Genomic DNA, 54,128 nt, shown 5'->3' on the forward strand with positions numbered 1-54,128 from the left:
GCAAAAATCGGGACTGGTTCCGAGGCCAAACTGTTGTGCATGCATGGGATGGCGGCTGCCCCTCCCTAGCCACACCCCAATTAACTGACCATGTCCAGAGCATCCACAATCAACGTGGTGCCCTCACAACGCAGAATTACCACGCTCTGGCCTCGGTCCAAATGACCGCAGATACTGCGTGCTGCCCGTCTTACCAAGCTGCCGCGCACCGAGGTCTCTACAAAGCCCCGCTGACTTTCACTGACCGGCAAGGTCACTTTGGCTTCGAGTCCGATCAGATCTCCCGCGAGTACGACCGTATTCGCATCACGTCTTGCTAAAAATCGCAACGTCAGTGATGCGCACCACCCCAGGCTGACTCCCAATAACAGCGCGATGGGAAGGTTGAAGTGGGAGGCAGTTGTTCCTGCAAAGAGCTGTAGCAGCAGGCCGCAGAGCCCAAACCCAGCTAGTGAAAAAGACCAGAATGATGTGCTGAATAGAACAGCTGGGTTTCCACCTTCAGCGATTCCGCTTGCAGCATCACCATCAAGGATGCCGTCTGACTCACCTGCGATCGACAACGTGATCAATACTCCGCCTGCGATCAAGCAGATGAGATAGGTCCAGGTCATCACAATCGACTGGCAGAAGACTCATCATGGGCTTGTCATCAGCAGTTGTCTGCAGCTGATAGCTGATCAAAAAAGCCCCGCTGATGGCGGGGCTTTTGATTTGCGGTTGTTGGATCAGCCTTCGAGCTTGGCGGGCTTGGCGTCACCTTCCCTGAGCTCGGCGTCGATGATCATGACGGCGGCTGGGTTGTTTGCTGCGAACTTGACGCGTCCGAGCAGGTAAGCGGCTTCGTGCTCAGAGAGGCGCTGATCATCAACGATGGGATCAAGGAAGACGGAGGTGCGCCTGTCGAGATCCTGCTCAGCGGTGCTATAGAGCTGGAGTACTGAGGCGGTTACATCAGCTTCCAAGCGGAAGACATTGGCCATCACCTGTTCGACATCAGGCCATTGCTGACGAGGTGGTTCAACGGTGTCGAGAACAGGCCTCTGACCTCTAGAGATCAGGTAATCGGCGAACTTGGCGGCATGCTGCTCTTCCTGCTTGGCTTCATCGCGTAGATGCTCGGCAAAGCCGACGAGTTCGCGTTCAGCAAACCAGATGGCAGCAGCGAAATAGGCGGCTGCGGACTGACGCTCAAGGTTGAGATGAGCTTGCATGAGATCCAGCATGTCGCCGGACATGGGTTCGGCCATGGCACGGCCTGCAGGACCGACGGGAACGGCAATGGTGGCTTGAGCGGTAACTGAATTTGTCATGTCGAATCTCTTGGAGGGATGAGACAGTTCTACATCACAAAAGAGCGAAAGATAAGGGTAAAAACCGAACATTAAGGGATCAAAATATGCTTTTGAGAATCACATTCAAGAGCCGTAAATATGCATTTGAGAATCACAGTCAGGAGTGTAAATATGCTGATGAGAATCAGTTTCGTTTGCGTGAGTTGCCCGATGAGGCCTTGTCGCTGCTGAACGGGGGTCCTAGCCGCGCTTGTTCAGCGCAGTGGCTCCAGGGCGTTCGATGTGTGTTGGTCGATGCTTTGTTCGGTCGGAGCAATGTCTCCTCCCTCAGTTATTGAGCTCGAATCCTGTGGCCCGCAGAAAGTCGTTATTTCGGTAACGAGCGAAGATGCTTATGATCACCCATGCACTGAATCATTTTCGCGCGATAGAAGTTCAGTCGCTACTTGTTCGATTTTAATGGACAAGATTTGGGTATCTTTTGTGTATGCCGAATCGCTCGAATGCATGGCGCAAAGTCGAAAAGTTTGCTGATATTTATTCAGGTTGAATTAAGTGATAGAGAACACATGATCCAATTGATTCAAAGCGGTATCGCCAATCGCGGCAAGTCATTTCTTGCTTCAATCGTGTTGGCCTTATTTGTTTTTGGTGTTGTGCAGATGCTTAGTACCGCTTGAGTGCCAGCTTCTTTTGCTGGTCTGGGAACCTGGATAGGCTTTATCACGAGTCGTCTGGTTGTTTTGGGCTTGAGGTGTTGAGAAGCTGTATTGGGCTTTAACGGCTTGGCAATCCACCACTGCTAGGAGGGTGTCAGCGTGTTGAGCTACTGAATAAAAACATGCGTGTGGAGCAGATTTGATGCAGAGTTAGTGCGGTCAGCACAACCAATAGCCGTGCACGAACTTTTGTTGATTGCCCAGCTGATTGCCTCTGATGATTCAACTTTTCAAGCTTGGGTTGATAGTCGGACCCCTGAGGAGCTCTGCGAGATCTACAGAGACGGCATGATTCCTGCCAATATGCTGCCGGGCGGTCGCGCTGACACACCCTGCGGTTTCGGCAATGTCGATGACCCTATGGATTACGTTCCTCGCTGATTGATTGCTTGAGTTTTTCGTTAGCGAACTGGCGGTGCGCATCGACGCCAGCCGACCTGAACCATATGCCTCCAGGTCTCACTGGCGATCTGGTTCGATAACTTTTGCCTTGATTGAGGGACTGGTGGTTGTGGACGAACCCATGTGTATGTCCTCAACTCCACCCACTGCCCAGGAGTCATTGACGAGTCGGTCTTGAACTGCACAAGCAGTTGTTGGTCACCATTTACGAGCCAGCCTTCTCCACCAGGCTTGTTGAATGGTTCAAACGGATTTAAGCATTGGTCCAACATGAATAGAAGTCTGGCTTCGCCGGGATCTCAGCTGTCGTTGAATGTCTTCAACTCAGCACGTTTGTCATCACTCGCTGCATCCGCGATTGTGGCAAATTTCCATGGATGCTTAATCGAACCTGTTGCTGTTTCTAGCTATCAAGGGTGTGTTGCCCATGAGATATGCAAACTCTTCTGATGATCAGCCTTCTGATGATTGGCGTTGATGGGCCGGTCACACCCTCTGAACTCAGTCAAGATCTTCAGAATGGAATTTTGGCTGAGGAGCCCAGACTGAGCTCATCGGCTTGGACTGGTGGTCCAGAAGACAACATGTGGACAGGTGGTGAGCAATAGTTTCATGATGGGTTGCTTCGCCCTGCGAAATCAATCTGTCTTCCTGCCTCCTTTCACGATAGAAAGTCTTTTTTTGAATTCCCATATCTTTTTCATTTTCAATTTAATATGCTTTGGAGGCCTTGACGCCTTGATAGCTTTTTGTTTTGCGCGCTAATGGCCGCTGACAGATCTAAAAAATTTGGCTATAGATAACTTAGGGATCTTGGTGGTCAGTAATTAATAATAAATCTGATGATTTCAAAGTAAACTCTATAATTGATACAGCCAGTACACAGCCTGAGCAGACTTCCTTGTCTTGGACCCCACAAGCGATTGCGTTATCTGTACTCCTGTTTGTTGCTGCGGGGTTTTTGGAAGTCGGTGGAGGTTGGCTCGTTTGGCAAAGTGTCAGGGAAGGGAAAAATTGGGCTTATGCCGCGTTTGGAGTGATGGCATTGATTAGCTATGGATTTGTGCCTTGTTTGCAGCCCACTTCCGACTTCGGTAGGATTTATGCAATCTATGGTGGATATTTTATCGTTCTAGCATTTCTCTGGGCCAGGCAATTTGATGGCTACTTGCCGGATCTTGGTGATGTAATAGGTGTGGGGATTGCACTTCTTGGTGTTTTTGTGATTACGCTGTGGCCTCGTTAATCTCTGTCAACGTGATTCGCTATTAGTTCGAGTATTGGTTCAGCAGTAATCTTCAGTTGTTATGTTTGATTGTCGGTGATTGAGAATTCTTTTTTGACGGTTTTCATATGCTGCCTCAGATTTATGGTTCTTCTTGATGGCGTCTGGATCCCATCTGTGCACGCCATAAATCAACCATTTCTCGTGCACGTGTATGAGCGGAGAGCTCTCGGCTGCTAACACCCTTGCGGTATGTCTGGTCGAGAAGCTGATCCAGCCAATCGAGAGCCGCTTCATCAAGATGCCATTCTGTGGAGTATTGACTCATCTTTGTTCACGCTGTTGTTGTTGATGCAACATGTCATTGCTAAGAGCCTTCACTGTTTGAGCTGGCGAAGTTAGCTGCTGACCAGTTTTCATGACTCGTTGGTTTTTTATCTGTTCTGATACTCTTGAATGAGTTCTTGCACTGCTACTTCAGTTTCTCTTTTTTTGAATTCTTCGAGAGTCTCAATTTTCATTAGTTGCAAGTCAAAAAGCAGTTCGATCACTGCGCCACCATTGCACTCTTCGGACGAGTATCCTTCTGCGGAGTGAAGTGATTTCGCGAGGTAATCGCTCAATTCATTTTCCATTGCTTGATCTTTTCTGGAATTATATACTGTCCATGGGCTAATGACATTAATTGAACTCAAGAGGTGATCTGAGCTATGTATTGAGCTTATAGTTTTGTCGCATAGGGAATATGCGGCTGTATGAATATCATTGGTTTTAGCTATAATTAATCATCATAGATTTACATTCGCTTTGGTTCGAGCCTAAGAGCTGAGGGGTTGGCGCTGGTGCCGACCCCGTAAGGCTGTCTTTGACCATGGCCTTTGATTTGAGAGTCACGTCCAGTTGGAGTGACCTCTCAACTTCTCACCAGACTTTTGGCAGAAGTGACTGACCGGCCGCTACTTCGATCACGATTGCTACAACAAAGCCAAGCATCGCCAATCGACCATTCCAGGTTTCTCCATCAACCCAGGTCTGCATGCCGAAGGTCTCTTCCATTGCGCTTTTGCTATCCGCTTGTTGATTGGCCATGGTGTTTACGAAACTTCACTTATTTTTGCAAACTTGTTCGCGTGGGGGTGCTGCAAATAGCACATGGGCATGATTCGCATGGCATCAAGCCCATGTCGCAAGGGTTCAGGCGTGTTTCGATGCTGTTGTCTCGCGGCCTAGCCACTCAGAGGAGATCATCTGTTGTGAAGTTGACCTAAGAGCCTCGCTGCCAGGCCCCTAGAAATCCGCCGCTGGACGAGTAAATCGCAGATCCAGTCGAACAGTGGAATCGAATCACTGCTTGCAATCCGTTGTTCGAGTGCTCTCAGCTCAGCCACGCTTCTGCACCCTCGTAAAGCATCGATCAAGGTGTCTTCCTTGGGCTGAGCAGTCAGTACCTGTGTTGAGTTCAAGCTATGGGCCGGTATCTGCTCTTGTCATGGCATCCCTTGGGTGCTCTTGTCACTCCTTGTGCGTCAGCGCTCACCCATTGATTCACTGTCCGTAGCTTTCAGTAGGCCCAGTGCCTGCATGACTTGCAGGCGTATTCCGCCGAGTCGGCTCCATGCAAGTAAGGCTTCTTCTTTGGATTTGTAAGGGCGCCAGTCGTCTTCCTGGATGCGTCTGCGCAGGTGACTTGCCACTCTTTCGGCGACTCTGACATCGCTTGCAGCCTTTAGATGCAGGGGCTGGCCGTTGAGGGATCCTTCAACGCTCATCGTTCAAATCCATTCCAGCCCATTGTGTTGGACTGAGTCTGGATTCGACGCAGGCTGCCCTGTGCTGGCTGCATTCAATCTTGCTTCCAATGTTCCGTTGTCGTTCCATGGAACCGATCGACCCTCTGTTGCTGAGTCTGTTCGCGGTTGGATTGGCTGCCAACATCACCGTGCTTGTCGTTTCGTTTCGCCAGATTGACCGAAACGAGAAGCAACGTTTACAGATCAATCGGATGCGGGGCCGGCTCAATAGGCTTCTGCAGCAACGTTCCTGACCTGTCCCGCGTGCTGCTTCTGTTTGTTGCCGGTGGTTTTCTAGCTCTTCTTGCACTAACGCAATATCTTGTTCGCCGCTCGATGGATGACGGGAAGGAACGCTGATCGTCAGCGTTTTGCGATGCCCCTGCCATTTCCGATCAGGCCTGCATCAATCACAAGACCGACCAGAACAATCAGCAATCCACTGAACGATTGCACTCCTCCAAATGAAAAGGTCGCCCAGCAGACGCCAAGTGTTGTTGTTGGTAGTAAAACAAATCCCAGAATTGGGATGATCGGATCGGGAATTGCCAGGGAAGCGAAGGGCTCAAGCACCACTTCAGGACTAAAAAGCCAGAGCAATACCATGATCAAACGCGGTGTGATTAGTCCAAGCGCGGCAAAAACAAACATCAGCTCGCACCGACGACTTCGAAGCTTCCTGAGCTTGTCACTGAGAGAAACAACCAGAGCTTTACATCATTCACTGCAATCTGGATCACAGGCCAGTTATCAATCTCTGGATTCATAGCAGCTGATCGGTTCATGTTTTTTAGGTGGCAAGCTCTTCTTGGGCTGTTTCAGTTGGGTTGTTTCAGTCAGGCCGCCTCACTCAGGCTGTCTCAGTCGACAGCGGACGAAATGCTGTTTCGCGTGTGAAGGCGCATGCAGTGATCAGGGTGCATAGTCCGCCGAAGGCCACCCATGCGCCGGGCAAAACAGGATTGCCGGACTGTGCAATCAACCAGGTTGCAATTAGTGGGGTAGTTCCGCCGAAATAACCTTCTGCAACATTGAATGCAACGGCCAAGCCGGTACAGCGAACCTCGGCAGGCATCAGTTCAACGTTGGCGGGATTCTTGCCGCCTGCCAGCAGAGCTACCGCCACGGTGAGCCCTAATTCTCCCCAGAGCACGCGCTGAGGATCACCGCTGTGTATCAGGTTGAACAAGGGCAGTGCCCCGAAACAGAGCAGCGATGAGCCGCTGATCAGCATGGGTTTGCGTCCGATGCGGTCGGAGAGCCAGGCTGAAACCGGATAAAGCAGCAGCAGTACAGCCAGTACTCCGGTGTTCAGGCTGAGGGATGTTGCAGTACTCAGGCCATCGACTTCCTCCAGGTAGCTCACTGCGTACACGAACACGGCGTAATACCCAATGCTGCTGGCAATGTTCAGCGCCATCACACGCAGGACCTGCAGGCGATAGCGACCAAAGGTGTCCCGAATTGGGGATTTGGCTTGCGGTTCGATGATCTCAGCACCAATCCCTCTGCGAATTACTACGCCACTGGCGGCTACCAGTGCTCCAAGCAGGAACGGCAGACGCCATCCCCAGCTTGCTAACTGGTCTGGGTTGAGTGTGTGGGCCAGCAGATCACCGAAGCCGGAGCCGATCAGCATTCCCAGCACGGATCCCCAGAGCCCCCAGATCGCGAAGAAACCACGCTGACGGGGCGGGGCGTTTTCGCTGAGGAAAATAATTGAGCTGGTGTACTCGCCTCCCACTGACAAGCCTTGAACCATGCGAAGCAGCACAACTGCAATTGGAGCCGCGATGCCGATTTGCTGATGCGTCGGGAGTAGACCCATCAGCACGGTAGGCACGGCCATCACCATTACGGACAGTTGTAGAACTCGCTGCCTTCCTGCCAGATCACCGATGCGACCGAACACCATCCCCCCGAGAGGCCGCACTAAAAATCCGGCAGCAAAGGCCCCGAAGGCTCCGATCAGTGAGGCATTTGGGTCACTGGAAGGGAAGAACTCCTTGCCGATGGTGGTCGCGAAGTAGCCGTAGATGGCGAAGTCATACCACTCCATCACGTTGCCGATCAGGCCAGCCAAGAGCACTCTGCTAGTGCTTTTGGCGCGGGGTTGGATAGTCATCGTGTTGCGTTCATGGTGGCGGGGTCATTGCGGTTGATCGGAGATCTCATGCAACCGGTCAATCAGTAGATCCACGTCTGTCTCAATCCCACCGTCCTCAGCCCATGCTCCAGGAACGTGGCGCGCCTGAACCACGTCATTCAGTCTTTGTCCGTTGCGTCGAGCCAGGAGAGTCGCTGTGGTGTTTCTGCCTGATGCTGAGACCTGATCTCGATCGCTGGATGGATCTGACAGATTCCCGATTAGATGACAGGCCAGTCGTCTCTGATGTGGGGATGAGCGATGTTCCCAGAGGTAGATCGCCTGCCAAGTACCTAGCAGTAGTCTGCCGTTTTCAACACTCAGGCTCATGGTCTGTGTAGTGAGCGCTGTGCGGATGTGTGCTGGCATGTCGTCGTCACCTTCGTCGTTGTGCAGGTAACGGCGACGTCTACCGTCCGGTCCGCTAGGCCCAGCTCCGTCCTGGGGGACCATTGCATTCATCCATGCCGCCAAATCGTCCAAAACCCGAGGATCGGCATTTTCGTTGATCGTGAGGCTGCAACTGGTGTGTAGGCAGGTGAGATGTATCACTCCGGTCATGAGTCCGGATTGACGCAGGCACTGATTGAGTTTGTGGTTCAGGGGGGTGAAACCGGGTCCGTGCGTGTTGACCTCCAGGTGCGTCAGCAGTTGATCTAACGCCATACCATTGGCCCCGCAGCTCTTTATTTAGCGCGATCCCGACGGCAATGGAATCGCTCGCCCCACCTTGGGCGTGATCAGTGTGCAGTCTTCGGGAAGATCGCCGCAATCTGTCGACGCATCAGCGGCGTTGAGCAGGCTGCTGATCATTCCGCTGAACTTCACATCGCCACCTGTCGTGCTAGCCAGCACGGTCTTGGGTTGGAATCGGCTGATCAGATCAGGCATCACGCGAGCGCCTGTGATAAATGCTCCCAGCACCGGCAAGCCAAGATCCACCACTGGAGTGATCAGGGTATCGACGCTGCGCTGATCGATCGCCGGATCCAAGACACCATGGGGTTCGAGATACAGGGACCCTCCTTGCCAGTCAAGTAAGTAGCCGTTCTCCACTGCCGGGACTGCTGCTCCAGCGGTGGCCTGGATCTTCAATCCAGCAACCGTAGTGGTATCGCCGGGTTGCAGCTCGGTGATGGTCTCAAATCCCAGACGCTGCACCACGCGAGCGGCGGCTGCTGAGGCCACCACGGGGATCTGCTTCGACAACACCTGAAGCGTTTCAGGATGGGCATGGTCTGGGAGCCCCTGCGTGAGTAGAAGCAGATCAAGCTGATCGGGGATTGGCACCAGAGTTGGCATCTCACCTTTCAGCAACCAGGCACCCGGTGGGAACACCAACGGGCCAGTGAGCCATGGGTCCAGCAGCACCCTGAGTTCTGCCATCTCCAGCAGCCAACCATTGGCTCCGAGATACGTGGCTGTGTCTGTCATCCCCGGCCAATCCAAGCCTTGTGACGCTAGTCAATGCACTGGTTCACCCGAGCACTTGCCCGCTCAGCTCACTCAGCTCAGCACTCTCAGCTCAGCACTGCCAGACCAACGCCTGTTACGGCCAGGATCGAAGCCATAAGAACGGATGGTTTCAGTTGATCCCCCTCAGCACGTGCCACCAGAAGGGCCATCACCGGTGCGGTGCTCAGCACCGTGATACCAATGCCCAGAGGCAACCTCTGCAGCACGACCTGTTGCAGCAGGATTCCGAGAACGGTCCCCAGCACTGTTGCAGTCAGCACCCGCGGCCAGCGCACACTCCGCGGGCGGGGTTGTGGAAATCTTGCTGCTAACCGCAGCCAGGGAAGCAGAAGCAGCAAGCCACCCAGCAGACGACAGGCAGCACTTTGCAGAGGTGTGAGCTCACTGTTGATGAGAACACTGCGCGAGACGGCGGCGCCTGCCACACCGCAGACCACAGCCAGCAACCCCAGCACAAAGCCCTGCAACTGAACACGGCGGCTGCGGTCCAGTAGGCGTGTGGCTTCAGGTGGTTGCTGCAGTGCAACCAAAACCACAGAGATCGTGACGATCAGTGCACCAGCCCAGCCCTGAACTGACAGCTGCTCTCCCATGGTGAACCAACCCCCAGCTGCTGCTGCGACGGGGGCGAGCGATTCCAGGGTGAGTGTTCTGCGTGTTCCGAGACGTCTCAGTGAGGCCAGATAAAAGCTGTCTCCCAGGGAAATTCCCAGCCCTCCACTGATCAGCAGCAGCATCAGGCTCTGCACCTCTTCGTTCCAGGGGAGTGTGACCAGCACCGGCAGCAATACTGCGCAGGCGATCAGGTTCTTTAGCCCGTTGAGTTGAATCGCGCTGAGGGAGGTGGACAGACTTCGCCAAAGACTGCTCGCCAGTGTCCATGCCAAAGCTGCGACCAATCCCGCCAGGATCCCCACTTAGTGCCTCCGTTGCAGGATCAGACCCACCAGCAGTCCGATCACCAGAGCTCCGGCTCCATGGCCCTGCAACAGAGTGAGGCCGAGCACTAGTCCGAGCAGGGGAGAATTGAGCAGCACCGCAAGGCACCCTCCGACAACACCAGCACTCCAGGTGTCGATGCTGCCAATCCAGGGAATCCATTGGTGCAGTCCCATTCCAAATGCACTGCTGGCAAGGATCACCGGAAAAAACTGGCCGCCTCTCCATCCGGTCTCAAGGCAAAGTCCGACCATCAGTAATTTGGCCAGCGCTGACAGCATCAGGACGCTCGTATCCAGCGTCCATTTGTTCAGCACGAGGGGTTGTAACTGGTTCTCCCCCGAGAAGCCTGCCAGTGGTAAACCCCAGAGGCAGAAACCAATCAGCAACCCTGTGCCGATTGGTATCCACCAGAAGCGTTGTAAAAGCTCAAGCTGGTGCAGCCACTGCCGCCAGCATTTGATCAACTGACCTGCCAACCAACCCGCAAGCCCAGCGAGTATTGCCGCCAGCAACGCACCCAATCGTTGCGAGGGATCAGAGGGCCAGGCATAGGCCACGCCTCGCATCCCTCCGCCCAGGTCACTTAAACCGTGGAAAGCCACAAAACCAGCAACGCCACCAATGGTTCCTGGCAGCCAGCGCCAAATCAGCTCCCACTGACATCCTGCTATGGCAGCGCCGCCTACTAGAGGTGAGCGGAACAATCCCAAAGAGCCAGCCATTGCGGCAGCTACCAGGTCGCGATCCGCGCCTTTCCAGATGGCATGGCTCGCAACGGCGACGAGGCGTGTCATTAACGCCTCCGGACCCAGTGTTCCCCCGCCCGTGATAGCCAGCATGCCTCCGATCACTTGCCTGAGGCCGTGATGCGTGTTTAACCCTTCCGGCTCCTGTAGTTCAGCGAGCGTCTCCGACATCTCGGGCAGCGCACTGTTTGAACGATGCCGTTGCAGCAGGCTGAGAGCCACGCCGATCGTTCCCGACCAGGCCAGGCACCACAGCAAGGAACGATCGGTGGGTAAACCCCGCTCGACCGATGCACCCCAGATCCATTTTTGAAGCATCAGTGTGGTGCTCACCACAAGCGCTGCAAGCCCTCCCCCCGCGGCTCCAGCCAATAGCGATCGAGCAGTGCCTCTAAGTAGACTCCGTGGTTGGGTTGGTGGCGGATCGATCACCAGTAAGGGTCGGTGGCCAACTCCACCTTGAGCTGGCCTGATGCTGACGCAGGCACGGTGCTGATGCAGGCCCTCACGGTGGAGCCATCGACATCGATCTCGCAGGCGCCGCAGCTCCCTCCCATGCAGCCAGTGGGCACATGCACGCCGGCCTGCCGCGCCGCCGACAACCAGTCCTCGCCGTTGTAGCTGACGCTGCGCTGGCCGTCCGGCCACAAGATTTCCACCCTGTTGTGCCCAGAGGTCACGTGGATGTGTCCAGCAGTGGTTCCAGATTCACATGCTGTTCGAAGGCATCTGCCAATCGGTCCAGAAGTGCGTCTCTCTGACGACTGTGGTGAGGTTGCTGTTCACTGAGGTCCGCTAGGCCCCGCCTGCGTCGCAAGCGGTTCAGCCAGCGTCGTCGCCAGGGTCCGTTCTCGAAGATTCCATGTAGGTAGGTTCCTGAAGTGGTGTCACGGACCCAGCCCAGACCTTCATCAGCACTGAATGCATCGCAATCTTCGATGGCTTCACTGGTTCCCCGATGCAGTTCGAAGCCCTCCACCTCCAGCTGTGGTTGCTGATTCGGCCAAAGCGCAAGCGCTTGCCGCTGATTCAGCGCTTTTTCGCCGCTGAACACCGTTCGCAGGGGGAGCAGGCCAAGACCGGTCATCACCCCACCGGACTGCCCTGGAGGCCCATCACCTTCTAGTCCATGGGGATCATGTAGTTCAGCCCCAAGCATCTGCATGCCACCACAAATCCCAAACAGCTCACCGCCATTCTTGGCGTAACGGACTAGCTGATTTTCCAGTCCACTGCTGCGCAGAGAAGCAAGATCCCGGAGGGTTTGCTTGCTTCCGGGGATTACCACGGCATCAGGAGATCCAAGCGGTTCGCCCGGTGAGATCCAGCGCAGCTCAACCGTTGGCTCCGCTTCCAGGGGGTCGAGATCCGAGAAGTTGCTGAGTAAGGGCAGTCTCAACACGGCAATCTCCAGCTCGGCGCTGCGCTTGCGTCCTCGCCTTTCAAGCAGGTCTAGGGAGTCTTCAGGCGGGAAGAGCTCGTCAAGCCATGGCATTACTCCCAGCACCGGAATGCCCGTGTTGGTGTCAAGCCAGCGTCGTCCTTCGTCGAAAAGCTCTCTCCTGCCCCGAAACCGATTGATCAGAAGCCCACGGATTAGTCGCCGTTCATCAGGTTTCATCAACTGGAGCGTGCCGACGATCTGGGCGAACACGCCTCCACGTTCAATATCGGCAACCAGCAGGCAATTGGCTTGCAGATGCTTGGCCAGTCGCAGGTTGGTGAGATCGCGTGATTGCAGGTTCACCTCCACTGGACTGCCGGCCCCCTCGAGCACCAGTCTTCCTCCAGGATGACTGGCCTGAAGATCTTCGAGACCACTGCGGATGGCCGCCCAGCCAGAGTCGAACCAGTCCCTGTAGTAGTGCTCTGCCCTGCATGTCCCAGCAGAGTCGCCGAGGTGAATGACCTCGCTAGTTGAGTCGCCCTGAGGTTTGAGCAATACAGGGTTCATGACATGCATCGGCTCGAGCCCGGCGGCCCAAGCCTGCAATGCCTGGGAATACGCCATTTCGCCGCCGTGCTGATCAACCCAGGCGTTATTGCTCATGTTCTGCCCCTTGAAAGGGAGCGGTGTTTCGCCTCGACGTTTCAGCACTCTGCACACCGCTGCAGTCATCAGCGACTTACCTGCTCCACTGCTGGTGCCCAGAACCATGAGTGGAGTCGGGCGGGATGACCTGCTCACTTCGTTTCGCCCTGATGCACAAGATGCAGCATTGCGGTGCTTCGTTCATGACGTCATTGAGATTCTGAAGGGTTGTGACGACACCTGTTCCGGATTGTGGTGGACAAGTCAACTTTTCCTGATTTGATAAATACGCTCAAAGAGGTAGTCCTTGCTCCGAACCAGGCAACACAAAAGCGTGTTCGGAGTGGCTGTTGGTTTGCTGTCAATCAGCTACCCCTTCTCTGCGACTTATGCGCAAGTCGCAGAGCCTGTGACCGCTGTTCAGGTCAACCCTGGGGCATCAGCCGGTCAAGTATCCGAGCAATACACTCTCTCCGCCGAACATCAGGCTGATCAGCTTCTGGCAAGACTAGATGCCATGCGACAGAAAATTGATCAGTCTGCTCGTAAAATATCTCTTGATGAAGCGATTGCGCTGGGGATTCGCAATAATCCCGAACTGATTTCAGCCTTTCGATCTATTCAGCATTATGAATGGCAATTGATTGCTGCGCAACGTCAATGGTACCCCACTTTTGAAATCAGTAACGGAGCGCCTACACTCGGCTTGGATGTTGTTACTTATACGACTAAATACTACAATGATCCAAATCGAACATCTGTCAGTACAACTCCCGGCAGCGCTATAGGTAGTGAACCTCTTTCGATATCTCAATATCAAAACACTTTAAACTTTCAGCCAAATGCTTCTATTTCATGGAATTTTATTGACCCTTCTCGTCAACCTGATATTAACGCGGCGTCTGAAGCCCTGCGCCAACAAAAGTTGCTTTTCGAGGTCAGTGCTCGCGATTTGATTCTCAATATTCAGTCTTCGTATTTTGCTCTGCAAAGTACTCGACAACTGATTGAAAAGTTTTACAAAATTTACGATATTAACCGTCAGCTGCTTGAAGTCAATAAAGCGCGTTATGAAATTCGTTTGGTGTCCATGCTGGCTCTGGCTCAGACACAAACTCAGCTCTACAATCAGTTGAATCAGTTGCTGGGATACACCAAACAATTCATTGAGGAATCATCAACTCTTGCGATGCGTCTTGGCTTGCCGGCTGACGCACTTGCTTTGCCTGATGAGAAGGCCAATCTTTATCGTGACTGGTCTATGACGCTGCCTCAAACAATTAATCGCGCCATCGAATCACGAGAGGAGATTCTTGCCAGTCTTGCTGCGGCAGAGGAAGCGCGTTGGGATGGGATCAGCAAGGTAAACAATTATTTGCCAATTATCCTGCTATACGGAGAGGGTTCTCTTTCGATGGAAAGCGGTGTGATTAACGGTTTCCCCGGTGGTGACAACACTCAGTATGAGCAGCTTCGTACTCAGTGGGATGGTGCCGTTGGCCTGGGATTTGAATGGACCTGGGATGGAGGAGTTGATGCCGCCACGGCTCGTTCTGATAACGCCCAGGAAGAGATGGAGCGTTCCAAGGCCACGATGAATCGTCTCAAGGCAGTTCAGCAGGTTCGCTCCAGTTTTGGGCAATATGAAATTTCGCGAGTTGCCGTCGATAGTGCTCGTTTGGCGTACAAGTCGGCGCAAGTGGCTCAGGAAGCAGCCCGGGCCCGTTATGAGATTGGTCTTGGAGATATCACGTCCATTGTTCAAACGATTGAGCAGTTGGGAACTGCTTCCGTCTCACTATCTGACTCCATTCTTAATTACAATAATTCAGTAGCCCAGCTCTACCGTTACTCGGCAACCTGGCCGGGTGAAAGTGATCAATTAGTGCGTCAGCAGGAGAAAAACCTTAGATGAGAGAAATCTTCGAAAAGCGTGCCCTGCGCAACCGTCACCAGGCCGGAGATAAGACCACTCCAATTGTTGTTCTTTCTCCGCCTCTGCGAACTACCTTGGGGCTTGGGGTCGCTTTGGCCGCAGTTGGTGTTTTGTGGGCATTTCTGGCAAAAATACCGATTGAGGTTAAAGGAACCGGTGTTCTGCTGCCAGTGGGTGAGATCAACCGAGTACGTTCCCAAGTGGGTGGCATTGCCCGCTGGATGTTTGCTGAAAAGCAAAATAACTGGGTTGCTGATGTTCAGCAATTCCAGCGTCAGCCAGATCAGTTATCAGATGCAGCTGTACTGGATCTCTCGCGTCGCATCCTCCTTACTTATTCAACGTCAGAGTTCTCTGCCCCTTCCCAAGCCAATGGTGTACTTTCCAGTGACAGGATTTACCCCAAGGGGACTTTGTTGATCTGGTTGCAGTCGCTTCAAGAGCAGGAGTCGTTGCAGGCCCAGGTTGACACCCTTGTTTCGGTTGGTCGTCTCAATCGTATTCAGCAAAAAACACTGATTCAAAAACAGTCGATCCTCGAACAGGAACTTAAAAGTCGACAGTCTTTTCTCAATTCAATGCTCGATCTGACGAAAAAGGGTTTCGTTAGCAGGCCAACAATTCTCCAAAATCAAGCTGAAGTCGATAACCTCAAATCAAAAGTTTTTTCTAATCGAGATTCTTTAGTTCACTTACAGACTGAATTGCAGCAGTCATTCATCAAGTTGCGCAAGTCGTTAGCTCAGATGATTTCGAATGGGTTTGTTTTTGCCGATTACGACTTGTATATCCGTCAGGTAATTCCCAATAATGGCGAAGGCGTTTCGCAGGGGGATCCTCTCTTGCTACTGAGTCGTCATTCGTTGAGTAATCCAGTGCAGGTCCCTGTATTCCTCTCCGAGCGTGAATCTGCTCAAGTCACTGTTGGTATGTCGGTGCTTGTCACCCCGGTGGGAATGCGTCGTTCTGAGGTGGGTGGAATTCTTGGACGCGTTGTGCAGATGTCTGAACTGCCGAGCGGCGATAAGGATCTGGAAGCGCGTATTGGTTCCAGCAGCTTGGCGAAGGTCATTCAACAGCGTGAACCCAGTCCCACGCTTGCGATTGTTGAACTGCAACGCTCTGATCAAGACCGGGGCGGGAACCGTGGGGGTTATGTCTGGAATTCCAAGAGCGATTTGCCTTTCTCGCCTAAAACCGCTGATCAGCTCAATGTCTCGATTACAACCCGTCGTGTAGCGCCCATTTCCTTGGTGATTCCACGACTGAGGCTGTTGCTGGGGCTGGCTCCACCTGAACCGCGACTAAAGCAAGATCGTCAATCGGATCAATCATCGTCCTTGCTAGACGCCAGTCCAGAGGTGTCTGGCTGATGACGTCCTCTGCTTCTCGCCGGGTCAAGGCCAGCACCGTTCTGCAGTACGAAGCGACCGAGTGTGGTGCGGCATCACTGGCCACGATCCTCCGTTATTACGGTCGGATCGTGCCACTGCCTCAGCTACGGCGCGAATGTGGTGTCAATCGCGATGGTTCCAATGCTCAGCGTGTGCTGTTGGCAGCTCGAAGCTACGGGCTTCAGACCAAGGCCTTTCGCTGTTCCGGCGAGCAGCTTGTTTTGCAGGGACAGTTTCCCTGTGTCGTCTTCTGGGGATTCAATCATTTCCTTGTACTTGAGGGGTTTGATCAGAAATACGCCTATGTGAGCGACCCCGCTGAAGGTCGGGTTCGCATCTTGAAAGGAGAGTTCTTCGATCAGTTCACCGGTGTAGTGCTGGAGTTCAATCCAGGCCCGGAATTCAAGCGTGGAGGCCATGACGAATCTCCGCTTTGGATGCTGCCTGGATTGCTGCTGCCTTATCGGAGGCAGGTGCTGAGTCTGCTTCTTGTCGCCTCGATTCTGCTCATTCCGAATCTTTTAGTTGCAGGGCTGACATCCTCTTTCATCTCTGATTTTCTTCAGGAAGAAAGGCTTTATTTCGGTATTCCCATCGTCTGGTTGTTGGGATTCAGCTGCGTACTTTGGCTCATTCTTTTGGTCGTGCAGTTTGTCTTATTGCGTCGGCTTGAACTTTTGCTTTCCAAGAAGCTCACAGTTGACTTGTTCGAAAAGCTTTTCTCTGCTCCATGGTCGTTTTTTCAGGTTCGCATGGGTGGAGAACTGGCGTCCAGGATGTTGCTGGGGATGAGTATTACCCAGGTTGTTGTTGCACAATTGCTGCGTTTTGTGGTGACCATCTGGGCGGCGCTGCTTTTGATGGTCGTTACCTGCCTGATTTCGTTTTGGCTGACCGCACTTGTTGCAGCTCTGCTTGTCACCAACCTTTTGTTCAATTGGTGGCTCACAGTTCGCCGTTATGACGCCAACCGCAAACTTGCCATTGAGCAGGGAAAGGCGCAGGGCCGTGCCCTGCAGGGCATCAACTCCATTCAAACACTCAAAGCCTCCGGACTTGAGTTCGACTTTCTGAGTCAGTGGCAGGGGAATTTTGGATCGGTTGTTGAACAGAACCAGTTGCTTGGTGCCCAGCTCGCCTGGTCCAGCATCAGTGCCAGTAGTGCCACATTGTTGCTTCAAGGTCTGGTGATCACTGTCGGTGGTCTGTTGATCATCGATGGAAGAATCTCTCTGGGTCTGCTTGTTTCGTTTCAGTTCCTTCAAGCCCAGTTGGTGGCACCGATTTCCACACTCCCTCAGTTGAGTTCTACCGTTCAGCGTCTGATCGGCAATCTGGGCCGATTGATGGACCTCACGACCACTGCGGATGATCCACATGTGCGCAGTTTTCAGGCTGCCAGGGGTGGAATCGATACGCAAGATCGTCTCCAAGGACGAATCACGCTTGAAGGTGTTGCCTATGGATTCAATGCCGTTGATCCTCCCTTCATCCCGGCCATCGATCTGGATGTTCCGGCTGGATCAAGTCTGGCGTTAGTTGGTGCGAGTGGATCCGGCAAGACCACCTTGATCCGGATGCTTGCAGGTCTGGTTGACCCGCTTCAAGGTCAGATTCTGTTCGACGGAAAAACCTGGGATCAACTGGATGACCAGGTCGTGCGCGGGAGCATCGCTTATGTGCCGCAGCAGGTGTTTGTTTTCAATGCCAGCCTTCGTGACAACATCACTCTCTGGAATCCTGATTTCACTAACGAAGACCTTCAGGCTGCAGCGGCTGATGCTCAATTGCTCGAGATGGTCAACTCGCAACCAGAGGCTTTTCAGCGACAACTGCGGGATAATGGTAGTGATCTCAGTGGTGGAGAACGCCAGCGTCTTGAGATATGTCGTGCCCTGATTCGTCGACCTTCGATTCTGCTTCTTGACGAAGCCACCAGCTCACTCGATAACCTGACACAGCGTCAGGTGATTGACGCCGTTCAAAAGCGCGGCATTACTGTCGTCAGTTGCGCCCATCGGCTTGACGCAGCACTGAGCAGCCAACAGGTTCTTGTTCTCGCCCACGGCAAGGTGGTTGAGCGTGGTCATCCTGATGCCCTGTTGGCTAATCCGGATGGAGCGTTCACGAAGCTTGTGGCAGCAGAACGGCGCGATCAGGTGGAGGTTTGATAGCATGACTGACTCTCGAAAACGCGCTCTTCAGCAGGTCGATCACCTAGAGAAGGAGCTCATCTTTGAGGTTGTGGAACAGGCCGATCCTCACCGTGATCTGCGATTGATCGGATTCTGTCTTCGGCGTTTAAAGGCACCTGCGCGATCGCTGATTGCCATGCCTGATGCTGATATCAGTTTCCAGCTCGATCACAACGATATTCATCATCGCCGAGTCGACTCACCGCGTGAGCCATGGAAATCTGAATTTCCCATGCTGATCGTCAAAGATCAGGCGAATGGTGAACCTCTGGCGTTGTATCGCGATCGGGGCCGGAACTGGTTCTATTCCGCAACTCAGGGACGGCACTGGCTTGTGCCGGTGGATGTCCGTCTGGACAGTGATGCCTACGAGATCTATCCCTCGTTACCGGCCAAGATAGTTGGTCCATTAGCTGTGGTCAGATTTGCATTCAGCACGGAGTTGAATGCCATCTGGGCTCTAGTGATTGCCTCTGCAGCAGTGATGGCATTTCATCTGTCCATCCCGATCTTCACCAATGTTTTGGTGAATCGGATCTTGCCTGAGAACGACAGTGCCCTACTACTTGAAGGTTTGGCAATTGTAATCGTAGTTGTGGTGGGTGTTGCTGCTGCTCAGTATCTACAAACCATCATGATGCTGCGGATTGAAAGTGTTACGGACTTGCGATTACAGACCGCGGTTTTTGATCGCGTAATGCGTCTTCCAATGCACTTCATTTCTAAATACACCACTGGTGATCTTGCGTCACGTGTTGAATCGATCAATCAATTGCGTCAGTTACTCGGAAGTGGTGTTCTCTCGACCTTGCTTTCTACGGTCTTCAGCGTGGGTTACTTCGTTCTGATGGTGATTTATGACCGCTCTCTAGCTATCTGGGCTGCTCTGTTCACGCTTGTTTCTCTGGCATCTCTGCTTTATCTCACGATTCGTGATATTCAATTGCAGAAACCATTGTTGGAGACTGGAGCTGAAATCACTAATTTCTCGCTCCAATCGGTCATGGGACTGGCGCAGATTCGCAGTTCCGCTACAGAGCCGTTTGTCCTGCTTCGCTGGCTGCGCGAGATTAATCGTTATGCGCTGCTGCAATTGCGCAGCAACTTTTACAACGATGCGATTGAAATGTTCGGAACGCTAGTGAGTCCACTGGCTTCCTTAATGCTGTTTGCCCTGGTAACTCATAAGCTCTTGGCTGGTGCCAGTACCTCAGCAGAGTTTGAACTGATTCTGGTGAGTTTCATCTCCTTTAATGCTGCATTCACGGGATTCAATTCATCCCTCTCTCAAGCAGCCAATCTTGCTGCCAATACTTTGGGTCGCGGCAGCGTTCTCTGGCAGCGTGCAGAACCTGTGATTTATGCCGAAGTGGAGAAGGGCTATGAACCTGATGCGGTGCATCACGAACTAGAGGGTCATTTTCTCTTTAGAGATGTTGTTTACCAGTTTCCGGACGCTAGTGAACCGCTTTATCGCGACCTCAATTTCGAAATTAAACCTGGTCAGCACACGGTGATCACGGGTCCGAGCGGCTGTGGAAAATCCACGATTATGAATATGTTCTTGGGCTTTATTGAGCCTCAGGGGGGCGATTTACTGATCGACGGGCTTGCCTTGCCTCAGCTCGCAATCCGGCATTACCGCCGTCAGCTCGGTGTTGTTCTGCAGACTGCGCATCTAAACTGCGGCTCGATTTACGACATTGTCTCCGCCGGCCTTGTCACCGAAGAAGATCGAATCTGGGCAGCGCTTGAAGCGGCCTCTGTGGCTGATGAGGTGGCAGCCATGCCGATGAAGCTTGAGACGATTGTGATGGAGGGGGCAGGCAACATGTCTGGTGGCCAGGCACAGAGAATCGCGATCGCCAGAGCTTTGATTCATCAACCTCGTGTGCTGCTGATGGATGAGGCCACCAGTGCTCTGGATCCTCGATCACAACAGCGCATCAATGAAACGGTGCAGTCTCTGGGGATTACAAGGATTAGCGTTGCACACCGTCTGGCGACCATCCGCGATGCGGACACGATCATCGTTCTTCGCGATGGTGTAGCTGCAGAAAATGGAACTTGGGACGAACTTAAGCATCACGGTTACCTTGCAGAGATTCTGTCTAAGGGACACTGAGTGACGATGACATCGGCAAAGAAACCATGTTTCTTGCATCAAAGGATGAATGCCGAAAAGGTTTCTACCTCTGAATCATCTCTTGGCACACCTATTACTCGCGACGATCTCGAAGACCGGCAGCAGGGGCTAGGTGAAGCATGGTTGGAAGCGATAGCTCCTCAGGAACCTGAAAAACTTGAGCGTCGCTTTGCATGGTCAGGACTTGACCGTGAGGCTCTGTGCAGAGTGATAGATCAGCTTGAGCAACCCGATGAAGCCTTAAGCAAGGAGATCTGGTGTCAGGAGTTGACGTTTCTGCAGGAAGCTTTGCGCAGTCATGCTGAACGCGAGCTTGAGCCTTATGTCGCGGAGGTGTCTCAGGCGAATCCGGATCAGCTCCCTTTCAGCGATTTGTGGCTTCCAGCGGTTGATGCTTTCGTCGCTCGTCTGTGCAGCCACGTGGTCGATCTCCAACATCGCAGTATCGACGATCAGGTTTATCGATCACTAGGTCGGTCACTGCTCATCAGATTGACCAACATCTCTGAGCAGGCCCTGTTCGAGCAATTCAACCTGCAGCGGCCTCCTGGAGCGATGTTGCTGGCCCATCTTGGTTCAGGTGGTGATGGTCAGGGTCCTCCTGTTAGGGAGTACTACGAGCGGTTCATCAGGGAGCAGCGTCGGGATGGATTGGTAACGCTATTGGAGACGTTTCCCGTTCTGGGTCGTTATTTAGGGCAGGTTTGTTGTGATTGGCATCGTGCCAATGAGATGCTGCTCCGGCGGATTGATGCTGACTCGATTCCCTTGCACCAGCTTTTTGGTGTCGAGCCTGACATGGTTCTTTCCGGAGTCCATCAGGGCCTGAGTGATCCCCATAACCATGGTCAGGTTGTGAGCATTCTGAAGTTCGCTCAATCTGATAGAAGTTCTTCCGTACAGGTGGTTTACAAGCCCAAGGACATGGGCGTGGACTTGGCTTATCAGCAGGCACTTGAACATCTCAACAGCGTCAGCCCACTGAAGCCGCTGCGCAGTTTGCGGATTTACTGCGGTAACGACTACGGATACATGGAACATGTCGAGCATCGTCTCTGTGAAGGAGATGTTGAACAGGAGCGCTTCTATCGCAACGCAGGACGATTGACATCCGTCCTTCATCTCCTGGGTTGTACCGATTGCCACTACGAGAACCTGATCGCCTGCGGTGATCAGCTGCTGTTGATCGATACTGAAACTCTTCTCGAGGCTGATTTGCCTGATCATGTTTCAGATGCCTCCGACCAACAAACAGCTCTGGCTCAGTCGGATCTTCAGAAGCGTTTTCAAAACTCGGTGCTTCGATCAGGTCTGATGCCAAATTGGCTGTTTATTGGCCAGGCCAAGGTTGCTGTTGACATCAGCGCTTTGGGCATTGCTCCCCCGCTCAATTCTGAGACGAAGGGGCCGGGTTGGCTCGGGTTGAACAGTGATGGGATGATGGCTGCGCAGATCAGCCGTCCATCACTGTTGCCCACGAGTCTTCCCATGGGTGTTGGTGCAACCAATGGTCTTAATGCCCATCTCGAGACGTTCTGCCAGGGATTCCGTGAGCAGTGCGCTGTATTCGAACGGACGCGTGAGGACTGGATCAGACCCGGTGGAGTTCTCGATCAGTTTCGTGGGCTGCCTCGTCGCATTGTGCTTAGGGCTACCCGAGTTTATTTCGCATTGCAGCGTCAGCAACTTGAGCCAGCGGCGCTGCGTTCGTTTCTGCGCCAGGGACTCGTGCTCGAGCAGTTGAGCCGCAGCTTTTTGATGGCTAGCGAACAACCGCTGCATTGGCCTGTATTTGAAGCTGAACTGCGTCAGATGGAGCGTCTGGATATTCCATTTTTTGTGCATGCCATCGATGGACAGGATCTGCCCTTAGTTGACGACATGAAGCCTGTTGAAGGGTTTATGGAAACCAGTGGTCTTGAGTCCAGTCGTCAGCGTATTGCTGAATTGGATTCAGCAGCCGTTGCTTTCCAGGAGCAACTAATCCGCGGTACGAGCCGTGCCCGCATCTCCACTGAAGCTGGCCGTAGTCTCCGAGATGTCGTTGCGCCTGATGTTGGCGTCGTGAAGCTCACGCCGGAACAACTCCACCAGGAGAGCCGTCGTCAGCTCAAGATGCTCGAAGAGATTGCCATTCGCGATACGGATGGTCTTATCGACTGGCTGGGAATGGATCTTGGCAGTGATGGTGAGAGTTTCTGCTTCGGCCCTGTTGGTACTTCGCTTTACGGTGGATCCATCGGTGTTGCTTTATTGGCAGCCCATTTCGCTGATGAATCTGGTCCAGCTGAACTGATCGACAGTTGTTTGAAACCCCTTCTGCAGATGGGGGAAAAGGACCGGGAGGGGCTTCGCTTGCGCTGGTGGCGGGATCAGCCTCTTGGTTTGAGTGGTTGCGGTGGCTCTCTGCTTTCGCTGCAGGAGTTGGCGACCTGGGGACCGGAATCACAAAAGCCAATGCTCCAGGAGCTACAGACCTCTCTCATCGGGGCATTATTGCCTGAACATATTCGCTCTGACCTCGGTCTCGACATGATCGCGGGCTCTGCCGGTCTGATTGGACCTCTTCTCAGGGATGGTTCGATAGAAGCCCTGGACTTGGCTCTTGTTGCCGGAGATCATCTCCTGGGTCTGCAAAACGAACAGGGAGCTTGGAGTGTTCGTGCCAAGGAGCCATTGCTCGGCTTTTCGCATGGAACCGCTGGATATCTTGCTGCGCTTGTCAAGCTGGGGCAACAGCTGGGTGAGCAGCGTTTCCTCGATGCAGCGGCTAAGGCTCTCAGCTACGAACGGGAGCGATTTGATCCGAAACACCTCAACTGGCCTGATTTCCGAGATCACCGACCTGATCAGCCGACCAAGTTCATGACCTCCTGGTGCCATGGAGCACCTGGCATCGCCTTGAGCCGGGCTTGTTTGTTTGGCTCTCCGCTCTGGGATGAGCTGTGCGTTGATGAAATGGCTAATGCTCTGCAGACACTCACTGCGCTGGAGCTGCCGTTCTGTGATCATCTTTGCTGCGGCACCTTCGGAAACGCCGGCATTCTTCGCGTTGTAGCTGAGGGGCCATGGGCGAAATCTGTCCCAGAGTCAGTGCGTACGGCTGCAATCGACAGATCGTCTGAGCTTGTTGCTCAGGCTGTCTCCATTGCAGACCAAAGCGGCGGAGCTTTCCGAGGTTTCGGCACGTCCGAAGGCAACCTGTTGCTGCCGGGTTGTTTTACAGGAATCTCCGGAATGGGTCTGGCTCTGCTTGATCAGCTGAATCGCGATGATCGTCTCGGCACACTTATGACCATTGGCTTGCTCTCACCAGCGGGGGCGGTGTCGACGACACCAGTGCGCCAGACGGCTCCCAAGGCCTGCTGAAGGGAGCGTTTCCGGCCACGGGGTTAGCACTTCCCTGCCAAGAGGGGTGAGACGCACTCGTTCCGTGAGCCCCTGGCCATCAACCTCCCGGCGCAACACTCCCAATTGAATCAGCCAGATCAGCAGATCCTCTGTTTCCCTGGCATTCAGGCGTCGTCTGGTCTGGGATGGCCAGTCGGAACCAGCCACCAGTTCGCTGCTGCTGAGGGCTTCCTCTTCCACGTTGCGGTAGAAACTGCGTTGGAAAGGAAGGCAGCGCACCGCTTGGCGTGCTCGCCTGACTGCATGCTTTGTAAGTTCGCTGGGGTCCTGAAGAGTCACGCGTGACGTGCTGTCAGTGCCATTCTCGTTCTCTTCGCCGCGAACTGAGACACCAATGTTGCTTCTGGCTTCAGCGTCCCCGGCAAGACGCCGTCTTTTGGAACAGGCTGCCATCCCCCATCGCGTTCAGGTCAGCGGTGTCGATGAAGAGACCATTCAGGATTCCGCTCCGACCGAACTGGTTCGGCGTCTGGCGCAGGCCAAGGCGATCGCTGTCCAGAGCCAGCTCAAAGACGATGACATCAAAGCGGTGATCGGCTGTGATTCGTTGTTTGTCTTGGCCGGTCAGGTGTACGGAAAGCCAGCTGATTCCGCACAGGCTGTGGAACGTTGGCAACAGATGCGTGGATCCTGGGGTGAGCTGCATACGGGCCACTGCCTGCTGCCAGGGCATGGCATCACATCACAGGAGCCGCGGATTGCATGTGTGACGACTCGGGTGTTGTTTGCTGATCTGAGCAACCACGAGATCGCAGCGTATGTCGCCAGTGGCGAACCGCTTCGCTGTGCAGGAGGCTTTGCCTTGGAAGGTCTTGGAGGATCCCTTGTGGAACGTCTCGACGGTTGTTTTTCCAACGTGATCGGGCTAAGCCTGCCGCTGCTGCGCCGTTGGCTATCGCAGATTTGATACGGCGCAAGCCAAGACATTGCCATTTTTCGTTTGCCGTAGCTAATCCGAAGTCAGGCCCTCTTCACACCTCTGGCCATGCCTCGTTTTTTCCTGCCTGCAATCGGCACAGCTCTGTTTTCAGCAACGCTTGCTATTAGCGCATCAGCGATGGAGCCTTTGTCGGTGAGTGCAACTGATCAAGGCAATGCTTCATTGAGCCTCCATGCAGAGCAGACTTATTTCACGCAATCCACGGATGAATGGAGTCGTTCTGTTCGATCGGTTCAGCTTCCAGACGCTGGTCAGGTGCGGCATCAGCCCCCCCAAGGTCACACCTTGCTTGATATGGATTTTTAACGTCGATCGAGCATTGAGCGATCCATTAAAAAAGCCCCACTTTTCAGTGGGGCTGGATGACGATCGAATGATGTGATCTCGATTGGGTCTGATCGGAACGATCAGTCGAGGTCTGGCATGGCCAATGAAGGCTCTGCCTGACGATCAATACCCTTTTCGAAACCTGCAGCAGCAGCGCGCGCGCGTCCTGCATGCCAAAGATGACCCACCAGGAAGAAGAAAGCGAGCACGAACTGAGTCGCTGCAAGCCACTGGCGGATGTTCACGAAGTTCACCGAATTTGGCTCGGTGATGATGCCGCCAACAGAATTCAGTGACGCGTTGGGGGCGTGAGTCATGTACTCAGCAGCACGACGAACCTGCCAAGGCTGGATGTCGTTTTGCAGCTTGTCGAGACTCAGGCCATTGGGGCCACGAAGAGGCTCAAGCCAGGGACCACGGAAATCCCAGAAACGCATCGTTTCACCACCGAAGATGATTTCACCAGTTGGTGAACGCATCAGGTACTTACCGAGGCCGGTTGGGCCCATGGCAGAACCGATATTGGCTCCGAGACGCTGGTCTCTCACCAGGAAGGTGAAACTCTGTGCCTGTGAAGATTCGGCGTTAGTTGGACCGTAGAACTCAGAGGGATAAGCCGTGTTGTTGAACCAGATGTAAGCCGATGCAATGAAGCTCATGAAGCTCAGAGCACCAAGGCTGTAGCTCAGGTATGCCTCGCCGTTCCAGATGAAGGCACGACGCACCCAACCGAAAGGCTTGGTGGTGACATGCCAGATGCCGCCGGAAATCAAGGTGAGACCCAACCAGATATGGCCACCGATGATGTCCTCCATGGAGTTCACACCGATGATCCAACCTTCTCCACCAAAGGGTGCGCGGAACAAGTAGCCAAAGATCACGCCCGGATCGAGAGTCGGGTTGGTGATCAGTCGAACGTCGCCACCACCTGGTGCCCAGGTGTCGTAAACACCACCGAAGAACATGGCCTTGAAGACCAGGAGCAGGCAGCCAACACCCAGAAGGATCAGGTGATAACCAATGATGTTGGTCATCTGGTTCTTGTCACGCCAGTCCTGAGAGAAGAACGTGGAGTAATTCTCAAGAATTTCAGGGCCGCGAAGAGCGTGATACAGACCGCCGAGGCCAAGCACAGCGGAACTGATCAGGTGCAGAACACCAACGACAAAGAAGGGAAAAAGATCGGTGACTTCGCCACCAGGACCCACGCCATAGCCAAGTGTGGCGACGTGAGGGAACAGGATGAGACCCTGTTCATACATGGGCTTGTCGAAAGTAAAGTGACTCACTTCGAACAGCATCATGGCGCCAGCCCAGAAGACCATCAGACCTGCGTGCGCCACGTGGGCACCTAGCAGACGGCCTGAAAGATTGATCAAACGAGCATTGCCAGCCCACCAGGCATAGCCGGTGGAGTCGAGGTCTTTACCGCCAGTGGCGATAAGACCGGAATTAAAGGGCGTTTCCACGGGGCAGAACCTCTTCAGGGAAGACGAAGTTTTCGTGCGGCTGGTCAGCCGGTGCCATCCAGGCACGCAGACCTTCATTCAGAAGGATGTTCTTGGTGTAGAAGGTCTCAAATTCGGGATCTTCTGCAGCGCGGATTTCCTGTGACACGAAGTCATAGGCGCGCAGGTTGAGGGCCAAACCGATGATGCCGATGGAGCTGGTCCACAGGCCCATCACAGGCACGAACAACATGAAGAAGTGCAGCCAGCGCTTGTTGGAGAAAGCAATTCCGAAGATCTGACTCCAGAAGCGGTTGGCGGTGACCATCGAATAGGTCTCTTCTTCCTGTGTGGGCTCGAACGCCTTGAAGGTGTTGGCCTGCTCACCATCCTCAAACAAGGTGTTTTCCACGGTGGCGCCGTGAATGGCGCAAAGCAGTGCACCGCCGAGAATGCCGGCGACGCCCATCATGTGGAAGGGGTTCAGGGTCCAGTTGTGGAAGCCCTGCAAGAAGAGGAGGAAGCGGAAGATCGCTGCCACACCAAAGGAGGGCGCGAAGAACCAGCTGCTCTGGCCGAGGGGGTACATCAGGAAGACACTGACGAACACCGCAATCGGGCCTGAGAAGGCGATGGCGTTGTAAGGACGGATGCCGACCAGACGAGCAATTTCGAACTGACGCAGCATGAAGCCGATCAGGGCGAAAGCACCGTGCAGGGCAACGAAGGCCCAGAGGCCGCCGAGCTGACACCAGCGAACAAAGTCACCCTGGGCTTCAGGGCCCCAGAGCAACAGAAGGCTGTGACCCATCGCATCAGCGGGGGTGGACACAGCAGCAGTCAGGAAGTTGCAACCTTCCAGGTACGACGACGCGATGCCGTGGGTGTACCAAGAGGTGACAAAGGTGGTGCCTGTAAGCCAGCCACCGATGGCCAAGTAGGCCGTTGGAAAGAGAAGAATGCCGGACCAGCCGACAAAAACGAAGCGGTCGCGCTTGAGCCAGTCATCGAGGACGTCGAACCATCCCCGCTGTGGCGCGCGTCCTACAGCGATCGTCATGAGTGAGAACGGGTGCGGATAGCCGCAGGCTGTGGGATACCCGGCGACATTAACAATTTCAGCGGGTGTTGCGGGGGTGAATCACTGCACCTGAAATCCCTTGTATCGGAACATTTCTTCGGGGTTTCTTTCGCTTTGTTTGAAGCCTTTGTGGCAGTGCTTCCGAACTTCGCCACCCATGCCGCTTCAGCGGTCACAATGGGCGCTGCTTCCGGGCTGTGATGGCCGCTGATCTGCTTGAACAACCTGTCGTCGGATCACGGCGGCTGTCGAATGTCCTGGTCGCCGCCATGGTCACCATCGGTGGTGTCGGTTTCTTGTTTGCCTCACTCTCCAGTTACCTAGGGCGTGATCTGCTTCCTCTTGGTCACCCTGCTGGACTTCTTTTCATTCCGCAGGGTCTAGTGATGGGCCTGTACAGCATTGCTGCAGCTCTCTTAGCCACCTACCTCTGGACGGTGATCGCCATTGACGTAGGTGCCGGAATGAATCGCTTCGACAAATCCTCAGGCGTCGTCACCATCTCTCGCAGGGGCTTTCGCAAACCGATCAGTGTCGAGATTCCGATCAAGGACATCAAAGCTGTCAAGGTCGAGGTCCGAGACGGCTTCAACACCCGACGTCGCGTGTCTCTGCGTGTGCAGGGTCGACGCGACATGCCGCTCACCAGAGTGGGCGAACCTCTCCCTCTCGCTCAGCTCGAGCAAGACGGAGCTGAGCTTGCACGCTTTCTGAATGTGAATCTTGAAGGCCTTTGAACAATCATGTTTCCACGACCCTTTCAAACACTCTTGACACTTGCCCTGTGTCTGCCTCTGCTGATTAGTTGTGCGTCAAGTACAACTGCCTCGGTGCCGGTTGGGTGCGAGCAGGCCATCAGTCCTTGTCTTCAGGGCAAAGCAACCGTTGAGCTCACGACTAGCAAGGGTTCGATCACGTTGGAGCTCGATGGAGATGCCGCGCCTGTGACGGCTGGGAATTTTCTCGACCTGGTGCAAAGAGGTGAATACAACGGCACTGTGTTTCATCGCGTAGTGCGAGACCCAGTTCCTTTCGTCGTTCAGGGGGGTGATCCCTCCTCCAGTGATCCCGCTACACCGAAATCGCAGTATGGAACGGGCAGCTTTGTTGATCCGACCACTGGCCAGGCACGATTTGTACCTCTTGAGCTGTCCTTCAACGGCGAAGACCAGCCTCGTTATGGCCGTGTCGTCAGTAATCCCACTGAGCTTGTGCAACTGAAGCTCAGTCATGAACGCGGAGCCCTGGCCATGGCTCGGTCCCAGGCCCCGGATTCTGCCAGTGCTCAGTTCTACATCGCACTCAAGCCCCTTCCTGAGCTTGACGGTCGCTATGCCGTTTTCGGGCGAGTTACTGAAGGTCTTGAAGTGGTGGATGCCATCCGTCAGGACGACACCCTTGAGAAAGCCGCTTTACTGACACCAGGCCTCTGAATAAATGGGACGCTCAGGCGGGCACGCGCCCGCCGCTGTTTGAAGCTTTGAGCATTTCGGTATTGACCCCAGAAGCTCTTTCCAGTGCGACCTTGCCAGTCCGGGCGATTTCCTCGATGCCATAGGGAGCCATCAGCCGTTCCAAAGCAACCAGCTTTCCCGGATCACCCACAACCTCGAGGGTCAGAGCGTCGTCGGCTACATCGACGACCTTGGCTCTGAACACCTGAACCAATTCAAGAATTGCGCTGCGCCGTTCCGCGGGTGCGGAGACTTTCATCAGCATCAACTCCCGTTCAACGGCAGGACGCTGTGAAAGGTCGAGAACCTGCAGGACGTTGACAAGTTTGTCCAGCTGCTTGGTCATCTGTTGAACGGTTTGTTCGTCACCCTCGACCACCATGGTCAGTCTTGAGCGACCAGCAGCCTCAGCAGGACCAACCGCAAGGCTGTCGATGTTGAAGCCTCGGCGAGCGAACAGGCCGGCGATACGGCTGAGGGCGCCGGATTCGTCCTCCACCAGAACCGACAGTGTGTGCTTCATGCCTGGTGACCGATCCCTGGTGCGCTTGTTCCTTCCAAATTACGGTCCAGCCAGTGCAGCAACTCCAGATGAAAGCGCTCAGGAGTTTCGTCGTGGGGACAATGCCCGGCATTTTCGATCACTCTGAGCTCCACCCATGGGTGCTGGGATTGAACTAATTCGCCGATCATCAAGGGCACGAATCGGTCCTGACGCCCCCAGAGCAACAGCACCGGGGGGGCGTTGAGCATCGTTTTAAGACGTTGCAGGAGCACTGAGGCGGTGGCGTTTCTGGGGCGCAAAGCCATGCCCACGCTCATGGCCCGAAGGCTTCTCGCCGCTGTCATCCTGAGGGCGGGTTGGGCAATCAGGTTGAGCAGTTCTCTGTCGGATTGAATCGATCGCTGATAAGCACCCTGAAGCCCAGCTCGCAGCAATGGGGTTCGCGCAATTATTGGCACGATTAGCTCTAGGGGTAGAAGGCGACAGATCGCAGTCACCGTGATGGCTCGCAATCGCACAAGCCAGCCGGACTGCTGTTGTCGCAGGGGGCGCAGCAGGGTTGGGTCCGGTAGAGGCGCTGCAACTGCAGCTTTCACCAGCTCGGGTCGCAGCGCAGCGGTTGTCAGAACAGTGAGGCCGCCTAGTGAGTTGCCCACAAGTACCGCCGGTTGTTGCACAACCTCTTCGAGAAATGTGGCCAATTGTCTGGACCAGAGTCTGTTGTCAAGTGAGAAGTGCCGATTCAGGCCGGGCTGGTCGGAGCGCCCGAATCCGATCAGATCGAGACTGAACACCCGGTAGCCAGCTGCTGCGAGAGCTCCGGCGTTATGCCTCCAATGGCTGCTGCTGGCGCCGAAGCCGTGAATGAGCACGATGGGTGGAGCGGAAGGTTCCCCAAGAACCCGCCAGTGACAACTGAGACCCATCCAGTGCCAAGTACTGGCTTCTCCCCAGTTGGCACCGGTGGAGGCAGGCTGGGGAGCGGTTGCGTGCACGCATCTGGAAGCGCCAGCGTCTCACTATCGCGAAGGAGCTGTCTGCCTGCAGACGGGATCTGGTTTTTTCCGAAAGGATTCTCGGCCCTCCAGGGATCTTTCGGTTCTGTTGGCGACCCACCAGGCGTCAGAGGCACAACGGCCACTGCGCTGGCTTGACCTGATGGCCGGTTGCGGTATTCGTGGACTGCGCTGGGGACTCGAGGCCCTTCCCGAATCCAGACCCGATCTGGAACTTTGGTTCAACGATGCCGATCCGAATCGCAGCTCTTTGCTGGAGTCGAACCTTCAGCCTTTGCAAGCTGTTAGTGGTCTTGCTTTGACGACCACCTGCTGGGCGGCGGAGCGTCTGTTGAGACAGGCCTATCTCGATCAGACCTTCTTCGATTTGATCGATCTTGATGCCTTCGGGTGTCCCAATGCTCTGGTTCAGTCGGCCTTAGCGGTGCTTCGCTTCGACGGACTACTGGTCCTCGCCAGCACCGATGGGCGTTCGCCAACTGGCCATGACCGGCTTGCCGCGGTCCGTCATTTCGGGGCAGCGGCGCGAGCGCATCCTGCGAGTTGGGAGATTGCCCTGCGACTACAGCTTGCAGTGCTTGCGCGAGAAGCCTGGCAATTTGGTCGGGGTCTTGAACCCGTTGCCTGTTTCAGCGAAGGACGCACATTTCGGCTCGTGGTGCGGCTGCACCAGCGAATGTCCGCTGATGAGGAATGGCAGCTGGGTCTGCTGGCACGTTGCGAGCGCTGTGGTGATCAAGCGGTGCAAGCCCTTTTAAAACTTTCGGGCTGGAGGTCATGTCTCTGCACTGATGGACAGGGGCGATGGGCGGTCACAGGGCCGCTCTGGATCGGTCCTCTACAAAAGTCTGCATTTCTGAATCAATTGCTCAACCTTGCCGACTTACAGCCAGTCACCCTGTCATCGGCTGGCCGGCGTCTGCTGCAACGTCTGCAGAGGGATTGCGGATTGCCCGTCTGCTGCTGGTCAACCGCCGAGCTCTCTAGTCGTCTTTCTCTTTCGGGACCACCTCCGCTGAATGAGCTGGTTCATTCGCTTCTGAGAGCTGGGCACCAGGCTTGCCCAAGTGCAGTCATGAATGGCCAGCTGCGCACCGATGCGCCATTGGCTGAGTTATTTCAACAATGCATTCAACTTATGGCTGGAGATCGTTAAATAGAAGCTGATTCAGAGCTCAGTTCAATGGCTTCGGAGATTTTCGGGATTGCAGCTGTGTTTTGGGTGCTGATTCCCGTTGGCCTGGCAGGTGGTGCCCTGTTGCTGAAGCTTCAAAAGGACTGATCCCCGCGATGCGATGGAGCGCCAACTAAGCTCCCAACTGGACTTTGAAAGCCCCATGAAGGTTCTTGTGGTCGGTGGAACAGGAACCCTTGGCAGGCAAATCGCCCGCAGGGCTCTTGATCAAGGTCATGACGTTCGCTGCATGGTGCGAACTCCCAGAAAAGCGTCCTTCCTTCAGGAGTGGGGATGTGAACTCACTCGAGGTGATCTGCTGAATCCTGCCAGCCTTGACTACGCCCTCGATGGTGTCGATGCTGTGATCGATGCGGCCACCAGTCGCCCTGATGATCCCAGGAGCGTGTATGAGACGGACTGGGATGGCAAGCTCAATCTGCTCAGAGCCTGTGAGCGTGCTGGAGTTAACCGTTTTGTGTTCCTTTCCCTTCTGAATGCAGAACAGCATCGTGATGTCCCGTTGATGGACATCAAGTACTGCACTGAAAAACTCCTGAAGGAATCAGAGCTCGACTACACCATCCTTCAAGGCGTGGCTTTCATGCAGGGCGTGATCAGTCAGTTCGCCATCCCTGTTTTGGAGAGCCAAACTGTTTGGGTGAGCGGCAGCCCCACATCGATCGCTTATATGAATACGCAGGACATGGCCCGTTTCGCTGTGGCCGCGCTCGATCATGCGGAAACAGTACGCAAAACATTTCCTGTTGTGGGGCCTAAGGCCTGGAACAGCGGTGAGGTAGTTCAGCTCTGCGAGCGTGCCTCTGAGAGATCGGCCAGGGTCTTCCGAGTGCCCTCTTTCATCATGCGATTCACCGAAGGGATGTGTTCCTTCTTTGAACCTGCTGTGAATGTGGCCGAGCGTTTGGCATTCGCCGAGGTCGTTGGCGGTGGCGGTTCAATGGATGCGCCAATGGAGGAGACCTGTCAGAGCTTTGGTATTGATCCTGGTGAAATCACTCATCTCGAGGCCTACATCCAGGAGTATTACGACACCATCCTCAAGCGCCTGCGGGCAATGGAAGCCGATCTCGACAAGGACGCCAAGAAAAAATTGCCGTTCTGACCGAGTCCCGATTTCGTCTAGCTAGTTGATGCGTACTAGTTTTTCGATAGATTCAGTTCACCTTCCCTTTTAAAAAGATGTCCGCCGCACAAGTCAAAAATCTGCAGCGACGTCTCGAAAACCTTGCCCGTGAAGCCGAAACAGAGCTTGACCGGGCCTGTGGTCATGACCTCTGGCGCAGTGTTGGATTTGATGCCTTCGACAGCCTCGCCGATAGCGACCGCAGAGCGAGCGCCAATTACTACTACGGTCAATGGTCGACTGTGCGCGAATTGCAGGAGGCCCTCGGCTGATGAGCGAAGGATGTTGTGGACCGGCTCTGGATCAAACTCAAGCCGTTGAAGAGCGCTATGGCGCAGCTGCATTGGAGCAGGAAGCCTGCCTCTGCACGCCAGTCGCCTTTGATGCATCTTTGCTGAAAGTCATCCCGAATGAGGTGGTGGATCGCGATTACGGTTGCGGCGACCCGACGCGCTGGGTCCGCTCTGATGACATCGTGCTGGATCTGGGCAGTGGCAGCGGCAAAAATGCCTTTATTTGCGCCCAGGTTGTCGGAGCCGGTGGTGCTGTGATCGGGGTGGATCGCAACGCCGACATGTTGGAGCTTGCTCGTGTTGCGGCGCCTGTGGTGGCCGAGAGAGTCGGTTTCAGCAACGTTCGTTTTGTTGAGGGTGCGATCGAAGCCCTGGATGCGCCTACTGCTTCGGGTGAGTTGCTGATTCCCTCAGCCAGTGTGGATGTAGTGCTGAGCAATTGTGTTCTCAACCTGGTCAATCCTTCTGCACGTGCGGCCCTACTCGCCAATATCCGCAGAGTGTTGCGTCCTCTAGGCCGCGTCGCCATCAGCGACATTGTGTGTAACCGCACGGTTCCACAGCATCTCCAACAAGACCCAGAGCTCTGGAGTGGTTGTATTAGCGGTGCATGGGAAGAGGAAGCCTTCCTGAACGATTTCCGCGCACTCGGCTTTGAGGATGTGAGTTACGCCGACCGCTCGGATCAGCCATGGCGTGTTGTGGAAGGAATCGAATTCCGGGCTGTCACGCTCACCGGAACTTTGGCTGCCGGTTGAGCAGTGCCATTAAGCGTTGATGCTCGTCCGGGGTGAGCTCACGCCATTGGCCTGAAGACAGTCCACTGAGGCTGAGTGGCGGACCTCCATCCATTAGATCAATGCTGTGGCGGATCAGTCTCAGCGTGGGAAGTCCTACCGCTGCGGTCATGCGACGCACTTGGCGGTTGCGACCTTCCCTGAGACTCAGCTGGAGCCATGCGGTGGGAATACTGAGCCTTGTGCGAATTGGCGGGTTGCGTTCCTTGATTGCCTTCTGTTGCTCAGCAGTAAGCCTTTGGGCTCTTGCAGGCCTTGTGAGCTGTTGTTTGACCATCACCCCATCACAAAGGGCATCCAGCTGAGATTGATCAGGAGTGCCCTCAACCTGCACCCAATAGGTGCGCCAATGCCCGAAACGTGGGTCTGTCAGTCGTTGTTGCAGACGACCATTGGAAGTCAGTAGGAGCAGGCCCTCACTGTCGGCGTCCAGACGACCCGCTGCATACACATCAGGCACGTTTACCCAGTCGGAGAGGCACCCCCATCGACTGCCGGGTTCGAGTGTGAACTGGCTCAGCACTCCGAATGGCTTGTGAAGCAGAAGTGTCAGGAGTGTTCGCCGAAGCAGATCAACAGAGCTTCACCCCAGCTTGAGGCGCTGTTGATGTGGTCATCATGCAGATCCTTCAATTTTTCGGCCTGCATTTTCATCATGGTGGCCTGGGTAAACACGTGTCCTTTTTCTTTGGCCAGGTTCACCACATGCATGGGAGTCGAGGCCTGACGTACCTGTTCGCGGACCTGGGAATCAGTCTGTGTGAGGGTTGCGAAAAAGGCGAGAGCAGACTCGGACACGGCGATTTGGCGTTTCCAGAAGGTTAGGTGGATTTCTGGCGGGCACGCCACAGGTTCACAGCACCGATGGAAATCATCAGCAGCCCCAGATCCAGTGAGAGGGGTGGAAGAATCATCGGCTCGTTTCGGGATCAGCTGACCCTAGAGAGAGCTCATCTGTCTTGGGGCTGCTTAGGCAGCAGGCGGCCTCCTAAAATGCAGGAACGTTTGCGGGTCAATACCGGCGCATGATTGAAACCTCGGGTGTGATCGAGAAGGAACAGGGCAACGGGTTTTACCTGGTGACCCTGGAGCAGCCCGCAGGTCATCAGTGTCTCTGCCGCGCAGCGGGCAAGCTCACCAAGTTCAGAATCAAACTGCTTGCCGGAGACAAAGTACTGGTAGAGATCAGCCCCTATGACTTAACGCGTGGCCGGATCACCTACAGGGAGCGTAACGCTGGTGCACCTGGAGGTCGTCCCGGTGGTAATCGTCCGGGTGGACCTCGTCGCCGTTGAGGCTCAGGCTTCGGTGAGAACCGAGCGGATCGAGTCCATGAACTCACTGCGTTGCTTCACCCCACGCCACTGCTGCTTCAGTTGCTTGTCGTGAAATAGCTGAACCGTTGGAGTGCCATTCACTCCAGCCTGTTGAGCGATTTCTTGATCGGCTTCGATATCGATTTCAATTCCCTGGGCATCTCCCTTGAGTTCATCCAGCACTCGCTTGAGCTGGGGTTTGAGCACGTGGCAGGGGCCACAGCTTGGGGATGTATAGACCACCAACAGTGGCCTACTGCTGTCGTGATAGAGCTTTCTCAAGGCATAACTGCCCTTCTGCCAGAGGGCGTTTGAGTCGTAGGTCTCTTCTGTTGTCTCAACTGTGGTCTGGGGCGTTTCCGCTTGAGCTGGCTCGGCATGTTCCCTACTCACAAGCGTTGCCAAATTGTGATGACTGAGCCAGCGTTCCGCGGCGAGGGCGGCCTGACAGCCGCTGCCAGCGGCTGTAACTCCCTGACGCCACTCTCCATCTGCGACGTCGCCTGCTGCGAAAACTCCTTCCATGGAGGTTTCCGGTCGACCTGGCTGGGTGACTAAGTAACCGATTGGATCGCAGTCGAGCTGGTCGCGAACCAACTCTGTGTTTGGCGTATGCCCGATGGCATAAAACATGCCCCGAACGGCTAGTTGCTCATCGACATTGCTGTCACGCCGATGCAGGTTGAGGCTGCTCAGCCAGTCGTCACCTTGAACGTCGCTCACTTGGGTGTTCCAGTGCACAGTGATCTGGGGATTGGCCTGAACGCGATCACTCATTGCCGCACTGGCGCGCAGACGGTCTGACCGCACCAAAAGATGCACATGGCTGCCGTATTTGGTGAGATAAACCGCTTCCTCGCAGGCTGAATCTCCACCGCCGACCACGGCTAGTTCTTCATTGCGGAACTGAGGTGTTGCTCCATCGCAGATGGCGCAGGCGCTGATGCCCTTGCTCCAGAAGCGCTCTTCATTGGGTAGTCCAAGACGGTTGGCACTGGCCCCTGTGGCGATGATCACAGACTGAGATTCAACAATTTGCCCTTCGACTTCAATGCGATAGGGACGCTGGCTCAGGTCAATGCGGTCGGCATCAGCTTCAAGCAGCCTTGTTCCCCAACGCGTGGCCTGGGCTTTCATCAGGTCCATCAGGTCTGGACCGAGAACGCCGTCAGGGAACCCTGGGAAATTTTCAACATGGGTGGTGGTCATTAGCTGTCCACCAGGGATGCCACCTCTCTGAAACCCTGTAATCAACAGGGGATTGAGATTGGCGCGAGCGGCATAAATCGCAGCGGTGTATCCGGCTGGGCCGGATCCCACGATCACCAGATTCTCAACCGCCATGCTTATCCGTACTGACTATGACTTGACTTTAATCTCTGTAACGTCTCGACAGCGGGAGCGCTAGATCTCCTCGACTCAAAGCTTTTGGTGAAAATTGTTTTGCTTAGATGTACAAATTGGACGAAAATGCCTTAAGGATTCGATGCAAATTTAAGGCTTTCTTTAGATTTCAAGCGCTCCGTCTGTTGCTCCGTCGAATTCAAGGTGATGGTGCTTGCCTTGTGATCGCTGAACGCTCAAGACAGAGTCCTCAAGCAGTTCAGGATGTTCCCCTAAGCACGTGATCCACTCTCTGAATTCCTGCGTAATTGCATAGCTGTCTTCATAGCGCTCAGCGCTGTCTAGAACTGCAATCCGGGTTCTTGCCCAGCAGGTGGCAACGTTGACTCGACGTTCAATTGCTGCATCCATGTCTGTCTCCCAGATGGCGACCAGGCTGATGGTTGATGGGACCAAATCAGGCTGAATTTCGCAGAATGTCGCATTTTTTCTTGGGAAAAAATGTTTTCAACGCTGCAAAAATCTTGGTAGCTGCGGGGTGCGCATGCGGATGAGAGCTCCTGCTCCGTCCTCAATCGCTTCCATCGGCAGTGACGGACCTCGCCAGTCACCTCCCAAATTGTTGTCGCTCTTCTCTGGGCTTTGCGGTGCTGCAATGCGGTACGGCTCGGAGAGAGACCAGCTGCGGGCGTACTGCATCAGCAGTGGATCCGCTGGAGCAAACACGTAGGAGGGCTCACGCGGAACCGCTTCCAGCGAGGCCCTTTCGCTGCACATGCGCACGGCTCTAGTGATCCCCTGTACGAAACGACTGCGTGTCACCACCGTGGTCAGATAAGCGACCACCCTCAGCCGTGACGCATCGAACCCTTCCGCGCACATGTCAATGCTCACAAGCCAGTCGGCATCACCGCTCTGAAATCCATTGAGGCGTTCAGGCGCCCCTGGGTCTTGAGAGTGCACCAGGTCGACCCGGTCGCCTTCCTCCTCCAGCAGCAAGGTAATGCTGCGGGCGTGCTCAATGTCGCGGGCGATCACTAGCCCGCCTGCACGTGGGTGGCGTTGGCGAACGCTTTCGAGCTTGGTGCGGGCTCTCAGCAGCAAATGCTGGGCAATGCTGCTGCTGTCGGAAAGACGGATGGCGCGGCGTAGGTTCCGCGCTCTCCAACTTTCCCTCTGTTCCGCGGATAGTGGGGAAACCTCCCGGTCTGGTAGCCCTTCCTGGCCGTGTTCCACCCAGCCGTCTTGGAAGCGAAATTCCAGAGGACGAACATCACCGGCTTCGATCAGTTCTCGTGGTTCGACCGATAGATCTGGATGGATCTGCTCCACCAGTTGACCTGCTTCCTCCACCCGCACTCGACGAGCAGCGCAGAAGGCGAGGTTGTCGGCACGAAATGGGGTTCCGGTTAAACCGAGACGCAGGCGGGCATGTCTGCTGAGCTCCAAAAATGTTCGTCCCCAAACAGGGCCGTCGGGTTCGTCGGGGTCAACTCCCAAGTGATGCGCCTCGTCGGCGATAGCCAACAGCAGTTCCTGGTCCCAGCTTCTGAGTTCGGCTTTCAGGGCTTCCTGCTGGCGCCCTGCTCCCTGGTAGCTGAGTAGCCATCCGTCCGCGTCGTCTGAGGCGCTGTTGGGCCCGTTCCAGAGATCAAGCTGCAGGCCTAGTTGGGCTGCGGCAGCCTGCCACTGGCTGAGGATTGAGGTGCGGTGGCAGAAGATCAGAGCGCGTTGAAGCCTGCCCTCCGACTGCATCACCCGAAAGGAGAGCAAGGCCCCAAGCGTTTTGCCAGCGCCTGGTCCGGCATGAATCAGGACATCACGAGGCGCTGTCGTCTCTGGGTCCAGCCGTCTACGCAGCAGCTGAATGAGCTGCTGTTGCCATTGCCTGGGACGAATCGTCCGGCATGGAAGCTCGGTACCAAGAGCGAATGACGGTGTGTTGATGGCGACGAGGAAAGATAGGTCTTTCTAACCATTCCAATCGGTTGCGCCACCCTTAACTTCCGACCATCAGCCCCTGGGGTTCGGCCCCCTGCCGCCATGGCCAGAAGCCTTCTCCGATACTCATCCAATCCTGAGTCCCGACGTTGTTTGGAGCGTTGCTGGCCCCTTGAGTGCGACCTTGACCCGCTCATTCTTCGAGCGCGTCTGCTTCACGGCCAGGGCTATCGCCCTCAGGCGCTCGCGGTGGAGGAGGAGCTTCAGCCGATGTTCTGAAGCTCCTTTCTCATGGCTTGACCAAGAGTTCAGAGCGATTCGGTGTGGTTGCAGAGCAATCGCTCCACTTCCATCACTCCCTCCGAAGCGGCCTTCTGAGCGCGCTCAACCTGACCGCCTGCCGGTTCCATGATTCTTGATGTCAGGCGATCCATCAGTTCAGCTCTGTTTTCTTTTAGAAGCGTCAGGATCTCCTTCTCGATCAAATGCCTGACGGCTTCCGCACGCAGGTGATCGTCTGAGGCCTCATCAAACGTCCCCTGGACGAGCTCTTGGATGAACAGGCGATGCACCTCACTGCTGCGCAGAAAGCTTTCGGTGGCATTGATGATTCCATCCACCAGGGTGCGATCCGGCTCGGAATCCATTTCCCTGAGCTTGAATTCCCAGTCGAGATGACGTCGTTGCCAGCCTGCCGCATGCAGGCTTGGCATTACGTTCTGCGAGAACGTGTCCACCGACATTTCGTAGATCCGCTCGGCCAAGCGCTCGCACCATTCACGGCCGTGTTCAGCCAGAAGGTGTTCCATGGTGCTGCGGTCCACGGCATGACCTCCGTGGTGGCTGTGGCAGACGCCATCAGGGCATTCGATTGCAGTGAGTCCCATGCTGTTGCAGACAGGAACCTCTCCCTAGCTACAGGCTTCAAGGTCAAACCGCATCTTCAGAAAAGATGCAGGCCCGCTCACCCCGTGACCTCGTAATCTTGACTGGGTCGGCAGCATCACGATCTTGCCCATACTGTTGATTCCGGCGGAGAGCGCAGCGGGCGAAACCCGCGTTGCGGCTTCTCCGGAAACTGTCAAGAAATTCACTGCACTCGGCTGCAGGGTCATCCTCGAAAAGGGTGCTGGACAATCGTCCGGCTTTCTGGATCAGGCCTATGCCGAAGCTGGGGCTGAACTGGTCACCTGTGGTGACAACACGGCCTGGTCACAGGCTGATGTGTTGCTCTGCGTCCAGTCACCCTCTGCGAATGCTCTGTCTCAGCTCCGTCGCGGAGCTCTGGTTGTAGGTCTTCTCTCTCCCTATGCAAACGCTGAGCTGGCTGGGGTTCTGCAACAAGCAGGTCTTTCTGCCATGGCTCTTGAACTGCTTCCTCGTATCAGTCGTGCTCAGTCCGCTGATGCTCTGTCATCGCAAGCCAATATTGCCGGGTATAAATCTGTGCTGTTGGCTTCGGCCGCATTAGACCGTTATTTCCCCATGCTGATGACGGCAGCAGGCACTGTTCAGCCAGCTCGCGTCGTGATTCTGGGTGCTGGGGTGGCTGGCTTGCAGGCGGTCGCAACGGCACGCCGGCTTGGTGCTGTCGTTTACGTCAGCGACATTCGCCCTGCGGTGAAAGAACAGGTGGAGTCACTTGGGGCCCGCTTCATCGACCCTCCCGAGATTGATGACAAGCCTGCGGAGTCGGGTGGCTATGCCAAGCAGGCCTCTGACGCTTTTCTCGCAGCGCAGCGCCAGCAGCTCTCCGATCAGCTGGCTGAGGCGGATGTGGCCATCTGCACAGCCCAGGTTCCAGGACGTCGTGCCCCTCGGCTGATCAGTGAGGACATGCTGGATCGCATGCGCCCAGGAGCCGTGGTTGTGGATCTTGCTGTTGCCCAGGGAGGCAACTGTGCCGAGACCCTTCCTTCTCAGACCGTGGACCGTAACGGTGTGAAGCTAATCGGTGCCAACGACCTGCCCTGCACGGTTCCCAATCACGCCAGTGCGATGTTCGCTCGCAATCTGCTGGCCTTGCTTCAACCGACCCTCAAAGATGGTCAGCTCACCCTCGACAGCGAGGACGAGCTGATCGCCGGATGCCTGATCAGTCAGGACGGCACTATCCGTCGTGGAGACGTTCTCACCCCAGGAGCCAATTGATGGATTCCCTTTTTCTGATGGGTGCGGCCACTGCCTCCCAAACCCCACCACTGGTGAATGCCCTGTGGGTCTTGCTGCTCGGAAGCCTGCTCGGCTTCGAATTGATCGGCAAGGTCCCCCCAACGCTGCACACGCCATTAATGAGTGGTGCCAATGCCATCTCCGGCATCACGATGCTGGCCGCACTCACCGCGATCATCAAAGCCAATGGAAGCACTCCTCTCCTTGTTCTCGGCTCGGTCTCCCTTGGCTTCGCTCTCTTCAATGTGATTGGCGGTTTCCTCGTCACTGATCGCATGCTCGCCATGTTCAGCCGCAAGCCCGCCCGCAAGGAGAACAGCTGATGGAGTTCCTGAACTACGCCATTGACCTTGTCGCCGTTCTGCTGCTGTCCCTCGGTATCAAGGGTCTTTCCAAGGTGCGTTCCGCACGCAGTGCCAATCAGCTCGCCGCTGTTGCCATGGCACTCGCTGTCATTGGTCTTTTGATCAGTTATGTGGGCACTCCAAGCTTCGACAGTCAGGCCTGGGCGTGGATCATCGCCGGCACTCTTGTCGGAGGAGTACTGGGTGCGATTACGGCCCAGCGGGTTCCCATGACCTCCATGCCCGAAACCGTGGCGCTGTTCAACGGCTGTGGCGGCATGTCATCGCTGTTGGTTGCTCTGGCTGCGGCACTGTTCCCTGGAACGCTCGATGACGGCACGCTCGTGGCGGTTGTATCGATTGTGATCTCCGTTTTCGTTGGCTCCATCACCTTCACTGGCTCGATCGTCGCGATGGCCAAGCTCCAGGGCTGGCTCTCAACGCCTCCCTGGATGCAGAGCAAAATCCGTCATCTGGTGAACATTGCTCTGGCTGTTGTTTGTCTTGTGGCTGCGATCAAACTGATCGCTTCCAATGGCAGCAGTCAGGCCGCACTGTGGTTGTTGGTGATCGCTTCTGGACTGCTCGGCATTGGCGTCACCCTGCCCATCGGCGGCGCAGACATGCCTGTGGTGATCTCCCTGCTCAATAGTTATTCAGGGGTGGCAGCTGCAGCAGCAGGTTTTGTGGTGGGCAGCCAGCTTCTGATTGTGGCTGGTGCCATGGTTGGTGCTGCTGGCCTAATCCTGACCCAGGTGATGTGCAACGGCATGAACCGTTCACTGGTTTCGGTGTTATTCGGTGGAGCGCTCGGAGCCGGCTCCTCCTCCAAGGGTGGTGGTGGTGAGTACACCAACATCACCAGCTGCAGTGTTGAGGAGTGTGCGCTCACCCTTGAAGCGGCTGAGCGCGTGGTGATTGTGCCTGGTTATGGCCTAGCTGTTGCGCAGGCTCAGCACACGCTCAGGGAGGTCACCCGTTCCCTGGAAGCAGCCGGTATTCAGGTTGATTACGCCATTCATCCCGTGGCTGGACGCATGCCAGGTCACATGAATGTGCTGCTCGCTGAAGCCGATGTGCCCTATGAACAGCTCAAGGAAATGGACGTCATCAATCCTGATTTCCCCGCCACTGATGTGGTGCTGGTGCTGGGTGCTAACGATGTCGTCAACCCCCAGGCCAAGAGCGATCCAGAATCCCCCCTCTACGGCATGCCGGTGCTTGATGTTCAGCAAGCACGCACAGTCTTTGTCGTGAAACGTGGCATGAGCGCTGGTTATTCAGGGATCAAGAACGATCTCTTTGAGCTTGCTAACACGTCCATGGTGTTCGGTGATGCCAAGAAAGTTCTTGGTGATCTGCTTGGTGAGCTGAAGGAGCTTGGTGTTGGTAAGAAGTAATCAGATCGGTCTGAACGATCTTTGATGGGTTCTGATTCTCGAATTCAGCACAACCCCCAGTTGCTTGAGCAGCTGGGGGTTGTCACCTATCAACAGCGCTGGCCCTGGGTCGGTGGTGACCTGCAAACTCTGCACGACACGATTCGGCCAGTTCCTCTTCCTGAGGATCAAGGAGAGCCGATTCGGATTGCTGTTCCCCCACTGGCAAGTGGTGCAGCAGCTGCCGGAGAATTGTTGGCCTTTCTGGATCGCCCCCTGCCCACGCCTGCGGGGGATTCCGTACGCCCGCGAGCCCTTGTGCTGGCCCTTCATGGTCTTGGTGGTTCCAGTCGTCGAGAGGGCCTCCGGCGCCTGGTTCTCACGTTGCAGAGGAATGGGTTTGCGGTGCTGAGGCTCAATCTGCGGGGGGCTGACCCTGGCAGAGATCTGGCCGGTGGAACCTATGCCGCCGCTTGCAACAGCGATCTGCTGCCAGTGATCGTGCGTGCTCGTGAGCTTTGTCGACAGCTGGCACCATCCAGTTCTGCTTTGCCCTTGTTCGGTGCTGGGGTCTCTCTCGGCGGCACGATGCTTTTGAACGCTTGTCTGTCCAGTTCTGAGGACAGGGCCGCGGCCGGACTTCCCCCCGACCAGCTAGTACTCGATGGATTGTTCTGCGCCAGCAGCCCCCTAGATCTGGCCGCCTGCAGCGCCTCGATTGAACGACCGCGTAACCGGGTCTATCAGCGTTGGTTGCTGCAACGCCTGGTGAGACAAACACTGGCAGACCCCTTCGGCGTGAGCCTGCAGGAGAATCAATCGCTGACCCAAAATCCACCGCGATCGATCCGCGCCTTTGATGCGGCTGTCACGGCTCCTCGCTGGGGGTTCGATTCCGTGGATGCCTATTACTCAAGGGCATCTCCCTTGCCCTATCTGCTCGATGATCGGCGTTCGTTGCCACCCACCCTGTTGCTTCAGGCACTTGATGATCCCTGGGTGCCGGCGTCTGGAGCCAAGCGTTTGCTCTCCGCACTGATGTTGCAGCCCGCTGATCAGCGTGACCCTGTGTCGGTCCTGCTCACGCAGAGAGGCGGCCACAACGGCTTTCATGCTCCCGGCGACAGCGTGGAGAGCGGATGCTGGTCCGATCGTGTGGCTTCGTCCTGGTTGATTCAACTCAGCGCTGATGACCCAAGCTGAAAGGGCTGCGGCGGATCACCCAGTCTTCGCAGGGCCGCCCACCGATCACATGCTCTTCAAGGATGCGTCGAATCCGTTCCGGCGTGACTCCTCCGTACCAGATGCCATCCGGCCAGATCAGCAACACCGGGCCCTGATCACAAACCCGCAGGCAGTCAGCTTTGCTGCGCAGGACCACCCCGCCTGGCCGGTCCGGTCGCTCTAGTGCCAGCTCCCGCACTCCAAGTTTCAGAGCCTCCCAGCTGGCTGCGCCAAGTGCAGGATCACAGCATTTCGCTTTGGTGGCTGTTGCACAAAGAAGCAGGTGGTGACTGATCACGCCGCCATGGCAGTGAGCGGAAGTCGTCGTGTGCCCCGGTCAACCTGTTCGCGCACGGCGGTACGGGCCCACTGATCGACGGCCAGCACGTCATCCAGTTGCGGCTGGTCAACCCGGTCGGATTTGTGGCGCTCGCAGGCTGTTTCGATCAGGTCGGGAATGTCGAGGAAATGAATCCGCTCTTCGAGGAACTGGGCCACCGCCTCTTCATTGGCGGCATTGAGCACAGCCGGCATGGTTCCACCGGCCCTGCCGGCGGCGTACGCCAGTTCCATGCAGGGGTATTTGGCGGGATCGGGTTTGTTGAAGGTGAGTTGCCCGACCTCGGTCAGATTCAGCCGACGCCAGGGTGTCTCAAGGCGCGAGGGCCAACTCATGCAGTAAAGGATCGGCAGCTTCATGTCTGGCCACCCCAGTTGCGCCAAGACCGAGGAGTCAGCCAGCTCGATCATCGAGTGAATGATGCTCTGCGGGTGAATGACGATTTCGATGTTGTCGTAGTCGAGGCCGAACAGATAGTGGGCTTCGATCACCTCCAGCCCTTTATTCATCAGCGACGCTGAGTCCACGGTGATCTTTCGGCCCATGCTCCAGTTGGGATGGGAGGTGGCGTCGGCCACGGTGGCTTTCTCCAGATCGGCGGGTGCCCAATCACGGAAAGCACCACCTGAAGCCGTGAGCTGGATCCGGCGCAGGCCCGGAGTGGGAACACCTGTTGAGAGGCGAGCATTATCAGCCCAGGGTGTGCCCTGCAGGCACTGGAAGATGGCGGAGTGCTCAGAATCGGCTGGTAGTAGACGGCTGCCGCTTTTCTTGAGCTCTGGCAGCACAACAGGACCCGCTGCGATCAGGGTTTCCTTATTGGCCAACGCAAGATCCTTTCCGGCCTGGATAGCCGCCAGGGTTGGAAGTAGTCCTGCACAGCCAACAATGCCCGTCACCACCAGGTCTGCTGTGTCCCATGAGGCGGCAACGTTCAGCCCGCCGGGGCCTCCCACCAGTTCCGGTTTGCGTTGAGGCTGTTGATCGGCGGGGAGAGAAGCAAGGCGTTCCTTCAGTTCCTTCAGAAGAGATTCATCAGCGAGGGCTACCACCTCGGGGCTGTGTCGCTGAATCTGCTCCACGAGCAGGGGCAGGTTGCGGCCGGCTGTCAGGGCCACCACCCGGAACTGTTCCGGGAAGTCCTGAACGATTTCGAGGGTCTGAGTGCCAATTGAGCCGGTGGAGCCCAGCACGCTGATGGCTTTCACGCGGATCCTGGCGGTTGCAGCCATCCTCCCACTTCAATTTCAGGCCCTGGCAAACTTCGGCCAAGGCACTGTGTTCACGGTTATGGCGGCAGCGCAGAAGGAGCACTGGGGTTCGGGGCTGGGATTTGTTCTGGCGGCAGCGGGCAGTGCGGTGGGCCTTGGCAATCTCTGGGGATTCGCCTACAGGGCCTCACAGGGAGGTGGTGGCACGTTCGTGCTGCTCTACCTACTGATCGTTTTGGTCGTCTGCCTGCCGGTTCTGGTCGCAGAGATGGTGCTCGGACGCAGTACCGGGGAGAGTCCACTTGTGGCTCCACTGAAAGCTGCTGGACAGCGTTGGAGGCCGCTGGGTTGGCTCTTCATCTTGGCTTCTTGCGGAATTCTGGCTTTTTACGCGATTCTTATGGGTTGGACCGCTGCGACTCTTGTTCACTCACTGGTTGATGGTCTTCCCAAGAGTGAAACTGAAGCCACAGCTTTTTATGACGGGCTTAGTGGTGGTCGTTCGGCTTTATTGGGACAAGGATTTAGTTTGCTTTTAACAGCGGTTGTTGTTGCTGCTGGAATTCGAGGTGGTATCGAAAGATTGTCCCGCTGGGGATTGCCTCTCCTGTTTGTGATGTTGATAGGTCTTGTGATTTGGGCAGCATATTTGCCTGGATCTTCGAGCGGTTACAACACTTTTTTGTTGAATTGGGATGCTAAGTATTTCCTTGACTTTGGAACAATTAGAAATGCATTTGAGCAGGCTTTCTTTTCGATTGGCACAGGAATAGGTTGCATTGTTTGCTATTCGGCGTATTTAGATCGAAAAGCTCATTTGCCTAGAGAAGGTGTCTCCATCGTGGCGCTGGACACAATTGTGGGTCTGCTGGCAGGGATGGTTACTTTCCCCATTGTGATGAGCTTTGACCTGACAGATTTAGTGAGCTCAAGGCCACTTGGTGCGATCTTTATAGCTTTGCCAACTGGATTGTCGTCTCTGGGTATTACAGGTCTAATTGTCGCGGTGACCTTTTTTGGCTTGGCTTACATCGCAGGAATTACCTCAGCGGTGTCATTGCTTGAGGTGCCGGTCGCTTCCTTAATCCAGCTGGCGGGTTGGAGCAGAACAAAAGCGGTGTGTGTTGTAGCAGCGCTGATTTTTGTCCTTGGATTACCAGCAGCGACTTCGACTCCGTTGCTGTGGTGGATGACGTCAGTTTTTGGTGGAATACTTTTAATCTTTGGCGGATTGCTCATTAGTTTCCTGATGGGGTGGGTCATTCCTTCTCGTTTCTCGCAAGAACTGAGCCAATCAGGAACGCCCAGTTCTTTGAATCGCGTTTTTCTGTTCTGTTTGCGTTGGATATCACCACCAGTGATTGCTGCCGGACTGTTGATCAGCGTGGTGGATTTGATCCGCAAATGGACGGGTCAGGGCTGAGTTCAATCCAGTGTTCAGAACAGTCGATTGATGTGGGCGGAAGCCATGCGCACCTCTCGCAGGAAGCAGATCGAAGCCATCATCACGAGCAGCATCGCCGTGATGAATAAAGGAACCACCACAAGTGTGAGATTGATACGGCTGATCACGCTGAAGAACATCACAGCCACTACAGCTGAGATCAGCAGGGTTGCTGCTGTCAGGAGTTCCACAGCGCGAATGGTGAGCTGCATACGTCTGCGGTAGGCCCACTGCTCTCGTTCATCGATCGTCTCGCCGGCATCAAGGGCGGTTTTGGTCTTGCGTGCGTTGTCGACAATCCTCGCGAGGCGGCCGGAGATCACATTCATCAATGCACCGATGCCGGCTAGCAGAAAGACCGGAGCAACTGAAAGCTGAATGGCTTTGGACAAGCTCTCGGGTTCCATGAGCATCACACCGGTCCTAGGCGAACCCTAAGGCTCGTGCGAAGGAAATCCGGTAGACAGGTGCATTGATGTACTCCAACACGATGCTCTGGCTCAAACGCTGGAATTTCATCGAGAGGGCCAGGCTTGAACGGGAGCTCTGGGATGCCTTCGAGGCCAAGCAGGATCCTGAAGCCAAGCTGGAGCAACTCCAGAGCTGGATCGATGCCGCCGATCCCTCGGACCCCACCCTTGGCGAACAGCGTTTCAGGCTGGAGGTTTGGACCACCACCCTGGCTCGTATCCGCAAAATTGAGGCAATGATGAGCTCAAAAGAACGTTGATCAACAGCGCCGCCATTCGGTGATGCCACCGGGCTTGTCAATCAATTCAATTCCCTGACTGGATAACTGTTCTCGGATGCGGTCGGCCTCAGCAAAATCCCTGGCTTGCTTGGCGGCCTTGCGGGCAGAAATCGCAGTTTCGATGGCGGAGCTGTCCTCTGACGCTGCTTGGCTCTTTTCCATGGATTTCAGAGGCTCATGCTGCAGTCCCATCACTGCTGCAAGCTCACGGAGCAACAGCCAGCGTTGATGTAGGGCATTTAGTCCATCCCGATCTTCCAGCTGTTCTCCACGCTCCAGTCGGTTGGCCAGCGATTTCAGTGGTTTGGCCAGTTCAAACAGCACCGCGAGGCCTCCAGAGCTGTTCAGGTCTTGATTCATGGCCTCGGTAAAGCGGTCGCGCGCGGCAGATAAGGCTTCATTCACTGCCAAGTTCTGTGCACGCATGGCTCCGGATGGCAAAGCGTTTGCTCCAGGCCAGCCCAGCTGGTTGAAACATTCACTGCCAAGGCCGAGAGCAGCGTTAAGGCCTTTCCATCCGGTGCTTGCCGCATCGAGAGCTTCTGCTGTGAAATCGAGAGGCTTGCGGTAGTGCGCCTGGAGCACAAAGAGCCTCAGAGTCATCGCAGACACTCCGCTGTCGAGTAGCGCACGGATTGTTGTGAAGTTGCCGAGTGACTTCGACATTTTTGTGCCGCCCACATTCACCATGCCGTTGTGCATCCAAACGCGGGCTAGTTGAGCTTCGTTGGCTGTTTCGGACTGTGCAATTTCATTTTCATGGTGCGGAAAGACAAGGTCTCCACCGCCGAGATGGATATCAATTGTTGTACCGAATTCTTCGCGAACCATGGCTGAACATTCGATGTGCCAGCCGGGTCGTCCCCTTCCCCAGGGTGAATCCCAGCCTGGCTCTCCATCTTTTGTTTTTTTCCAGAGCGCGAAATCGAATGGATGTCGCTTGCGTTCTTCTTCTCCTTCCTTGGTGCGGCCACTGGCTCCCTGTTGCTGCTCATTCGGATCTCGCCCACTCAGTTGGCCATAATTCTTTGCTTTGGAAATATCAAAATACACATCACCGTCTGAGCTGTAGGCAGCTCCCTTTGTTTCAAGTTCGCCAATCAGATTTTGAATGCCTGGGATGCAACACGTTGCCCGTGGCATTTTATCTGCGGGCAGAATGTGTAAACGTGCCATGTCGATTTCAAAGGCTTTAATATTTTTTTCACTGACGTTCTCCATCGTTGACCCTTCGGAGTTAGCCTTATTCAATATTTTGTCGTCGATATCTGTGTAGTTCTGTACAAAGGTAACCTCGTAATTGCGCCAAATGAGATAACGCCGTAAGACGTCCCAGTTGATGTAACTGCGTGCATGCCCAAGATGGCAGAGGTCGTAAACCGTGACGCCACAGCAGTAGATCGTTGCTTTGCCGGCCTCCAGTGGTTCGAAGTCTTCGGTGCGATTGCTCAGGCTGTTTGTGAGGCGCAGTGGCAAAGGTCTGATCAGGCTCTGCAAGGAGGTTACGGCCTTCTCACTCCTGGCCCATCGTTAAATCGGCTGATTTCTGCTCTGCCGTTACCGGCCTGTTGTCTTCACTGGCTCAGATCAGTGTCAATGGTTGTCCACGATCTGCCGGTTGTCCGCTGCTGTCGGTGGTTGGTTTTTACGTTGGCTTGAAGCCGTTCCACGATTGTCGATGCACGATTTCCAGCAGTCTTTCTAGAACTGAGCGTCTTGGCTCATTCTCTGCAAGGTCGCTGATTTGCACCAGGTATTCATGCTGGCTTCCATTCCCTCGTTGTCTTGAACAGATTACTTTTACGTCGTCGTAGCCAATGGGGAAGTCATTGTTCAGTGGAACTTTGAGGATCCATTCGGCAACAAACAGAAGGAAATCGCAGATGACCGGATTGATGTATTCCTCTTCTTCGCCCAGATCCCCACACGCAAGCATCTGTTCTTTGCTTTGAGGTGTGTAGGTCACGAATGAGAAGAAGGAGGGGGCGCCGGTTGGCTGAAGGTGCAGCCCATGAAACGCTCTTCGGGTCATAACGTTCTACTGGCTTGTGAGTTGAGCTTGTTGTTTTCTCGATAAAAAGCCTCGCAATGGTTTGTACTTTGCTCGCTCTTGAGGCTTGTTGAGTCGTGATTTTTTATTGTTTTTCTAGAGCGATGTCGATCGTATAAAAAGATTTTACTTAGACCTTGTGTCAATTCATTGACTGTCTCTAGAATGTCTATGTTGGATCCTGGGCTCAGGTGGATGATGCATCCAGACTGGATGGGCGTTGTTGCTCTATTAACAATCATCGTCTCAGTGACTGTGATTGGCTATCGCGAGGGCCATTCGATCCTGAAGCGTCGCGTTTGATTGTGTTCTGCCTCTTGCAGGTTGATTGCTTCACTGTCATTTCGCGTCCATCCAGTTGGCGCCGAGGCCGGTCTCAGCCACCAAGGGCACGCTCAAGCTCACAGCCTTCTCCATGGTGTTGACCACTAAGTTTTGAATCAGCTTCAGAGCATCCGGATCCACTTCAAGCACCAGTTCGTCGTGCACCTGCAGAAGCAGACGTGCTGGTAATGCTTGCTGTTCGATCGCAGCCTGCAGTTGGATCATGGCCAGTTTGATGATGTCAGCGCTAGATCCTTGAATCGGCGCATTGGCCGCAGCTCGCAACTGCTGAGCCTCCATTCCGCCTCGACGAGCGACATCCAGGTCGATGTCCATGGGCTCCTTGCCCAGCAAACGCCCTAGGCCGTTGCGATCAAAGTGGAAAGGACGACGTCGCCCCATGATCGTTTCCACATAACCGCGACTGAGGGCTAGTCGTTCCTGCAATTCCAAAAAGGCGAAGACTTTGGGATAGCGCTCCCGGTAACGCAGTAGGAAATCCTTGGCCTCCGCCTGGTTCACCCCGGTTTCTCGCGCAAAGCGCTGGGCACCCATTCCGTAGATCACACCGAAATTGATCGTCTTGCCCAGGCGTCGTTCGTCGCTGTTCACCTCATCTTTGTCGAGCAGCAGTCGTGCTGTCAGGGCATGCACGTCGTCTCCCTCCCGGTAGGCCTGTTGCAGTACGTCTTCGCCTGAGAGGTGGGCGAGGATCCGCAACTCAATCTGGGAATAATCCGCGCTAAGTAGTGTCCAGTTCTCTTGCGGAAGGAAGGCCTTGCGAATGCGGCGGCTGTATTCCGTGCGGACTGGAATGTTTTGAAGGTTGGGATTACTGCTGCTCAGCCGACCGGTGGCCGTCACCGCTTGATTGAAATCGGTGTGCACCCTGCCTGTTTCCGCTTCCACGAGTTGCGGAAGGGCGTCCACATAGGTGCTCTTGAGCTTGCTCAGCACGCGATGTTCGAGGACCAGCGGCACCACGGGGTGATCAGCCTCTAGTTTCTCTAGAACGGTGGCGTCTGTGCTGTAGCCGGTCTTAGTCCTGCGGGATTTCTTGCGGTCAAGGCCGAGGGTGTTGAACAGCAACTCGCCAAGTTGCTTGGGCGAGGCGAGGTTGAAGTCGGTTCCTGCTGCCTGTTTGGCCTCTTTCTCTAGGCGCTGCAAGATGTCACCCATCTCTGTTGAAAGCGCACTGAGATAGGGCAGGTCAATGCGGATTCCGGTGGCTTCCATCAAAGCCAGCACCGGTTCCAGCGGCAGTTCCACGTTGTCCAACAGACTGGGGAGTCGTTCTCCTGTGGCCTGCAGCTGTTGGCGTAGATCGATGGCCAGTCGGCGCGTGAGATGAACGTCCATGCCGCAATACAACGCCGCCTGGTCGAGCTCTACATCGGCGAAGCAGCTTGCCTTGCCGTCCTTGGGCTTGCCGACAAGATCACTGAACAGGGTGGGAGTGATTCCATACATTCGTGTTGCCATGGCATCGAGGCCGTGCTTCGCCGCGGCATCCTTCAGGTAATCGGCCAGCATGGTGTCGATGGCCACGCCCGCCAACGGCAAGCCATGGCGCAGCAGGATCAGGCGGTCATATTTCGCGTTTTGCAAGGCTTTGGGGTGCTCAGGGCTGGCCAGCCAGGGAGCCATCTGTTCCAGCACTGTCTCGAGTGGAAGTTGCACCAGTGAGTGCTCGGCTTCCAGTGTGGGTTCTGCCGTTGCACGATGACCAACAGGGATGTAAGCGAGATCTGCATCGCCTGGACCCCAACACACGCCAATACCAACCAGCTGTGCTTTGAAGGGGTTGAGATCGCTGGTTTCCGTGTCAAGGGCAACAGGCGCAGTGGGGTCGGTGCAGGACTGCAACTTTTTCATTAGCTCTTGCAAGCCTTTGTCGCTGTTGATCAGCTGTGGATGCAGATCTGGTTGGGGTGGCGCGCCGTCCTGGTTCAAAGCGTCTGAGCTGTCTAGCTCCGTCGCGGCAGCACCTGTTGACCTGGTGGATTGATTGGAGTCGTTGGATACCTTGGTCTCGAGCAGTTGGGCGTTCGCCGTCAGACCGCCTGGTGAGAAAGTGGCGATGAAACCTGGAACCTGTCGTACCAGGCTGTTCAGCTCTAGATCCTTGAGCTGCGCCTCTAGGCCGTCGCCATCCACGGGCCCAAGTTCAAGAACGGGTTCTTCAGGTAGTGGGATGTCGACCAGGATTTCGGCCAGTTGTCTTGAGAGATAGGCGTTGTCACGGTCGGCGCTGAGCTTGCCCTTTAGAGCCCCTTTGACAGCACCTCTGCTGGCCTTGGGGCCTTCCGCCTCAACTTCGGCCAGAACCTTGTACACGCCATCAAGGTCGAAATTCTCTTTGAGCAGATTGATCGCTGTTTTCGGGCCGACTCCTTTCACTCCTGGAATGTTGTCAGAGCTGTCTCCAGTGAGTGCCTTGAGGTCCACCACTTTGTCGGGCATCACTCCGAGCTTGAACTGGACACCTGCCTCATCAATCAGGGTGGGTCCGCTGCTCTTTGCATAGGGTCCGCCACCCATGTACATCACGGCAATGTCCCGCTGGTCGTCCACCAGCTGAAACAGATCGCGGTCGCCGCTGAGAATTCTCACTCGCCATCCCGAGGATGCGGCTCGGTTGGCGAGGGTGCCGAGCACGTCATCCGCCTCGAAGCCAGGCGCCATACAAAGAGGGAGCTGCAGCTGGTTGCGCAGGATCAACTGAAGTTGATCAAGGTCTTGAAAGAACACATCCGGTGCTACATCCCGGTGCGCCTTGTAGTTGGGATCAGCTTTGTGGCGGAAGGTGGGCTCGGCTGTGTCAAATGCGATCGTCACACCTTGAGGCTTTAGCCCCTTGCAGTTCTCGAGCAGGGCCTTGAGAAATCCATAGGTCACGCTGGTTGGACGGCCGTCTTTGGTGGCCAACCCCCCTTCTCCGCCTTTGCTGAAGGCATAAAAACTGCGGAAGGCCAGTGAATGGCCATCCACCAGCAGTAGCAGGGGTTTCTCCTTGGTTTCTGGCATGGATGAAGACAGGTCCTGGTCGGTCAGTCGCGCTGTTTCGCCCAGGGCGGCAGTTCCATGAACACGCGTGTGCCGGGCTTCACACCGGAGAGAATGGCACTCTTGTCGCCACTGCTGGCACCCAGCTGCACAGGCTGGAATGTGGGCTCCTCGTTGTCGCCTACCAACAGAACGCCCGATTGGCCTTGTTCAGTCACGATTGCCACTGTTGGCACCAACGTGCTGGCGGTGGTGCGGCCGGTCTGGAAGTTCACATCCGCGGTCATCCCAATGCGCAGGCTCGGTGGAGGCTCGATCAGGGTGAGTTCCACCTCGATTGAGATCACGTTGTCGGTTTTGAGTGCACGCGGTGCGATGTCTCGCACTTTTGCTGGAAAGAGCTGATCGGGGTACGCGTCAACGCGAACAGTGGCGTCTTGGCCGACACGAATGCGACCGATATCACTTTCAGGAACCTTGGCGGCCACTTCGAGACCCTCGGAGAGCTCAACCAATGTTGAGCTGGTTGCTCCAGCATTGGTTGAAGCTGCTGTGGTGGGGGTCACAAAGGATCCCGGTTCGGCAAAGCGTTCGGTGATGACCCCACTGAAGGGAGCTCGGATTAGCAGTTCACTGCCTTCAACTTTGCGTTGCTTCAGACGCTCACGCGCCACATTCAGGGCTTCTCGACTGGTGAAGAAGGCACCGCGGAAACTATCGAGATCTGATGCGGAAATGGCCCCGGTGTCTGCCAATTGACGGTGGCGCTCATAGTCCGCTCGTTTGGTGTCGTGCTCTGCTTGCGCTTGTCGTTCAAGGGCGACGAATTCATCCATACGACTATTGAAATCACCGCTATCCATGCGAGCCAGAACTTGTCCTTTCGCTACGACATCGCCTTCATCGACATAGAGCGCTTCAACCACCCCGCTGCTCTTGGGGCTCACATTCACTCGTCGGATGGCTTCCAACTCGCCACTGGCTGTGATCACTCCTGGAAGAGACCCCCATTCCGCAGCAACGGTGAACTGACTCAATTGCCGTGACCGATTCGAGCCTGGTCCTTGGCTCCAAATCAGAGCGCCTGCTGTCAACAGAACAGCGGCTGCACTAACTCCGAACAAGCGCCGCCTCCTGCGTTTCAAGCCACTAAGACGGGTCAACGCACGTAGAGCTTCGGGTGTGGCCCCAGTGGGGGACTGGCTTTTTTGGCTGCCCATGGCCCCCTTCAACACCTTTCGTAAC

At 55.3% G+C, this 54,128-nt stretch carries 60 protein-coding genes (1 of these 60 cut by a window edge); 27 read left to right on the forward strand and 33 right to left on the reverse strand.

Annotated features, from left to right (window positions below):
* From SynBIOSU31_RS04275 to SynBIOSU31_RS04285, 3 genes are all read right to left on the reverse strand, one after another.
* A protein-coding gene (locus SynBIOSU31_RS04275; protein WP_186492252.1) for a flotillin family protein crosses the window boundary here: on the reverse strand, nucleotides 1-41 show its start. It extends 1,282 nt beyond the left edge of the window; the window shows 41 of its 1,323 coding nt (coding positions 1-41); its start codon is at nucleotides 39-41; its stop codon lies off the left edge, out of view.
* 39 nt (nucleotides 42-80) lie between these two features.
* Complete coding sequence (locus SynBIOSU31_RS04280; RefSeq protein WP_186492253.1) at nucleotides 81-614, reverse strand: NfeD family protein; 534 nt, start codon at nucleotides 612-614, stop codon at nucleotides 81-83.
* A gap of 114 nt (nucleotides 615-728) precedes the next feature.
* The gene (locus tag SynBIOSU31_RS04285) at nucleotides 729-1,313 is read right to left on the reverse strand and encodes a ferritin (RefSeq protein WP_186489259.1); all 585 of its coding nucleotides are present in this window, start codon (nucleotides 1,311-1,313) and stop codon (nucleotides 729-731) included.
* 428 nt (nucleotides 1,314-1,741) lie between these two features.
* Here SynBIOSU31_RS04285 and SynBIOSU31_RS04290 point away from each other — a divergent pair, with 428 nt between their 5' ends.
* Nucleotides 1,742-1,975, forward strand: a complete 234-nt coding sequence (locus SynBIOSU31_RS04290; protein WP_186492254.1) for a hypothetical protein — start codon at nucleotides 1,742-1,744, stop codon at nucleotides 1,973-1,975.
* Nucleotides 1,976-2,191: 216 nt separating this feature from the next.
* Entirely contained in the window at nucleotides 2,192-2,395 is a 204-nt protein-coding gene (locus tag SynBIOSU31_RS04295; RefSeq protein ID WP_186492255.1) for a hypothetical protein, read from the forward strand.
* A 20-nt stretch (nucleotides 2,396-2,415) separates the two neighbouring features.
* Here the strand turns inward: SynBIOSU31_RS04295 and SynBIOSU31_RS04300 are convergent, their stop codons facing one another.
* Nucleotides 2,416-2,688: a DUF1651 domain-containing protein gene (locus SynBIOSU31_RS04300; RefSeq protein WP_186492256.1), complete on the reverse strand. Its 273-nt coding sequence runs from the start codon at nucleotides 2,686-2,688 to the stop codon at nucleotides 2,416-2,418.
* 629 nt (nucleotides 2,689-3,317) lie between these two features.
* On the opposite strand from SynBIOSU31_RS04300, the gene SynBIOSU31_RS04305 reads away from it, so the two are divergent.
* Entirely contained in the window at nucleotides 3,318-3,662 is a 345-nt protein-coding gene (locus SynBIOSU31_RS04305) for a YnfA family protein (protein ID WP_255477356.1), read from the forward strand.
* A gap of 413 nt (nucleotides 3,663-4,075) precedes the next feature.
* Here SynBIOSU31_RS04305 and SynBIOSU31_RS04310 read toward each other — a convergent pair whose 3' ends face one another.
* The 3 genes from SynBIOSU31_RS04310 to SynBIOSU31_RS04320 all read right to left on the reverse strand — a co-directional run bounded on the left by SynBIOSU31_RS04310 (nucleotide 4,076) and on the right by SynBIOSU31_RS04320 (nucleotide 5,410).
* Nucleotides 4,076-4,336: a hypothetical protein gene (locus SynBIOSU31_RS04310; RefSeq protein WP_186492257.1), complete on the reverse strand. Its 261-nt coding sequence runs from the start codon at nucleotides 4,334-4,336 to the stop codon at nucleotides 4,076-4,078.
* Between the two features lie 226 nt (nucleotides 4,337-4,562).
* A complete protein-coding gene (locus SynBIOSU31_RS04315) occupies nucleotides 4,563-4,730 on the reverse strand; it encodes a chlorophyll a/b-binding protein (protein ID WP_255477357.1) in 168 nt (55 codons plus the stop codon).
* 437 nt (nucleotides 4,731-5,167) lie between these two features.
* A complete protein-coding gene (locus SynBIOSU31_RS04320; RefSeq protein WP_186492258.1) occupies nucleotides 5,168-5,410 on the reverse strand; it encodes a hypothetical protein in 243 nt (80 codons plus the stop codon).
* 107 nt (nucleotides 5,411-5,517) lie between these two features.
* Here SynBIOSU31_RS04320 and SynBIOSU31_RS04325 point away from each other — a divergent pair, with 107 nt between their 5' ends.
* The gene (locus SynBIOSU31_RS04325; protein ID WP_186492259.1) at nucleotides 5,518-5,685 is read left to right on the forward strand and encodes a hypothetical protein; all 168 of its coding nucleotides are present in this window, start codon (nucleotides 5,518-5,520) and stop codon (nucleotides 5,683-5,685) included.
* A 109-nt stretch (nucleotides 5,686-5,794) separates the two neighbouring features.
* Here the strand turns inward: SynBIOSU31_RS04325 and SynBIOSU31_RS04330 are convergent, their stop codons facing one another.
* The 8 genes from SynBIOSU31_RS04330 to SynBIOSU31_RS04365 form a co-directional block, all read right to left on the reverse strand.
* Nucleotides 5,795-6,037 (reverse strand): hypothetical protein, encoded by a 243-nt coding sequence (locus SynBIOSU31_RS04330; RefSeq protein WP_370593674.1) that lies wholly within the window; start codon nucleotides 6,035-6,037, stop codon nucleotides 5,795-5,797.
* A gap of 244 nt (nucleotides 6,038-6,281) precedes the next feature.
* On the reverse strand, nucleotides 6,282-7,556 hold the full coding sequence (locus tag SynBIOSU31_RS04335) for an MFS transporter (protein WP_186492261.1): 1,275 nt from the start codon (nucleotides 7,554-7,556) through the stop codon (nucleotides 6,282-6,284).
* Nucleotides 7,557-7,580: 24 nt separating this feature from the next.
* Complete coding sequence (locus SynBIOSU31_RS04340) at nucleotides 7,581-8,243, reverse strand: secondary thiamine-phosphate synthase enzyme YjbQ (protein ID WP_186492262.1); 663 nt, start codon at nucleotides 8,241-8,243, stop codon at nucleotides 7,581-7,583.
* A 24-nt stretch (nucleotides 8,244-8,267) separates the two neighbouring features.
* Nucleotides 8,268-9,011: an MBL fold metallo-hydrolase gene (locus SynBIOSU31_RS04345; RefSeq protein ID WP_186492263.1), complete on the reverse strand. Its 744-nt coding sequence runs from the start codon at nucleotides 9,009-9,011 to the stop codon at nucleotides 8,268-8,270.
* 86 nt (nucleotides 9,012-9,097) lie between these two features.
* Entirely contained in the window at nucleotides 9,098-9,970 is an 873-nt protein-coding gene (locus SynBIOSU31_RS04350; protein ID WP_186492264.1) for a DMT family transporter, read from the reverse strand.
* Nucleotides 9,971-11,074, reverse strand: a complete 1,104-nt coding sequence (locus tag SynBIOSU31_RS04355; RefSeq protein ID WP_255477359.1) for a chloride channel protein — start codon at nucleotides 11,072-11,074, stop codon at nucleotides 9,971-9,973.
* Between the two features lie 95 nt (nucleotides 11,075-11,169).
* Entirely contained in the window at nucleotides 11,170-11,421 is a 252-nt protein-coding gene (locus SynBIOSU31_RS04360; RefSeq protein WP_186492266.1) for a 2Fe-2S iron-sulfur cluster-binding protein, read from the reverse strand.
* Nucleotides 11,418-12,899 (reverse strand): cobyric acid synthase, encoded by a 1,482-nt coding sequence (locus tag SynBIOSU31_RS04365; RefSeq protein ID WP_186492835.1) that lies wholly within the window; start codon nucleotides 12,897-12,899, stop codon nucleotides 11,418-11,420. The genes SynBIOSU31_RS04360 and SynBIOSU31_RS04365 overlap by 4 nt, the downstream gene beginning before the upstream one ends.
* Nucleotides 12,900-13,182: 283 nt before the next feature.
* Between SynBIOSU31_RS04365 and SynBIOSU31_RS04370 the strand changes: the two genes are divergently transcribed.
* Genes SynBIOSU31_RS04370 through SynBIOSU31_RS04390 form a run of 5 tightly spaced genes read left to right on the forward strand, consistent with a single transcriptional unit; the run spans nucleotide 13,183 to nucleotide 23,813 of the window.
* Nucleotides 13,183-14,688, forward strand: coding sequence for a TolC family protein (locus tag SynBIOSU31_RS04370; RefSeq protein WP_186492267.1), 1,506 nt, complete (start codon nucleotides 13,183-13,185; stop codon nucleotides 14,686-14,688).
* Nucleotides 14,685-16,082 carry a hypothetical protein gene (locus SynBIOSU31_RS04375; RefSeq protein ID WP_186492268.1) on the forward strand — a complete coding sequence of 466 codons (1,398 nt, stop codon included), beginning with the start codon at nucleotides 14,685-14,687 and terminating at the stop codon, nucleotides 16,080-16,082. The genes SynBIOSU31_RS04370 and SynBIOSU31_RS04375 overlap by 4 nt, the downstream gene beginning before the upstream one ends.
* A complete protein-coding gene (locus SynBIOSU31_RS04380; RefSeq protein WP_186492269.1) occupies nucleotides 16,082-18,274 on the forward strand; it encodes an ATP-binding cassette domain-containing protein in 2,193 nt (730 codons plus the stop codon). Before SynBIOSU31_RS04375 ends, SynBIOSU31_RS04380 begins: the two co-directional genes overlap by 1 nt.
* A gap of 4 nt (nucleotides 18,275-18,278) precedes the next feature.
* Nucleotides 18,279-20,423, forward strand: coding sequence for an ATP-binding cassette domain-containing protein (locus SynBIOSU31_RS04385; RefSeq protein ID WP_186492270.1), 2,145 nt, complete (start codon nucleotides 18,279-18,281; stop codon nucleotides 20,421-20,423).
* Between the two features lie 45 nt (nucleotides 20,424-20,468).
* Nucleotides 20,469-23,813: a type 2 lanthipeptide synthetase LanM family protein gene (locus SynBIOSU31_RS04390; RefSeq protein WP_186492271.1), complete on the forward strand. Its 3,345-nt coding sequence runs from the start codon at nucleotides 20,469-20,471 to the stop codon at nucleotides 23,811-23,813.
* Here the strand turns inward: SynBIOSU31_RS04390 and SynBIOSU31_RS04395 are convergent.
* A complete protein-coding gene (locus SynBIOSU31_RS04395) occupies nucleotides 23,754-24,248 on the reverse strand; it encodes an Npun_F0494 family protein (RefSeq protein WP_370593675.1) in 495 nt (164 codons plus the stop codon). The genes SynBIOSU31_RS04390 and SynBIOSU31_RS04395 overlap by 60 nt on opposite strands.
* On the opposite strand from SynBIOSU31_RS04395, the gene SynBIOSU31_RS04400 reads away from it, so the two are divergent.
* Both SynBIOSU31_RS04400 and SynBIOSU31_RS04405 read left to right on the forward strand, forming a co-directional pair.
* Nucleotides 24,190-24,762: a Maf family protein gene (locus tag SynBIOSU31_RS04400; protein WP_186492836.1), complete on the forward strand. Its 573-nt coding sequence runs from the start codon at nucleotides 24,190-24,192 to the stop codon at nucleotides 24,760-24,762. The two genes, SynBIOSU31_RS04395 and SynBIOSU31_RS04400, sit on opposite strands and share 59 nt — an antisense overlap.
* Before the next feature lie 78 nt (nucleotides 24,763-24,840).
* Complete coding sequence (locus SynBIOSU31_RS04405; RefSeq protein WP_186492273.1) at nucleotides 24,841-25,101, forward strand: hypothetical protein; 261 nt, start codon at nucleotides 24,841-24,843, stop codon at nucleotides 25,099-25,101.
* A 101-nt stretch (nucleotides 25,102-25,202) separates the two neighbouring features.
* Here SynBIOSU31_RS04405 and psbC read toward each other — a convergent pair whose 3' ends face one another.
* Nucleotides 25,203-26,591 carry a photosystem II reaction center protein CP43 gene (gene psbC / locus SynBIOSU31_RS04410; RefSeq protein ID WP_186492274.1) on the reverse strand — a complete coding sequence of 463 codons (1,389 nt, stop codon included), beginning with the start codon at nucleotides 26,589-26,591 and terminating at the stop codon, nucleotides 25,203-25,205.
* Nucleotides 26,575-27,630, reverse strand: a complete 1,056-nt coding sequence (gene psbD / locus SynBIOSU31_RS04415) for a photosystem II D2 protein (photosystem q(a) protein) (RefSeq protein WP_006041823.1) — start codon at nucleotides 27,628-27,630, stop codon at nucleotides 26,575-26,577. Before psbD ends, psbC begins: the two co-directional genes overlap by 17 nt.
* A 221-nt stretch (nucleotides 27,631-27,851) precedes the next feature.
* On the opposite strand from psbD, the gene SynBIOSU31_RS04420 reads away from it, so the two are divergent.
* Both SynBIOSU31_RS04420 and SynBIOSU31_RS04425 read left to right on the forward strand, forming a co-directional pair.
* Nucleotides 27,852-28,388 (forward strand): photosystem I assembly protein Ycf4, encoded by a 537-nt coding sequence (locus tag SynBIOSU31_RS04420; protein ID WP_186492275.1) that lies wholly within the window; start codon nucleotides 27,852-27,854, stop codon nucleotides 28,386-28,388.
* A 6-nt stretch (nucleotides 28,389-28,394) separates the two neighbouring features.
* Nucleotides 28,395-29,084, forward strand: coding sequence for a peptidylprolyl isomerase (locus SynBIOSU31_RS04425; RefSeq protein WP_186492276.1), 690 nt, complete (start codon nucleotides 28,395-28,397; stop codon nucleotides 29,082-29,084).
* A gap of 13 nt (nucleotides 29,085-29,097) precedes the next feature.
* Here SynBIOSU31_RS04425 and ilvN read toward each other — a convergent pair whose 3' ends face one another.
* Both ilvN and SynBIOSU31_RS04435 read right to left on the reverse strand, forming a co-directional pair.
* Nucleotides 29,098-29,628 carry an acetolactate synthase small subunit gene (ilvN, locus tag SynBIOSU31_RS04430; protein ID WP_186492277.1) on the reverse strand — a complete coding sequence of 177 codons (531 nt, stop codon included), beginning with the start codon at nucleotides 29,626-29,628 and terminating at the stop codon, nucleotides 29,098-29,100.
* Nucleotides 29,625-30,605 (reverse strand): alpha/beta fold hydrolase, encoded by a 981-nt coding sequence (locus SynBIOSU31_RS04435; protein ID WP_255477360.1) that lies wholly within the window; start codon nucleotides 30,603-30,605, stop codon nucleotides 29,625-29,627. Before SynBIOSU31_RS04435 ends, ilvN begins: the two co-directional genes overlap by 4 nt.
* On the opposite strand from SynBIOSU31_RS04435, the gene SynBIOSU31_RS04440 reads away from it, so the two are divergent.
* The 5 genes from SynBIOSU31_RS04440 to SynBIOSU31_RS04460 all read left to right on the forward strand — a co-directional run bounded on the left by SynBIOSU31_RS04440 (nucleotide 30,574) and on the right by SynBIOSU31_RS04460 (nucleotide 33,998).
* Nucleotides 30,574-31,782: a N2,N2-dimethylguanosine tRNA methyltransferase gene (locus tag SynBIOSU31_RS04440; protein ID WP_186492278.1), complete on the forward strand. Its 1,209-nt coding sequence runs from the start codon at nucleotides 30,574-30,576 to the stop codon at nucleotides 31,780-31,782. The genes SynBIOSU31_RS04435 and SynBIOSU31_RS04440 overlap by 32 nt on opposite strands.
* Before the next feature lie 27 nt (nucleotides 31,783-31,809).
* Complete coding sequence (petM, locus tag SynBIOSU31_RS04445; protein ID WP_011933540.1) at nucleotides 31,810-31,908, forward strand: cytochrome b6-f complex subunit PetM; 99 nt, start codon at nucleotides 31,810-31,812, stop codon at nucleotides 31,906-31,908.
* A 55-nt stretch (nucleotides 31,909-31,963) separates the two neighbouring features.
* A complete protein-coding gene (locus tag SynBIOSU31_RS04450) occupies nucleotides 31,964-32,926 on the forward strand; it encodes an NAD(P)H-binding protein (protein WP_186492279.1) in 963 nt (320 codons plus the stop codon).
* 77 nt (nucleotides 32,927-33,003) lie between these two features.
* Nucleotides 33,004-33,219 carry a hypothetical protein gene (locus SynBIOSU31_RS04455; protein ID WP_186492280.1) on the forward strand — a complete coding sequence of 72 codons (216 nt, stop codon included), beginning with the start codon at nucleotides 33,004-33,006 and terminating at the stop codon, nucleotides 33,217-33,219.
* Nucleotides 33,219-33,998 carry a methyltransferase domain-containing protein gene (locus tag SynBIOSU31_RS04460; RefSeq protein ID WP_186492281.1) on the forward strand — a complete coding sequence of 260 codons (780 nt, stop codon included), beginning with the start codon at nucleotides 33,219-33,221 and terminating at the stop codon, nucleotides 33,996-33,998. Before SynBIOSU31_RS04455 ends, SynBIOSU31_RS04460 begins: the two co-directional genes overlap by 1 nt.
* Here SynBIOSU31_RS04460 and SynBIOSU31_RS04465 read toward each other — a convergent pair.
* Both SynBIOSU31_RS04465 and SynBIOSU31_RS04470 read right to left on the reverse strand, forming a co-directional pair.
* Complete coding sequence (locus SynBIOSU31_RS04465) at nucleotides 33,973-34,608, reverse strand: pseudouridine synthase (RefSeq protein WP_186492838.1); 636 nt, start codon at nucleotides 34,606-34,608, stop codon at nucleotides 33,973-33,975. The genes SynBIOSU31_RS04460 and SynBIOSU31_RS04465 overlap by 26 nt on opposite strands.
* Nucleotides 34,587-34,835: a Nif11-like leader peptide family natural product precursor gene (locus SynBIOSU31_RS04470; protein WP_186492282.1), complete on the reverse strand. Its 249-nt coding sequence runs from the start codon at nucleotides 34,833-34,835 to the stop codon at nucleotides 34,587-34,589. Before SynBIOSU31_RS04470 ends, SynBIOSU31_RS04465 begins: the two co-directional genes overlap by 22 nt.
* 227 nt (nucleotides 34,836-35,062) lie before the next feature.
* Here SynBIOSU31_RS04470 and infA point away from each other — a divergent pair, with 227 nt between their 5' ends.
* Complete coding sequence (infA, locus tag SynBIOSU31_RS04475) at nucleotides 35,063-35,332, forward strand: translation initiation factor IF-1 (RefSeq protein ID WP_006041809.1); 270 nt, start codon at nucleotides 35,063-35,065, stop codon at nucleotides 35,330-35,332.
* Nucleotides 35,333-35,335: 3 nt separating this feature from the next.
* On the opposite strand, the gene trxB is transcribed toward infA, so the two are convergent.
* From trxB to SynBIOSU31_RS04490, 3 genes are all read right to left on the reverse strand, one after another.
* Complete coding sequence (trxB, locus tag SynBIOSU31_RS04480; RefSeq protein WP_186492283.1) at nucleotides 35,336-36,697, reverse strand: thioredoxin-disulfide reductase; 1,362 nt, start codon at nucleotides 36,695-36,697, stop codon at nucleotides 35,336-35,338.
* A gap of 162 nt (nucleotides 36,698-36,859) precedes the next feature.
* Nucleotides 36,860-37,108: a hypothetical protein gene (locus SynBIOSU31_RS04485; RefSeq protein WP_186492839.1), complete on the reverse strand. Its 249-nt coding sequence runs from the start codon at nucleotides 37,106-37,108 to the stop codon at nucleotides 36,860-36,862.
* A 96-nt stretch (nucleotides 37,109-37,204) separates the two neighbouring features.
* Nucleotides 37,205-38,560, reverse strand: a complete 1,356-nt coding sequence (locus SynBIOSU31_RS04490; RefSeq protein ID WP_370593707.1) for a DEAD/DEAH box helicase — start codon at nucleotides 38,558-38,560, stop codon at nucleotides 37,205-37,207.
* On the opposite strand from SynBIOSU31_RS04490, the gene SynBIOSU31_RS14915 reads away from it, so the two are divergent.
* Nucleotides 38,504-38,632, forward strand: coding sequence for a hypothetical protein (locus tag SynBIOSU31_RS14915; RefSeq protein WP_370593676.1), 129 nt, complete (start codon nucleotides 38,504-38,506; stop codon nucleotides 38,630-38,632). The two genes, SynBIOSU31_RS04490 and SynBIOSU31_RS14915, sit on opposite strands and share 57 nt — an antisense overlap.
* A gap of 108 nt (nucleotides 38,633-38,740) precedes the next feature.
* Complete coding sequence (locus SynBIOSU31_RS04495) at nucleotides 38,741-38,917, forward strand: hypothetical protein (protein WP_186492284.1); 177 nt, start codon at nucleotides 38,741-38,743, stop codon at nucleotides 38,915-38,917.
* Between the two features lie 29 nt (nucleotides 38,918-38,946).
* Here SynBIOSU31_RS04495 and SynBIOSU31_RS04500 read toward each other — a convergent pair whose 3' ends face one another.
* Nucleotides 38,947-39,525, reverse strand: a complete 579-nt coding sequence (locus SynBIOSU31_RS04500) for an EF-1 guanine nucleotide exchange domain-containing protein (RefSeq protein WP_186492285.1) — start codon at nucleotides 39,523-39,525, stop codon at nucleotides 38,947-38,949.
* A gap of 124 nt (nucleotides 39,526-39,649) precedes the next feature.
* On the opposite strand from SynBIOSU31_RS04500, the gene SynBIOSU31_RS04505 reads away from it, so the two are divergent.
* The 4 genes from SynBIOSU31_RS04505 to SynBIOSU31_RS04520 are packed head-to-tail and all read left to right on the forward strand — an operon-like array spanning nucleotide 39,650 to nucleotide 43,736.
* On the forward strand, nucleotides 39,650-40,789 hold the full coding sequence (locus SynBIOSU31_RS04505) for a Re/Si-specific NAD(P)(+) transhydrogenase subunit alpha (protein WP_186492286.1): 1,140 nt from the start codon (nucleotides 39,650-39,652) through the stop codon (nucleotides 40,787-40,789).
* Nucleotides 40,789-41,133 carry an NAD(P) transhydrogenase subunit alpha gene (locus SynBIOSU31_RS04510; RefSeq protein ID WP_370593677.1) on the forward strand — a complete coding sequence of 115 codons (345 nt, stop codon included), beginning with the start codon at nucleotides 40,789-40,791 and terminating at the stop codon, nucleotides 41,131-41,133. The genes SynBIOSU31_RS04505 and SynBIOSU31_RS04510 overlap by 1 nt, the downstream gene beginning before the upstream one ends.
* Nucleotides 41,133-42,554, forward strand: coding sequence for an NAD(P)(+) transhydrogenase (Re/Si-specific) subunit beta (locus tag SynBIOSU31_RS04515; RefSeq protein WP_186492287.1), 1,422 nt, complete (start codon nucleotides 41,133-41,135; stop codon nucleotides 42,552-42,554). The genes SynBIOSU31_RS04510 and SynBIOSU31_RS04515 overlap by 1 nt, the downstream gene beginning before the upstream one ends.
* 24 nt (nucleotides 42,555-42,578) lie before the next feature.
* The gene (locus tag SynBIOSU31_RS04520) at nucleotides 42,579-43,736 is read left to right on the forward strand and encodes a YheT family hydrolase (protein ID WP_186492288.1); all 1,158 of its coding nucleotides are present in this window, start codon (nucleotides 42,579-42,581) and stop codon (nucleotides 43,734-43,736) included.
* Here SynBIOSU31_RS04520 and SynBIOSU31_RS04525 read toward each other — a convergent pair.
* A complete protein-coding gene (locus SynBIOSU31_RS04525) occupies nucleotides 43,714-44,055 on the reverse strand; it encodes a (2Fe-2S) ferredoxin domain-containing protein (RefSeq protein WP_186492289.1) in 342 nt (113 codons plus the stop codon). The two genes, SynBIOSU31_RS04520 and SynBIOSU31_RS04525, sit on opposite strands and share 23 nt — an antisense overlap.
* Nucleotides 44,052-45,305 (reverse strand): 1-deoxy-D-xylulose-5-phosphate reductoisomerase, encoded by a 1,254-nt coding sequence (locus SynBIOSU31_RS04530; protein WP_186492842.1) that lies wholly within the window; start codon nucleotides 45,303-45,305, stop codon nucleotides 44,052-44,054. The genes SynBIOSU31_RS04525 and SynBIOSU31_RS04530 overlap by 4 nt, the downstream gene beginning before the upstream one ends.
* Before the next feature lie 82 nt (nucleotides 45,306-45,387).
* Between SynBIOSU31_RS04530 and SynBIOSU31_RS04535 the strand changes: the two genes are divergently transcribed.
* Entirely contained in the window at nucleotides 45,388-46,731 is a 1,344-nt protein-coding gene (locus SynBIOSU31_RS04535) for a sodium-dependent transporter (RefSeq protein ID WP_186492843.1), read from the forward strand.
* 14 nt (nucleotides 46,732-46,745) lie between these two features.
* Here SynBIOSU31_RS04535 and SynBIOSU31_RS04540 read toward each other — a convergent pair whose 3' ends face one another.
* Nucleotides 46,746-47,165: a DUF2721 domain-containing protein gene (locus tag SynBIOSU31_RS04540; protein WP_370593678.1), complete on the reverse strand. Its 420-nt coding sequence runs from the start codon at nucleotides 47,163-47,165 to the stop codon at nucleotides 46,746-46,748.
* 77 nt (nucleotides 47,166-47,242) lie between these two features.
* Here SynBIOSU31_RS04540 and SynBIOSU31_RS04545 point away from each other — a divergent pair, with 77 nt between their 5' ends.
* The gene (locus tag SynBIOSU31_RS04545; protein WP_186492846.1) at nucleotides 47,243-47,482 is read left to right on the forward strand and encodes a hypothetical protein; all 240 of its coding nucleotides are present in this window, start codon (nucleotides 47,243-47,245) and stop codon (nucleotides 47,480-47,482) included.
* On the opposite strand, the gene cysS is transcribed toward SynBIOSU31_RS04545, so the two are convergent.
* The 4 genes from cysS to SynBIOSU31_RS04565 form a co-directional block, all read right to left on the reverse strand.
* On the reverse strand, nucleotides 47,483-48,979 hold the full coding sequence (gene cysS, locus SynBIOSU31_RS04550) for a cysteine--tRNA ligase (protein ID WP_186492845.1): 1,497 nt from the start codon (nucleotides 48,977-48,979) through the stop codon (nucleotides 47,483-47,485).
* Between the two features lie 169 nt (nucleotides 48,980-49,148).
* Complete coding sequence (locus SynBIOSU31_RS04555; protein ID WP_370593679.1) at nucleotides 49,149-49,469, reverse strand: hypothetical protein; 321 nt, start codon at nucleotides 49,467-49,469, stop codon at nucleotides 49,149-49,151.
* A 423-nt stretch (nucleotides 49,470-49,892) separates the two neighbouring features.
* Entirely contained in the window at nucleotides 49,893-52,904 is a 3,012-nt protein-coding gene (polA, locus tag SynBIOSU31_RS04560) for a DNA polymerase I (protein WP_186492291.1), read from the reverse strand.
* A gap of 23 nt (nucleotides 52,905-52,927) precedes the next feature.
* The gene (locus SynBIOSU31_RS04565) at nucleotides 52,928-54,103 is read right to left on the reverse strand and encodes an efflux RND transporter periplasmic adaptor subunit (protein ID WP_186492292.1); all 1,176 of its coding nucleotides are present in this window, start codon (nucleotides 54,101-54,103) and stop codon (nucleotides 52,928-52,930) included.
* Nucleotides 54,104-54,128: the final 25 nt, after the last annotated feature.

The organism is Synechococcus sp. BIOS-U3-1 (assembly GCF_014279975.1).
Classification (GTDB): domain Bacteria; phylum Cyanobacteriota; class Cyanobacteriia; order PCC-6307; family Cyanobiaceae; genus Synechococcus_C.

What these genes read in the sequence shown, in the direction of transcription:
- SynBIOSU31_RS04395 (WP_370593675.1), bottom strand. Translation starts at nt 24,248, where the DNA reads ATGGCAGCCTGTTCCAAAAGACGGCGTCTTGCCGGGGACGCTGAAGCC.
- ilvN (WP_186492277.1), bottom strand. Translation starts at nt 29,628, where the DNA reads ATGAAGCACACACTGTCGGTTCTGGTGGAGGACGAATCCGGCGCCCTC.
- SynBIOSU31_RS04335 (WP_186492261.1), bottom strand. Translation starts at nt 7,556, where the DNA reads ATGACTATCCAACCCCGCGCCAAAAGCACTAGCAGAGTGCTCTTGGCT.
- SynBIOSU31_RS04520 (WP_186492288.1), top strand. Translation starts at nt 42,579, where the DNA reads ATGGGTTCTGATTCTCGAATTCAGCACAACCCCCAGTTGCTTGAGCAG.
- SynBIOSU31_RS04400 (WP_186492836.1), top strand. Translation starts at nt 24,190, where the DNA reads ATGTTGCTTCTGGCTTCAGCGTCCCCGGCAAGACGCCGTCTTTTGGAA.
- SynBIOSU31_RS04405 (WP_186492273.1), top strand. Translation starts at nt 24,841, where the DNA reads ATGCCTCGTTTTTTCCTGCCTGCAATCGGCACAGCTCTGTTTTCAGCA.
- SynBIOSU31_RS04515 (WP_186492287.1), top strand. Translation starts at nt 41,133, where the DNA reads ATGGAGTTCCTGAACTACGCCATTGACCTTGTCGCCGTTCTGCTGCTG.
- SynBIOSU31_RS04285 (WP_186489259.1), bottom strand. Translation starts at nt 1,313, where the DNA reads ATGACAAATTCAGTTACCGCTCAAGCCACCATTGCCGTTCCCGTCGGT.
- SynBIOSU31_RS04390 (WP_186492271.1), top strand. Translation starts at nt 20,469, where the DNA reads ATGAATGCCGAAAAGGTTTCTACCTCTGAATCATCTCTTGGCACACCT.
- SynBIOSU31_RS04535 (WP_186492843.1), top strand. Translation starts at nt 45,388, where the DNA reads ATGGCGGCAGCGCAGAAGGAGCACTGGGGTTCGGGGCTGGGATTTGTT.
- SynBIOSU31_RS04485 (WP_186492839.1), bottom strand. Translation starts at nt 37,108, where the DNA reads ATGGATGCAGCAATTGAACGTCGAGTCAACGTTGCCACCTGCTGGGCA.
- trxB (WP_186492283.1), bottom strand. Translation starts at nt 36,697, where the DNA reads ATGGCGGTTGAGAATCTGGTGATCGTGGGATCCGGCCCAGCCGGATAC.
- SynBIOSU31_RS04450 (WP_186492279.1), top strand. Translation starts at nt 31,964, where the DNA reads ATGAAGGTTCTTGTGGTCGGTGGAACAGGAACCCTTGGCAGGCAAATC.
- SynBIOSU31_RS04365 (WP_186492835.1), bottom strand. Translation starts at nt 12,899, where the DNA reads ATGGTTCTGGGCACCAGCAGTGGAGCAGGTAAGTCGCTGATGACTGCA.
- SynBIOSU31_RS04375 (WP_186492268.1), top strand. Translation starts at nt 14,685, where the DNA reads ATGAGAGAAATCTTCGAAAAGCGTGCCCTGCGCAACCGTCACCAGGCC.
- SynBIOSU31_RS04495 (WP_186492284.1), top strand. Translation starts at nt 38,741, where the DNA reads ATGGCCAGAAGCCTTCTCCGATACTCATCCAATCCTGAGTCCCGACGT.
- SynBIOSU31_RS04330 (WP_370593674.1), bottom strand. Translation starts at nt 6,037, where the DNA reads ATGGTATTGCTCTGGCTTTTTAGTCCTGAAGTGGTGCTTGAGCCCTTC.
- SynBIOSU31_RS04340 (WP_186492262.1), bottom strand. Translation starts at nt 8,243, where the DNA reads ATGGCGTTAGATCAACTGCTGACGCACCTGGAGGTCAACACGCACGGA.
- infA (WP_006041809.1), top strand. Translation starts at nt 35,063, where the DNA reads ATGATTGAAACCTCGGGTGTGATCGAGAAGGAACAGGGCAACGGGTTT.
- polA (WP_186492291.1), bottom strand. Translation starts at nt 52,904, where the DNA reads ATGCCAGAAACCAAGGAGAAACCCCTGCTACTGCTGGTGGATGGCCAT.
- SynBIOSU31_RS04380 (WP_186492269.1), top strand. Translation starts at nt 16,082, where the DNA reads ATGACGTCCTCTGCTTCTCGCCGGGTCAAGGCCAGCACCGTTCTGCAG.
- SynBIOSU31_RS04425 (WP_186492276.1), top strand. Translation starts at nt 28,395, where the DNA reads ATGTTTCCACGACCCTTTCAAACACTCTTGACACTTGCCCTGTGTCTG.
- SynBIOSU31_RS04500 (WP_186492285.1), bottom strand. Translation starts at nt 39,525, where the DNA reads ATGGGACTCACTGCAATCGAATGCCCTGATGGCGTCTGCCACAGCCAC.
- SynBIOSU31_RS04280 (WP_186492253.1), bottom strand. Translation starts at nt 614, where the DNA reads ATGACCTGGACCTATCTCATCTGCTTGATCGCAGGCGGAGTATTGATC.
- SynBIOSU31_RS04325 (WP_186492259.1), top strand. Translation starts at nt 5,518, where the DNA reads ATGGAACCGATCGACCCTCTGTTGCTGAGTCTGTTCGCGGTTGGATTG.
- petM (WP_011933540.1), top strand. Translation starts at nt 31,810, where the DNA reads ATGGCTTCGGAGATTTTCGGGATTGCAGCTGTGTTTTGGGTGCTGATT.
- SynBIOSU31_RS04320 (WP_186492258.1), bottom strand. Translation starts at nt 5,410, where the DNA reads ATGAGCGTTGAAGGATCCCTCAACGGCCAGCCCCTGCATCTAAAGGCT.
- SynBIOSU31_RS04300 (WP_186492256.1), bottom strand. Translation starts at nt 2,688, where the DNA reads ATGTTGGACCAATGCTTAAATCCGTTTGAACCATTCAACAAGCCTGGT.
- SynBIOSU31_RS04315 (WP_255477357.1), bottom strand. Translation starts at nt 4,730, where the DNA reads ATGGCCAATCAACAAGCGGATAGCAAAAGCGCAATGGAAGAGACCTTC.
- psbD (WP_006041823.1), bottom strand. Translation starts at nt 27,630, where the DNA reads ATGACGATCGCTGTAGGACGCGCGCCACAGCGGGGATGGTTCGACGTC.
- SynBIOSU31_RS04565 (WP_186492292.1), bottom strand. Translation starts at nt 54,103, where the DNA reads ATGGGCAGCCAAAAAAGCCAGTCCCCCACTGGGGCCACACCCGAAGCT.
- SynBIOSU31_RS14915 (WP_370593676.1), top strand. Translation starts at nt 38,504, where the DNA reads ATGAATCAGGACATCACGAGGCGCTGTCGTCTCTGGGTCCAGCCGTCT.
- SynBIOSU31_RS04540 (WP_370593678.1), bottom strand. Translation starts at nt 47,165, where the DNA reads ATGCTCATGGAACCCGAGAGCTTGTCCAAAGCCATTCAGCTTTCAGTT.
- SynBIOSU31_RS04420 (WP_186492275.1), top strand. Translation starts at nt 27,852, where the DNA reads ATGGCCGCTGATCTGCTTGAACAACCTGTCGTCGGATCACGGCGGCTG.
- SynBIOSU31_RS04455 (WP_186492280.1), top strand. Translation starts at nt 33,004, where the DNA reads ATGTCCGCCGCACAAGTCAAAAATCTGCAGCGACGTCTCGAAAACCTT.
- SynBIOSU31_RS04510 (WP_370593677.1), top strand. Translation starts at nt 40,789, where the DNA reads ATGGATTCCCTTTTTCTGATGGGTGCGGCCACTGCCTCCCAAACCCCA.
- SynBIOSU31_RS04345 (WP_186492263.1), bottom strand. Translation starts at nt 9,011, where the DNA reads ATGACAGACACAGCCACGTATCTCGGAGCCAATGGTTGGCTGCTGGAG.
- SynBIOSU31_RS04460 (WP_186492281.1), top strand. Translation starts at nt 33,219, where the DNA reads ATGAGCGAAGGATGTTGTGGACCGGCTCTGGATCAAACTCAAGCCGTT.
- SynBIOSU31_RS04545 (WP_186492846.1), top strand. Translation starts at nt 47,243, where the DNA reads ATGCTCTGGCTCAAACGCTGGAATTTCATCGAGAGGGCCAGGCTTGAA.
- SynBIOSU31_RS04385 (WP_186492270.1), top strand. Translation starts at nt 18,279, where the DNA reads ATGACTGACTCTCGAAAACGCGCTCTTCAGCAGGTCGATCACCTAGAG.